Raw genomic sequence first — 57274 nt, 5'->3', positions numbered from 1 at the left:
GGGATGATGTTGCCGGCCCCGCGTTCGCCATAGCCGAGTTCCGGCGGGATGACGATCTCGCGCTTGCCGCCTTCGCGCATGCCCATCACGCCCTGTTCGAAGCCCGGGATCACCTGGCCCGCCCCCAGCGTGAGCGCAAATGGCGCGCCGGACTCGCGGCTGGAATCGAACACGCTCCCATCTTCGTCCAGCGTCCCGGTGTAATGCAGGATGGCGGTGTCATGGCGCACGATCCCGGGCCCTTCGCCGGCTTCGATTTCGTGGATTTCGATGGATGCTTCCGACTCTGCACTGGCAATGCCGCCTGCGAGCATTGAGCCGATCAGCGCCGCTGTAAATATAATAAATCCGGAATATGCGGAACGACAAAACTTGATCTTCATTATGTAGCATCCGTTAATATTTAAAATTATTAATAAATTATTGGTATCAGCAAGTTGCGATGTCCAGTGGGGCGCTATTCTACACCACATGTCAGTGATCGATTACAGGCGTTATGTAGAAGTTTCTGGATCTTGTAAAAAATCCCCATTTTTTATTGCAGGCTTTGAAGGCGTTTGCTACAACTCCAAGTGGCTGTCCCAGGGAGAGAGGGGCAGTACATGAGATTTTGTTCCGAGAACAAGCCGGAGGCAGGCAAATGACTGACCACAAGAACGATGGTTCCGAGATGGACCGCAAGTCCGAAGAAGAAACCCGGGAAACCGAACAGCTGACCGAGACGGGCGCGGCCCGTCGCGGGTTCCTGGGTCGCCTGGGCAAGGGCGGTGCCGCCCTGGCCGTGATGGGTCTGGGCGCGGAAACCGCCATGCAGACCATGTTCCAGCGCAGCACTCTGTCCAGCGCCGTGGCCGCCGGCATCGAGGGCTTCCACGTGGATGGCAAGGTGGACGGCTTCATCTGGCTGAATGACCGCCCGATCAACGGTGAACTGCCGCCGCACCTGCTGCACGACGAAGTGACCCCGTTCCCCAATATGTTCATCCGCAACAACGGCGTTCCTCCGGAGAAGGCCGGGATCGACGCATCCGCATGGACCCTGACGGTCCACGGCGAAGCGGCGAACGAGGAGAAGTCCTACACCATCGCGGACCTCAAGGAGAAGTTCGAGCACCACACCCTGCAAATCTGGATCGAGTGTGGTGGCAACGGGCGTGCCGCGTTCGAGCCGTCCCCGCGCGGTAACCAGTGGGATCTGGGTGCGGTTGGCTGCCCGACCTGGACGGGTGTGCGTCTGCGCGACGTGCTGGAAGACGTCGGTTACGACGCCGACAAGGCCGAGTACATTGGCTTCAAGGCCGGTGACGCGCACCTAAGCGGCCGTGATGATCTGGATGCGCTGTCGCGTGGCTGCCCCATGCGCAAGGCCGTGGAAGACGAGACCCTCATTGTCTGGGCGATGAATGGCGAAGACATCCCGGAACAGCACGGCTATCCGCTGCGCCTGATCACCCCGGGCTTCCCGGGTTCCGCCAGCGGCAAGTGGCTGACCGAGATCCTCGTCCGTGATCGCGAGCATGACGGTCAGGGCATGACCGGCCACAGCTATCGCGTACCGCGTCATCCGGTGGAGCCGGGTGCCGACGTCCCGAACGAGGACATGGTCGTCCTCGAGGAAATGCCGGTGAAGTCCCTGATCACCTATCCGCAGACCGGTGCCGAGACCTCCGTTGGCAGCACGCTGAAGGTTGCGGGCAAGGCCTGGGATGGCTATGGCGATGTCGAGGAGCTTCATGTGTCGACCGATTTCGGGGTGACCTGGCAGAAGGCCGACCTGAAGCGTCCGGTGAACAAGTTTGCATGGCAGACCTGGGAGGCGGACATCGAGTTCTCCGAACCCGGTTTCCATCAGGTGTGGGCCGTGGCCACCAACAGCAAGGGCGATCGTCAGCCGATGGTGCTGCCGGGCTGGAACCCGCGGGGCTACGGCAACAACAAGGCCCACCACATTGATGTCCGAGTCAAAGCCTAAGGAGCCCTAATGAAGTCGAAGATGGTCCTGTTGTTGCCGGCCATCCTCGGCCTCCTCTGGGTGGTGCCCGCGACCGCGGGCGACCACGTCGAGGCCGCCGAGGAATACGAGACCGATTCGGAAACCGGGCTGATCAAGGCGCCGGGATTCGATACGGTCAAGAACAATTGCACGGTATGTCACTCGGCCCGGTTGTTCACCAGCCGTGGGTACACCCGCAAGATCTGGCTGGAACAGATCCGCTGGATGCAGGACACCCAGGGGCTCTGGGAGTTTTCCCCCGAAGTGGAGGAAGAGATCCTGGACTACCTGGAAACCTTCTACCCACCGAGTTGATCGTGACACGGTGAAGACAAAACGCCCCGGGTTTTCCCGGGGCGTTTTTGTGTGTGTGCCCCGTGCAGGGCGGGGCGACGTTGCCCTCGGCGCCCCGCCTCTTTATTCGCGGCCTTCGTGCGTGATGGCCCAGCAGCGATGGGGCGGGGGCGGTCGGCGGTAGTCCTCGTCCAGGGTCTCGCGGGTGATGTCGCGGGCCTTGAGTCCGGTCAGGGCCGCGTGGTCCAGCTCGAAGCGGCGGCGGTTGGTGGAGAAGTAGAGCACCCCATCCGGGGTGAGCAGGCGCGCGGCCAGGAGGATCAGGTGGGCATGGTCGCGCTGCACCTCGAAGTCGTCCTCGGTGCGCTTGGAGTTGGAGAAGGTGGGCGGGTCCAGGAAGATCCGCTCGAACACCATGCCGGGGGTGTCCGTGGCCCCTTCCAGCCAGTGGATCACGTCCTCGCGCAGCAGGGCGTGGGTGCCGGGCTGGCGCCGGCTGCGGCCATCGCGGATTTCGGCCTCCAGACCGTTGGCGCGGAAGTTGTCCTCGGCCCACTCCAGGTAGGTGTTGGACAGATCGACTGATACGGTCTGGCGTGCGCCGCCCACCGCGGCATGCACGCTGACCGCGGCGGTGTAGCAGAACAGATTCAGCAGGCGCAGGCCACGGCATTCCTGTTGCAGGCGCAGTCGCATCGGCCGGTGGTCCAGGAACAGCCCGCTGTCGAGGTAGGCATCCAGGTCGACCCACAGGCGGCAGCCGTGCTCGTGCACCGGAAACGGAGCGGGCTGGACGGTCTCCGCGCGCTGGTACTGCGAGCGTCCCTTCTGTGCCCGGCGCTGCTTGTAATGCAGATGGGCGGGCTCGACGCCGGTAACCTCCAGCATCGCGGCCAGTGCCCCGCGCAGGCGCGCCTCGGCGCGTGCGGGATCGACGCTGGCGGGCGCGGCAAACTCCTGCACATGCAGGTGAACCGTGCCGTCCTCGGCCTCGTAGCGGTCGATCTGCAGGGGGTATTCGGCCAGGTCGGCGTCGTAGATGCGATAGCAGGTGATCTCCTGGCGCCGCGCCCAGCGGGCCAGGTGACGCAGGTTCTTCTGCAGGCGGTTGGCGAAATCCGGCGCCGGGGCCGCGGCCGGCTCGTCGCGCCGATGGATCTCGAACTGCAGCAGGTGGCAGGCAAGGGTGCCGTTGTAGAAGCGGTGCTTGTGGCTGGCGCGCAGGCCCAGGCGTTGCGAGTCGGTAGTGTCCGCCACCAGCAGGGCGACATGCCAGCCGCCGAAGGCGCTGCGCAGGCGCTCGCCCAGCAGGCTGTAGAGCTTGATCAGTTCCGGGGTGTTGCCGATGCGCTCGCCGTAGGGCGGGTTGCTGACCAGCATGCCGTGGTCGGCCGGGGGCTCCAGGGTAAGGGCATCGGCCTGCTCGAACCGCGTGCAGTCGCGCACGCCGGCGGCCTGGGCCGCCTTGCGGGCGGCGGCCACCGCCCCCCGGTCGCGGTCGCTGCCCAGCAGCGGCGGGCCGTCCCAGACGCGCACCGCGTCCCGCGCCTCGGCCACGCAGCGGTCCCAGAGCCCGGCATCGTGGCCGGACCAGCCGTGGGGGCGGAAACCCTCGCGCAGCAGGCCGGGGGCGGTATGGGTGGCCATCAGGGCGGCCTCGATCACCAGGGTGCCGCTGCCGCAGAAGGGGTCGAGGAACTGCGCGTCGGGATGGGTCTCCAGGTGTTCCGGCCAGCCGGCACGCATCAGCAGCGCGGCGGCGAGGTTCTCGCGTAGCGGGGCGTCGCCGCCGCTGCCGCGATAGCCGCGACGGTGCAGGCCACCGTTGCCGAGGTCCAGGCTGATCTGGGCCTGTCGGCCCTGCAGTTGCAGCAGCACGCGCACGTCCGGATCGGCGGCGTCCACGTCGGGGCGTTCGCCGATGGCGTCGCGGAAGGCGTCGGCGATGCCATCCTTCACGCGCACCCCGGCGAAATGGGTATGCCCGATGTGCGAACTCTTGCCGGTCACATCCACCGCAAAGGTGGCGTCGAGCCCGAACAGGGCGGGCCACTCCAGGGCCCGGCTGGCGACGTAGCAGGCATCGCCGTCGGGTTCGTCGAAGCGTACCAGCGGCAGCAGGATGCGGCTGGCCACGCGGCTGCCGAGCAGGCAGCGGTACAGCGTGGCGAGATCCGCGTGAAAGTGGATGCCGGCGCGGTCTTCGCGCAGGTCCAGGGCACCGAAACCCTCCAGCTCGCGAGCGACCAGCGGGGCGAGTCCGCCGGCGGCCGTGGCCAGATACTCGCGGCGGTCGGCCGTCGGGTCGAAGGGGGCAATCGGTTCGCCGGAGGGAGACTCGGTCATCGTGGGCTCGGGCTGGCTGGGAAGCCCGACATTCTGGCACAACCGGGTGCCGTGCCGGAGCGGGACTGGGGACTCGCGGCGCTCAGCGCAGCAGGCGCCGGCGGATCAGGTAGGTGGCCAGGATGATGGCGCTCCCGCCATAGGCGGCGATCACGGCCAGGTGCGGCAGCCAGGCTGCAGGCCAGGTGCCGGTCATCAGCGGGCGCACGATCTCCAGTACATGCGCCAGTGGCAGGGCCAGGGCCAGGCCCTGCACCCAGCCGGGCAGTTCGGTCAGCGGAAAGAACACCCCGGACAGCAGCAACATCGGCGTGACGGCCAGGGTGAAGTAGTAGAGGAAGAAGTCGTAGCTGCGCGCCAGGGCCGTGATGACCAGGGCCAGCGCGCCGAAGGTGAACGCGGCGAGGAAGATCACCGGCAGCGCGAGCAGGGCGCGGGCATCGGCGACCAGCCCCAGCACGCTGGCGACGATCAGGATGGTAATGGCGCTGATCAGGCCCTTGGTCGCGGCCCAGACGGCCTCGGCGAAGACGATGTCGTCCAGCGTGAGCGGGGTGGCCAGCATGCCCAGCCAGGTGTTCTGTTCCGCCATGCGGGTGTAGGCGGAATACATGCCCTCGAAGCTCGCGGTGAACATCGCGGACGAGCAGATGATGCCGGAGGCAATGAAGACCATGTAGCGCATGCCGTCGAGATCGCCCACCAGGCTGCCGAAGCCGTAGCCAAAGGCCAGCAGATACAGGATCGGCTCGCCGAAATTGCCCAGCATCGACGGCACGATCAGCTTGCGCCAGACCAGAAGGTTGCGCCGCCAGACGGCGACGAAGCGCAGGCTGGGGCGGGGCAGGATGGGGTGGTCGCCGGACATGGGCTTAGTCCCTCAGCTCGTGGCCGGTGAGTTTCAGGAAGACGTCTTCCAGGTCCGCCTCGCGCAGGGTGGGCTCGTGGCCGAGCGTGCGCAGGCGCTCGCGCAGGCGGTCCGGCTCGGCGGTGTAGACCAGCCAGGTGTCCGCTACCTGGTGGGCCCGGTCCTTCGGGCCCAGTTCGCGCTGCAGGACCTCCCCGGCGTCCGTGCCGCCGACGGTCAGCACCCAGGGCTCGATGTGTTCGGCGATCAGCCGGCTCGGGGCATCACAGGCGATGATGCGGCCGTGGTCGATGATCGCGATGCGGTCGCACAGCTCCTCGGCCTCTTCCATGTAGTGGGTGGTCAGCACGAGGGTGACGCCCGAGGCGCGCAGCGCCCGAAGCTGGCGCCACAGATGATGCCGGGCCTGCGGGTCGAGACCGGTGGTGGGCTCGTCCAGCACCACCACCTCGGGTTCGTTGATCAGCGCACGGGCCAGGGTCAGGCGCCGATTCATGCCGCCGGACAGGGCATTGATGCGCGCGCCGCGCTTGTCGTTCAGGTTGACCTGCCCCAGTAGCCGGTCGATGCGCGACTCCACCTCCGGCCCGGCCATCCCGAAATAGGCGGCGTAGGTGCGCATGTTCTCGATCACCGTGAAGTCGGGATCGAGGGTGTCGAACTGGGGCACGATGCCGAGGCGTTCGCGCACGGCGCGTTCGCCCTCCGGCATGGGCAGGCCCAGGACCTCGACCTGCCCGCCGTCGATCGGCGTCATGCCCAGCAGCATGCGGAGGGTGGTGGTCTTGCCGGCGCCATTGGGGCCCAGCAGGCCGAAGAACTCGCCGGGAGCAATCTCCAGATCCACGCCGTCCACGACGGCAACGCCGTCGTACGCCTTGTACAGCTGCTGGATGCGAATGGCGGACACGGCGAAACTCGGGACGAATGGAGAGTGCCTACCATACCGGTTCGCGGCAGTGCCCCCAATGCCCCGGTGCGGCACCATGAAAAAGGCCCGGAGCTCTCGATCCGGGCCTTCCCGTGGATGGATTGCGAGCCGGGGCTATGGCTTGCTGTAGGTATAGCCCTGGTGTTGCAGCCAGGAGATGTGCGCCACGCCGCTCGGGATTACGTCGTCCTCGGAGGCGTCGAAGAGTTCTTCGAGGGCGATATTGCGTCCGCGCAGGGTGTTCGCACAGACCTGGAACTCCACGTTCTGCATCTTCAGGTTCTCGATGCGGCCGCGCAGGTTCTCGTTGGTGTTGGCAGTTTGCAGCAGCCCGAGGCCGTCCCCGTGCATCACCACCTTGATCTCCATGTTGTCGGCGCCCACGGCGTTGATATGGTTCTGGATGTTGCCCATCGCGGCCATGTAGCGCCGCTCGTCGTCGTAGTTCACGTGGTAGATCACTTTGTGCGTGCCATAGTCGAAGTCGCTCGCGGCCGCCAGGCCGGGGATGCCGAGCACCATGGCGAGCAGGGCGGGAAGGAGCACTTTCATTGCGTTCATTGCACAGGTTCCTCCTGAAACAACAACGAACCCGGGCGGGTTTGCGGTGCGCCACGGGGCCTTGCGCCGGGGTTGGCGCGCTGCGATCGGGGACTTCGCGGTGAAGGTGATCGACAGGTATGAATAAGACGCATCAGCCATGCGCCTATTCCCGTCTGCAGCGCCACAAAAAGGGTCATGTGCCGTGTGGGGCGGGTTTACGAGTGGAGTCTAGTTGCACAAAGAAAAGGGCCCAGGAAACCCGGGCCCGAAGCGACGACCGGGAGATGGCGGTCGCCGCGGTGCTTGCCGCAGGGGTATTACGGACGCACGTAGGTGTAGCCCTGCTGCTGCAGGTGCGACAGGTGGGCCACGCCGCTCGGGATGATGTCGTCCTCGGAGGCGTCGTAGAGATCGTTGGCAACATCGATGTTCCGGCCAACGACGGTGTTGTTGCACACCTGGAAGTTCACGTCCTGCATCTTCAGCTGATCGACGAAGGCCTTCAGGTCCTCGTTCGACTTGGCGTGCTGCAGCAGGCTGAGCCCGTTGCCGTGCATCACGACCTTGATGCTCATGCGGTCGGCGCCCACGGCGTTGATGTGGTTCTGGATGTTGCGCATCGCGCCGATCTGCCGCTGTTCGTTGTCGTGGTTCACGTGATAGACGACTTTCTGTTCGGAGTAGCCGTTGTCGGCGAGGGCGGCACCCGGCAGGGCGAATACGGCGGCCGCCATGGCCAGCGGAAGGATGAAGCGTTTTTTCATGATCGGGCTCCTGCGTTTGTTCCCGTGTTTTGTTTTCGATACGCCGGGGGCGTATGTCGCGTTGCAATGAGCAGACCGGATCCGATGGTGGGCGTCCATACCTTTCGCATCCGGTTATGGGTAAGACGGGAACCGTTGGCGATTATTCCGATCAAAAACAAGATAAGCATTTGATATAAAGTCGAAAATTAGAATATTAGAGTGAGCTTTTTTGGTGCATGCCCCAGGTTGCATGCACGGCCAGGGTGAGCAGGACCAAGCCGCCGGCCAGTAGCGTGAGGGTGCCGGGGGCCTCGGCCAGGAACAGCCAGACCCAGAGGGTGCCGAACACCGCCTCCAGCACCAGGAACAGGGCCACCTCGCCGGCCGGCAGAAGGCGGGTCGACAGGGCGATCAGGGTCAGCGCCAGCGGGAGCTGGACGAGGCCCATGATCGCCAGGACCGCGAGGCTGTCGAGCCCGATCGCGAGTGGCGTCGCCAGCGGCCAGGCGATCAGCGCGGCCAGCATCCCGCCCGCCGCGATCACGGCCAGCCGGTCCATCCGGGGCGAGCGGCGCAGCAGGGTCAGGTTGATGCCGACCACCAGGGCCGCCAGCAGCGCCAGGGCGTCGCCCAGCCAGCCCCCGGCCTCCAGCGAGCCGGCCAACACCCCGACGATCCCGCCGATACAGATCAGCATTGCGATCCAGGTCCGCAGCGGCACCCATTCGCGCAGTAGCAGTCCGGAGAACACGGCCGCGAACAGCGGCGAGGCCGCCAGGATGACCACCACGTTGGCGACCGTGGTGTGCAGGATGGCGAGCACGAACAGGATGGTGGTCGCCGCGAACCCGGCCGCGACCCAGCCGGCATCGCGCCCGCCCAGTCGCAGGTGGGTCCAGGCCCAGCGCCCGTCGAGGATACGCAGCAGCAGGGTCAGGGCGAGGGCCATCAGCAACCCGCGCCAGAAGACGATATCCATGCCCTGGGTGTCGGCCAGGCGCACCAGCAGTCCGTCGAAGCTGAGTGCCATCACGCCGGTGAAGGCGAGCAGGGAGCCGTGCAGGTGTTCGCGTTGCATGATCCGGTTCACCCTCCATGTGCCGCTTTTCCAGCGGGGTTGTTACAGTGCGTGGGTACCGTTTTCGGAGTGCCGTATGTCCGCATCCCAGATCCCGCCCGAACTGCAGCCGATCGGGGCTATTGGCCTCGGAATCATGGGGGCACCCATGAATCGCAACCTCCTCGCCGCCGGGGCCGACGTCCAGGTCTGGGCGCGCCGGCCGGAGACGGCGGAAGCACTCGCGCAGGATGGGGCGCAGCCATGCACGAGCCTCCCGGAGCTGGTTCGCGGCGTGCGGGTGCTGGTGCTGAATGTCTCCGATACGCCGGATGTCGAGGCGCTGATGCTGGGGCCGGATGGGGTTCTGGAGCACGCCCGTCCCGGACTGGTCGTGGTCGATCACAGCACCATCGACCCGATGCGTACCCGCGCCATCGCCCGCGCGGCCGCCGAACGCGAGGTGACCTTCGTGGATGCCCCGGTTTCGGGCGGGGAGCCGGGCGCGCGGGCCGGGACCCTGAGCCTGATGGTGGGCGGGCCGGTCGATGTTGTCGAGAGGCTGCGACCGATCTTCGAGGTGGTGGGCTCCACCCTGACCCACGTGGGCGACACCGGCGCGGGGCAGATCGCCAAGGCCTGCAACCAGCTGGTGGTGGGCGAGACCCTGGTCGCGATCGGGGAGGCGTTTGCGTTGGCCGAACAGACCGGGGTGGACCCGGCACGCATGCGCGAGGCGTTAATGGGAGGCTTTGCCGGTTCGCGCATCCTGGAGGTACACGGCCAGCGGCTACTGGATGGCGACTTCGAGCCCGGTTTCCAGACCGGGCTCTACCACAAGGACCTGGGCATTGTGGCCGGGCTGGGCGAGGAGGTGGGGCTGAGCCTCGACGGACTCATGCCGGTGCGACGCGCGGTGGACGAGGCGTTGGAGGCCGGGCAGGCCGATCACGATGTGGCCATCCTGGCGCGTTTTTGCCTTCACGCCCGTGACGATCAAGGGCGTTAAAGGCGGTTCTTCGCGTCGCGGGTTAGCCGAACAGGCGCCAGAGGATGTAGAGCACCGAGAACACCAGGCCGAATACGATCCCGGCCCAGGACAGGGCGCGCATGCCGCGCCCTGGTCGGTGTTGCTCCGGCATGTCCGGTGACATCACCACCTTGAAGGTGATCCAGGCCAGTACTGGGGCGGACAGGAACGACAGCAGCGTGGCGAAATCGACCAGGCGGGTGAAGTGTTCCCCGGCCTGCGAAATCAGCAGCACGGCGCCGCTGGCGACCACCAGCAGCGCGATCCGGTAGCCCCACCAGTCCAGGCCTCGTTCGCCTTTGCGCGAGGGATCCATGGTCTGTGGTGCGTGGCCGTCCTCGCGCAGGGTGCGGATGATCGCCACGATCACGCGGGGGTAGGCATCGGTGACGGCCAGGGTGGTCGAGAACATTGTGGTCAGGGCGGCCACGGCGATCAGGGTGCGGCTCCATTCGCCCAGACTATGGGCGTACAGGTCTACCAGCTGAGCGGAGAAGGCGGCCGCCCCCGGGGCAAAGCCGATCCCGCTGCCATACATCAGCACCGCGCCCAGCAGCATGAACGCGAGGGCAATCACCACCGCGCCCAGGTAGCCCAGGCGGAAGTCGAAGATCGCCTCGCGTACCGTCGGGGCGTGGCCCGTCTGGCGGGCGCGCTCCTGGGTCCAGATCGAATGCCAGGCGGCCACATCGAGCGGGATCGGCATCCATCCCAGAAGGGCCAGCACGAAGGCGAAGCCGGCCAGGGTCCAGAGGCTCGACCACTCTTGCGCGCCGGACAGGGTGACCAGGTCCGGAGCCTCGCGGAACGCGAGTGCCACGGCGGCCACGGTGGAGACGCTGAGCGCCGCCATGATGATCTTCATGCCCAGATCGAGCCCGCGGTAGGCGCCGATCATCAGGAACGTAATGCATGCGGCCAGCACCAGGGCCGAGACCAGGGTGACCGACAGATCCAGGTCAAAGACCAGTGTGACCAGCCCGGCGGTGGTTAGCGTGACCACTGCCTGGATGGTAAACAGGGTACCCACGGTCACCGCGATGTAGAGCCCGAGTGCCCAGTTGCCGAGCCGGTGGTAGCCGGTCAGCAGGTGATGTCCAGTGGCGGCCGCGTAGCGCGGGCCGAACTCCAGGAATGGATACTTGAACAGGCAGGCCAGCAGCACGATCGGGATCAGCAGCAGCCCGTATTCGGCCCCGCCCCGGGTCGCCTGGACCAGATGCGAGACGCCCACTGCCGCTCCGGCCATCAGCAGGCCTGGTCCGATGGCTGCGCGCAGGGAGGCGCGGGTGGAAGCATTCATGGGCCTGGGTCCGGGGGTAAGGGTGTGGGGTACGGATTCTAGGGAAACATTGATCTATGTACACGTGCGTTTGGGTGCCCCATGTTCCCGATTCTGCCTCGGGGCTCATGGATGGGCAGCCGATCGCAGGCCGCCAAGGCCCGTACGGTGCGCCTTGTTTCGAAAAATCTGCGGGGGTCAACGCGACTCATCAGCGTCGTCCAGGGAAGACGAGGGCGCGCGCTGACCGCGCCCGCCACGCTTCAGAGCGACAGGGGGACGCGACGGTAGATTTGCGGTGCGCTGGGGATCTGATCGCTGCTTGCGGGGAAGCGCTGGATCAACTTGTCGTAATAGCTGCGAATGTTCTGCACGTAGAGGACCGGCTCCCAGCCGCGGGCGTAGCCATAGCGGGTTTGCTCGTGCCATTCGCGTTCCGTCAGGCGTGGCAGCCACTGCATTACGTCCAGCCAGCGATCCGGATCGTCGCCGTTGGCGTCGGCCAGACGCCGGGCGTCATGCAGGTGTCCCAGACCGACGTTGTAGGCCGCCAGCGTCATCCAGGTGCGGTCCGGTTCCGGGATGCGTTCCGGTAGGCGCTCACGCAGGTCCAGCAGGTAGCGGGTGCCGCCGTCGACGCTGGATGCCGGATCGGTGCGGTCCTCGACGCCGAGGCCGGATGCGGTGTTCTGGGTCAGCATCATCAGCCCGCGCACCCCGGTGGGGGAGATGGCCTCCGCGTTCCAGTGAGACTCCTGGTAGGCCACGGCGGCGATGAAGCGCCAGTCCAGGCCGTATTCGGCGCCGGCGCGTTCGAACAGGCCGCGAAAGCGATCCAGCTGGTTATCCACGCGCCGGGCGAAGGTCAGGGCGTCCACCAGGTCGTGGGTCTCCAGATGGCCCAGGTAGCGGTCGATCATCAGTTCCAGGTCACGGTTCCCTCGCAGGCGGTCAATGTAGGCCTCCGCCGCGTCGATCAGGCTGCGATCGAAGCCGGCCGGGAACAGCCAGGTGACGGCCACCCCGCGCTCGAACTCATAGGCGGTACGCAGATCGGGATGCAAGCGTTGCAGCCGGCCAAACTCGAGGGAGCTCATCAGGGCATAGTCGATTTCGCCCGCGGCCAATGCCTGGCGTTGCGCTTCGGCGGTCCCGATGGGTACCAGCTCGACTGGCGGGTCTTGTGGCGCGTACCCGAGGGCCTCGGACTCCGGACCTCCGGTCCGAACCGATTCCTGTTGCCTTGCCATGTCGGCGTGGGACAGGTGAGCCCGCAGGCGGTCCGGCAGCGGCGACTGTGCGGTGAATCCCAGTCGGGTTCCGGCGGGCAGGCTGGCGAGGGCGGGCAGTGCGGCGGTGGATTCGTTGTCGCGCCAGAAGGCGAGGACCTGCTGGATGGCGAGGATCTCCGGACCGCGTTCGATCGTCGGTTCATCGGGGTCCACCAGCAGCCCGGCGGCCAGGTCCGCCCGGTGTTCGCGCAGGCGGCGGTGGGCCTCGGCGGCGGTCTCCACGCGGGTTACGCGAATGCGCGTGCCCAGTTCCTTCGCGAAGCCATGCAGCAGGGCCAGTTCCAGTTGGTCGTGGCCACTGGTGGCCGCCAGCTCCGAGCGCCCCAAGGGCGCTTCGACCAGCACTACCTGCAGTTCCTCGCGGAAGGTCAATTGCTGCAGGGCCGAGGGCGGCTGGAACCAGACCCGCAGGCCGATCATCACCAGCAACACGATGAACACGCCGAGCTCGATCTGGCGCCAGGTCGAGCTCGGTGGGCGAAGGCGAAGGTGCGGGAACATGAACCGATGATACCCAATCGGCCGTGCAGGCAGTGCCGGGCGATGACCGGCGCAGGGCGAGGTGGTGACCCTATCGCCAGTTCAGGACCAGACCCTGGGCGCGAAGGACCTGCAGTGCGGGGTCGACACAGGTATCGATGAAGGCGGCCCGACGGGGGTTATCGTGCGCCAGACGGCGGTAGTTCGGGCCGGCGGGCAGGCCCGCGAGCTGGTAGATATCCGCCGTGGGGTAGTAGAAGGCGTGCACGAACTGGCGGAACACCCGACGCATCAGCGGGCGGTAGGCCGCCTTCTGCCAGGTCGGCAGGGTATCCAGGTAGCTTTCCAGCGTGTCGCGGGCATGTGCCATGTGGCGCGCTTCGTCGATCATGTGGGTGGAGACGACGTCATGCACCGTGGGGCTGATCTGGTCGCGGCGCTGGTGGATCAGGCGGTTCATCCGGTCCGGGACCTCCTCGCCGATCATCACCGCGATCCAGAAGATCGAGGACTCGAAGGGGGCAAAGCGGCCGACCAGGGTGGCGAGCTTGGGTTTCGGGAAGCGGCGTTCCGGCAGCTCCAGCCCGCTGCGGCGCATGAACTCGATGAACATCAGGCTGTGACCGGCCTCTTCACGCAGCTCGTGCAGGCGGTAGTTCAGCCGGTCCAGGCGGCCGGTCGAGTGCATGGAGATGCGCGAGATGCGTTCCATGAACAGACCTTCCAGCCATAGCGCGCCACTGATGAAATAGAGAAATTCGTATTGCGAGAGGCGCCGTTTCTGCTCGCCCGACAGCGCGGAATATTCCGGCGTGCCGAACAGCGAGATGGCCTCTTCCGGGATCCAGTAGTCCTCCGAAGACAGCGCATCCCAGCGAATCCGCGTGAGCGGATCCTGGTACGGCGAGCTGTTGCGGCTCAAATGATCGAGCAGCTCCTGGGAGGAATTCATCGTTGGCGTGCCGGGACCCATGCGGATAACGCCCGGAATCATACCGACTCTGGCGCTCCGGACCAACGCCAACCCGTTGCAATCTGCGGTTGCTCCCCCATGATGGAGCCCATGGACAAGAATCTGCGGTACCGAATCAATTTCCTGAACAACGGAAAAACGTACGAGCTGTACGCCCGTGACGTTTACCAGGACGAGCTTTACGGTTTCGTCACCATCGAGGGCCTGCTGTTCGGCGAACGCACACAGGTGGTGGTGGACCCCTCGGAGGAGCGCTTGCGCACCGAGTTCGAGGGTGTGGAGCGCTTCCATGTGCCGATGCATGCGTTGATCCGGATCGACGAGGTCACGGCAGTGGGTACCCCGCGCATTCACGATGCGGGAACTGCCGGGGGCAATGTGCACGCCTTTCCCGGACTTCCGGGCAAGGGCGGTTCCTGACCCCGCAAGCTGCTGTTTTTCGTCCGCTCCATTGCGCCGCTGCCGCGCCTGGTTTAGGATTCCGCGCTTCGTGACCGTCCAGCGGTTGCGGAAAACGGAGAGGTGGCCGAGCGGTCGAAGGCGCACGCCTGGAAAGTGTGTATACGGTAACCCCGTATCGAGGGTTCGAATCCCTCCCTCTCCGCCAGATTCAAGCAAAGGGGCCAGGTTGGCCCCTTTTGCATTTCCAGCCCCTGGCGTATCGGGATTCGAACCCTCGATCGATCAAGATGGATGATGGTTCGACCGGTGGCGCGAAGCGACGCCGGAACGCCGAAGCAGAGCGGAGGCGGCCCGGAGGGCGGCGACCACGTCGCCGTAATCCCTCCCTCTCCGCCAGATTCAAGCAAAGGGGCCCGAGTGGCCCCTTTTGCATTTTTGGCCTCGGGGATCCTGCTTGCCGGCTAGTGGCTGGTCCTGGTTCGGAATCCGGTGTTTACGGTGGCTTCGGTCCGCCGCCTGCCAGGCGCTCTCTCGCGAGCGCGCCGCGAGTTACTTCTTTGCTCGTGCAAAGAAGTAACCAAGAAACACGCCCGACTGCCGCGACCCCGGCCCGCTGTGCGGGCCGGGGTTTCCCTCGCTCCGAGGCTTTTCGCGGGCGGCGCTGAACTCGCTACGCCTTCGGCTCCGCTCAGACATCCAGCGCCTTTTCTCCCGCGAAAAGCCTCTCCACTCGGCGCGACGACAACGGGGAGGAAGGTCAAGACAACGGCCGTTCCGACGATATTGGTAATGGATGATGGCTAGGTCTTCGAGCATCTTCGGCACGCTCGGCCTTTGGCCGTTGCGTGCCGCGCCCGCAAAGCGGGCGCCGGGGCCTTCGGACGGCATTGCCTATTGTTATGTCCGGGGGACGGAACACCGTCTGTTTTGACCTTCGCCTCCCGTATGGAGCCCCTTGCGGAAGGGTTCTCGGGCCGGGAGAAGGCGCTGGATGTTTGAGCGAAGCGCAGCGCAGCGAGTTCAGCGCCGCCGGTCCGAGGGCCCTGGAGCAAGGTTCCCGGGCGGAATCCGGGTGCCCTTCTTTGGGCACTTTCTTGGGCAAGCAAGAAAGTGCCTCGGGGTGCGCTGGCGAGTCAGCGCACGGCAGGCGGCCGGACGGAGGCACGTAAACACCGGAGGACGAACCAGGACCAGCCGCCGACACCGCCGGCGCAGGCAAAAGAGGTCGGGGCTTGGGAAGTGGCCGTCCTGTGTCCCCCGGGGGCTAGCCGCGGGGCTTGAAGCCGGGTGGGTGGCGGGCGATCCAGGTGACGAAGTCGTGGACGACCGGTTCGGCGAGGAGCGCCTCGCGCGTGTTCAGGCGTTCCGCCAGGGTTTGTTCGTCGAAGTGTTTATGGATGTGGTCATGGCAGGGGCGGCAGACCCACAGGATGCGGGCCTCGCGCTCGGCGCGGCTGAATCGCCGGCGGATGCGCTTGCGCCGGTGCTGCTTGCGCGGGATCAGGTGGTGGCGGGTCAGCGCGTCCATCTTGCGGCCACACAGTTCGCAGGCGGCCGCGGGTCCCGGTTCAGGCTCGTCGGATCCGATCACGGCATCTGCAGGCGGCAGCGCGGCGGCGGCCGGGTGATGGCGTAATCGGGTTCGGCCAGGTCCATGAGGCAGGGCGCACCCTCCGGATCAATGATGCGCGTGGCGATGGCACGGATCGCGTCTTCACGCGGGCCCGTCTCGCGGACCTGGCGGCTGGTGATGGGTTGCCAGTCGCCGTCGCGTTCCTCGGCGATCTCGAAGCCGAAGGGGAAGAAGCCAGGTGCGCCGAGGCGCAGGTCGGTGACGACCAGCCGGTCGGGGGCGTCGGTGTGCTCGGCGCGGTGGAAGCGCAGGAAGTCGCCGGCGAACCATTGCAGACGCTGGCCGTCCTCCAGGGCCAGGGCCTCCTCCTGCAGGTGCGCGCCGCGCTCGAAGGCCTCGAAGTCCGGCCGGATCGGCTGGTCGAAGATGCCCACCCATGCCTCCAGGAATTGGTCATCATCCACGACGGTGATGCGCCACAGCAGGAGGTTGAACGGGGTAGGCTGCACCATCCGGGGCTGGTCCTGCAGGTCCATCGCGATGAGGGTGGGCTGGATGCGGTGGTCGATCCAGACCTTCAGCGCCAGTCCGGACCCGGCATAGGCGGTGGACAGGACCAGCCCGGCCACCAGTAGCCGCGGTGCGAAGCGGTAGAACAGCGCGCCGATCGCGGCGACCAGCAGGGGCAGGGTGTAGAGCGGGTCGATGACGAAGATCGAGGCGGTCCCCACCGGCCCGGCGAAGGGCCAAAATAGCTGGGTGCCGTAGGTGGTGAGCGCGTCCAGCAGCACATGCGTGGACAGCACCAGGAACAGGAACCACCACCAGCGTCCGAAGCCGATATCGCGGGTGGCCGGAATGCGTGCGAGCAGGCCCGCTACGCCCGTCGCGACCAGCAGATGGACCAGCAGGGAGTGGCTGAAGCCGCGGTGATGGATGAAATCGGAGACGTCGTCCCCGTAGGCTATAAGCACGTCCAGGTCCGGGACGATGGCCACGGCGGCGCCCAGCAGGATGGCCTTGCGGCCCAGGCGTGATCCGAGGGTCAGGCCGCCGACAACGGCGCCCAGGCTGGCTTGGGTGACGGGATCCATGCGGGAGCATTTCCTTTTAGGTGACGCGCTTGCGACTGGCGCGCGGCGCCCGAGTTCACGTGATCAAACCAGAGCGGCAAACATGACTCAAGCCGGAACCGACAACCAATGGCAGTTCTGGGTGGATCGCGGCGGCACCTTCACCGACCTGGTCGCACGCGACCCGGAAGGACGGTTGCACACCCGGAAGCTGCTGTCGGACAACCCGCAGGCGTATGCCGACGCCGCGGTGCAGGGCGTCCGCGACCTCCTCGGTCTGGCCGCCGGCGCGGCGATCCCCGCCGGGGTGATCCACGAGGTGCGCATGGGCACCACGGTGGCGACCAACGCGCTACTGGAGCGCAAGGGCGAGCCGACCCTGCTGGTGATTACCGCAGGGTTGGAGGACGCACTGGCGATCGGGCACCAGGCGCGGCCCGACCTGTTTGCGCGCATCATCCGCCTGCCACAGCCGATCTATGCGCAAGTGGCCGCGGTGCGCGAACGCGTGAATGCGGCCGGGGCGGTCCTCCAGCCGGTGGATCTTGATGAGCTGCGTCCGCGCCTGCAGGCAGCGCTGGATGACGGCATTCGTTCGGTGGCGATCGTCTGCATCCACGGCTATCGCTATCCGGCGCATGAGCAGTCCATCGCGGCGCTCGCGCGGGAGATGGGCTTTGCCGAGGTGGCGACCAGCCACGCGACCAGCCCGCTGATCAAGCTGGTGCCGCGTGGCGAGACCACGGTGGTGGATGCCTACCTGTCGCCCGTGCTGCGCCGCTATGTCGATCAGGTTGTCGGCGAACTGGGGGATGTGCCGCTGCGCTTCATGCAGTCGCATGGCGGGCTGGTGGACGCGGCACACTTTCGCGGCCGCGACGCGATCCTGTCCGGGCCGGCCGGCGGCATCGTCGGCGCGCTGAAGACCGCCGCGCCACTCGGCTTCGAGCGCCTGATCACGTTCGACATGGGCGGGACCTCCACCGATGTCGCACACCTGGCCGGGGAGCTGGAACGCCGCCAGGAGAGCGAGGTGGCGGGTGCGCGTCTGCGCGTGCCGATGCTGGATATCCATACCGTGGCCGCTGGCGGTGGGTCGGTCTGCCGCTTCGACGGGATCCGCTTGCGGGTCGGGCCGGAGTCCGCCGGCGCGCAGCCCGGCCCGGCCTGTTACGGCCAGGGTGGGCCGTTGACGGTGACCGATTGCAATGTGCTGCTGGGGCGCTTGCGACCGGAGTATTTCCCGGCCGTGTTCGGCCCCGAGCGCGACCGTCCGCTGGACCCGGAGCCGGTCCGGCAGCAGTTCGATGAGCTGGCGGTTCAGGTCATGTCGATGACGGCTGAACGGGTGACGCCGGAGGGGCTGGCCGAGGGGTTGTTGCAGATCGCGGTGGAGCACATGGCCCAGGCGATCAAGACCATCTCGGTGCAGCGGGGCCATGACGTGTCGCGCTATGCCCTGGTCTGCTTTGGCGGGGCGGGTGGGCAGCATGCCTGCCGGGTCGCGGAGCAATTGGGCATGCGCCACATCCTGTTCCATCCGCTGGGAGGCGTACTGTCCGCCTACGGGATGGGGCTGGGGGAACTGCGAGCCCTGCGCGAGCGCAGCCTGGAGTGGCCCCTGGACGAGGAGCATGTCGCAGCGATCGAGGCCGCGCTGGACGATCAGGCCACGGCGGCGGCCGCGGCCCTGGCGGAACAGGGGGTGGAACCTGGGGGCATGCGCATCGAGCGGCGGCTGCATCTGCGGCTAGCCGGCTCGGATACGGCGCTGGAGGTCCCGGCCGGCTCCACCCATTCTCTGATGGAGGCCTTCGCTGCGGCTTATCGTGGGCGCTACGGCTTTGCCCCGCCGGATCGCGAGCTGGTGGTGGCGGTCGCAGCGGCCGAGGCCATCGCCGCCGGGACCGAGTTGCCGCCGGACCGGGTACCGGAATCGCTGGTCGAGCGTCCCGCACCGGAGGCGGATACGGTCGCGATGGTCGTGGCGGGCGAGATGCGCGACGTACCCCTGTACCGGCGCGAGGCCCTGAGCCCCGGGATGACGCTGGCAGGGCCGGCACTGGTAATCGAGGCCACCGCCACGCTGGTGCTGGAGCCGGGCTGGCGGGGTCGCATCGAGCACGAGGGCACGCTGTGCCTGGAGCGCGAGGCGGGCGGCGGTCGGCGGGGGGCAGCCGAGACAGCCGAGACCACCGATGCGGACGCGATCCCGCGCGACCCCATCCTGCTGGAGGTCTTCAATAATCGCTTCATGGCGATCGCCGACCAGATGGGGTTCACACTGCGCAATACCGCCCATTCGGTGAACATCAAGGAACGCCTGGATTTCTCCTGTGCGCTGTTCGATGCCAGCGGGAACCTGGTCGCCAATGCTCCCCACATGCCGGTGCATCTGGGTTCGATGGGCGCCAGCGTGCGCGCGGTGGTCGCGGCGGCGGAAGGTGATCTGCGTCCCGGAGACGCCTGGGTGCTGAACGATCCCTACAACGGCGGCACCCACCTGCCGGACATCACCGTGGTCACGCCGGTCTTCGTGGGCCCCGGGGATGCAGTGACGGAGGATCCGCAGGCGGGGATCGCGCAACCGGCGTTTTTCGTGGCCTCGCGCGGCCACCATGCCGATGTCGGCGGCATCACGCCGGGCTCGATGCCGGCCTTCTCCCGTCGGCTGGCAGAAGAGGGCGTGCTGATCCCGCCGACCCTTCTTGTGCGCGACGGGTGCTTCGCGACCGGGGAGATGCGGGCGCTACTGGGATCGGGCGAGTGGCCGGCACGCAACCCGGAGCAGAATCTGGCCGATCTGGAGGCCCAGGTGGCGGCCAACCGCAAGGGGCTCGAAGAGCTGGGCCGGCTGCTGGACGAATATGGCGTGGCCAAGGTGGCGGCCTACATGCGGCATGTGCAGGACAACGCCACCGAGGCGGTACAACGGCTGATCGCGGGCCTGGAAGGTGGCACGTTCACCTATGCGCTGGACAACGGGGCCGAGATCCGGGTGGCCGTGGCCCCCGATCCGGGAGCGCGTCGCCTGCGGATCGATTTCGCGGGGACCTCGCCGGCCCGCGAGGACAACTTCAACGCCCCGGGCTCCATCGTCCGTGCGGCGGTGCTGTACGTGCTGCGCACGCTGCTGGAGGACGAAATTCCCCTGAACGATGGCTGCCTGGCGCCGGTGGACCTGGCGATCCCGGGGGGGTGCCTGCTGAACCCGGCCCCACCCGCTGCAGTGGTGGCGGGCAACGTCGAGACCTCGCAGGTGGTGACCGACGCGCTGTTCGGCGCCCTCGGGGTGCAGGCCGCGGCCCAGGGCACGATGAACAATCTGACCTTCGGCGATGCCGAGCGGCAGTACTACGAGACCATCGCCGGCGGCGCCGGGGCCGGACCCGGCTATGACGGGGCCAGCGCCGTACAGACGCACATGACCAATTCGCGCCTGACCGACCCGGAGGTGCTGGAGAGTCGTTTCCCGGTTCGGGTGGAGCAGTTCGGCTATCGCCGGGGCTCCGGCGGCCGGGGGCAGCGCCGGGGGGGTGACGGCGTGATCCGGCGGTTGGGTTTTGATGCGGCGATGGAGGTGGTGCTGCTGGCCAATCGGCGTCGCGTGCCCCCGTTCGGGCTGGAGGGTGGCGAGCCGGGGGCGCTGGGCGAGGATGCCATTCTGCGCGCGGATGGTACGCGCGAGTCGATGGCAGGCTGTGATCGCCAGTCGGTGGCGCCGGGGGATGCAGTAGAGATCCGGACCCCGGGCGGCGGCGGCTACGGGCGCGTCAGGGAATAGACCCGCCGTAGCACGGGGGCGTCAGTCGTCCCAGCGCTGGGGTACGCGCTGGATCTCGTCGGTGTCGTAGCCGAGCTCGTCCAGGTAGGCGAGGATTGCCTGGTAGTCGTCCTCGGGCATCTCCGGCTCGCGCGCCATGATCCAGACGTAGTCGCGCTTGCTGCGGCCGATGACCGTCTGGCTGTACGCCTCGTCGAGATAGATGATCAGGAACTCGGCCTTGAACGGCCACAGGAAGCGCATGCCCCATTCGGCGTTGTCCTCGCTCTGCACGAAGCCCGTCGGGTTGTACTCGCGGCGCGGCCCGTCAAAGCCGCCCTTGTTGAACGAGAAGGTGGTGGCGATGGTGCCGTCGTCGTTCAGCGCGTACTGCTCCAGCGCGTTGTAGGCATCGCGCTCGAGGAAGGTGGGGATATTCGCGATCACGTACCAGTCGCCCATGTAGCGATCGAGGTCGACGTGGTCCACGGTCGGCATCTTCTGCGGGCTGCTGCATCCGGTCATCAGGATCCCCAGTACCAGGCCCGCGAACAGGGCCGTCATTGAGCGCGTCATTGGTGTCTTCCGTATGGTCCCGGAAGATGGACCGCCGCGGCGCGGGAAAGGTCCGCGTGGCTCCACCGTTTGGCGCGGCCGGGGCTCAGGCGGTCTGGCCGAGGCGCTGGTCCATCAGGTGATCGAACAGCGATTCTTCCGGAATGATCTGCGCGCGCCCGCTGCGGAATTCGTGGGCGAGACCCTGAATGCTGTGCTGGCGCTTGGCGCGCCCGGCGGCATCGGTGAACAGCAGGCGTCCGGCGTGACTGCCGCGCCAGACCAGCTTCATGCGCGTGACCCGGGTGCCGGCGGGGGAGGTGAACTGGATCCAGGTGCCGGAGATCAGGTTGTCGGCATGCTCGACATGCTCGTCGTCATGGTCGCGCATCAGGGACGGATCGTCGTCGGCATGCCGGGGTGAGGTATCGAACATCGAACTCGACCGGCTGCCGGCCCGCTTCCGGGCCTTTTGCATGCGCTCTTCCGCGGAACCGGCCTTGTCCGTCGACGTCGTGGAGGGGCCTGTCTCGGGCGAGGGGGGGGCGGCCGGTGCCGAGCGCCGTTTTCCGGCGGCGACCAGGTGAGCGCTGACCAGGTCCTGTTTGATGCGGGCACGTTCTTCTTTCGTCAAAGGGGCTCGATCGAGAAACGCGCGGATGCGCGCCAGCAATGGCGCCGAGGCCTGAAAATCCGGTTCCGCCTGCATCAGAGCCAGCAGTTCGTGAAGCAGGGCCATGCCGTCGTTGTCGTTGGTGGCTTCGCTCCCGGGGGTGGCCGCTGCGGTTGTGTCGTCCGCATCACCGCTCCGTGCCTCGGCAGTCTTCTGCGCGGTCATTAACGGAACCCAGGCATCCATCAGTTGCTCGCGGGCCTCGTCGGGGATGTCCTGGCCCATGGAGATCACGGTGCGCTCCACCGTGGACTCCACGTTGTAGGTGATCTCCAGTGTGCGCTCTTCCTGCTGTGCCTCGGCCTGTTCATCGGCCGCCTGATGGGCGATCTTCTCCTCGACCTCGGCGAGATCGTCCTGCAGGCGCGTCAGTGCCTCGTTGAAGGCCTCACTGTCGCCAAGGCCTGCGTTGCGCACGCGTTCGACGTTCTCGAAGACCAGCCGGCTGAGCGGCAGGCCCCGGGCTTCTTCCAGCGGCAGGTCGGGATCAATGCGCAGTGCGATGTTCAGCAGCAGGCCGGTCATCTGCCGGGCCGGGTGCGTTCGGTCACGGAAAAAATGCGTCTCGCGCATGGCGATGCGCACCAGCGGGAGCTGCAGATCGGACAGGGGTTCGCGCAAAGCGGGGTTGAGGTCGTCGCGCTTCAGGATCATGTCGAACAGGCCCTGCAGCAGGTCCATCACGAAGGGTTCCAGCGTGCTGGGCGGAGCGCTGTTAAGGACGGTTGTTACCGCCTCTGCCGCCGAGCCGTAGCCGGCACCGGTCCCGGGTGCCACACCGGTGTTGGCGACGACCTGTCCCGAGACGGGCACCTGATAACCGAATTGCGCCCAATTGCCCGTTGCGCCGGAAGGGCCGGAAGGGGGTGGCCCGCTGCCCCCGGCTGGAGCCTGAGGCGCGGAAGAAGAGGCCGGAGCAGTAGCGCCCGGCCGGGTGCGTGCCCTGGCGTGTGCCTCGGGCACCGCGAAGCCGGCGTAACGGAAGGCCTGCATCAGCGCCTGCATCTCCGGCTGCAGTTCGCGCATCACGTCGCGATCGAACCAGTGCAGCAGCACCAGACAGTCTTCCGGTGGCAGGGGCACGGCCTCCAGTGCCTCCAGGAAGGCCTCGCCCAGGGCATGCGGGTGCCAGGGGGCGTCCTCGGGTGTGGGGACCAGGTGGTAGTCCCGGGTGACCGTTTCCAGGGCATCGATTTCGGCCGACATTACGGAACGCGCGCCCGTGACCAGCTTGCGCAGGGCCACCTCGCGCTCGGTATCGGCGGCGTCCATCAGGCTCAGCTCGTGTTCGCCCGTGGCAGGGAGCGCGTGTTCCGGCTCTTCGGGCAGGATCGCATTGTGAAGTCGGTCACGAAAACGCTGGAGGATGGCGCCACTCGCCATGCGAATCTGGCGCGAAAGGGCAAGATTCTGGGCCGCGCGCTGGGAATCGATCGCGCGCTCGGAGGCATCCATCAGGCGGTCGTCGAGCTCGCCCAGGAAGGTTTCGAGACGCTCCTGAACGCCCTTGGAGAAGGGCGCCCAGACGCGATGCAGGGTTCGGGCCGGAATTCGGTGACGTTGCGCCATGAGCGGTATGCAGCTGGTTAAGGGCACAATCTAGCACCCCTGCGGGCCTGTGTGTCAGCGATCCGGTTTTGTGCGTGCGCGGCCACCGGGGAACCGCATGCCTCTCGCCGGGTCAACGAAACATCTCAACGCGGGGACGCACGGCATGCAGCGAATGATCGAGTGGGCGGAACAGGGACGGTTGCCGGATACGCTCGTGCGGGCCGGCATTCGGCGGCTGCTGGCGGAGCGGTTGCGCGAGAGCGGGGCCCCGGCCGAGGAGGCGATGGAGCGGCGCTATACGTTGATCGAGGCCATGCGCGCCGCGCCCGTGGCGTTGTCCACCGAGGTGGCGAACGAGCAGCACTACGAGGTGCCGACCGAATATTTCGAGCGTTGCCTCGGGCCGTGGTTGAAATACTCCTGCGCCTGGTGGCCGGAGGGCGTGGATGACCTGCGCGGGGCGGAGGCGGCCATGCTGCAGCTGACCTGCGAACGAGCAGGCCTCGAGAATGGGCAGCAGGTCCTGGAGCTGGGCTGTGGCTGGGGTTCGCTGTCGCTCTGGATGGCGGAGCAATACCCGAAGTCGCGCATCGTCTCGGTGTCCAACTCGGCGACTCAGAGAGCCTCGATCGAGGCCCGCCGGGACGCGCGCGGCCTGGAGAACCTCACGATCGTCACCGCAGACATGAACACCTTTGCCCCGGACCAGACCGGGTTCGACCGGGTGGTCTCGGTGGAGATGTTCGAGCACATGCGCAACTGGCCCGAGCTGCTGCGGCGCGTGGCGACCTGGCTGCGTCCGGGCGGGCAGTTGTTCATGCATGTCTTCGCCCATCGCGAGTTCGCCTACTTCTTCGAGAGCGAGGGCGAACACGACTGGATGGGGCAGTACTTCTTCCGCGACGGGTTGATGCCATCGGATGATCTGGCGCGGCATTTTCAGGAGGATCTGCGCGTGGTGCGCCAGTGGCGAGTGAACGGCCACCACTACGCGCGCACCCTGAACGCCTGGCTGGCGCGCCAGGACGCCGCGCGGGACGAGCTGATGCCATTGTTCGAACAGACCTACGGCGCGCAGGATGCCGCGCTGTGGTTCCAGCGCTGGCGCATGTTCTACATGGCCTGCGCCGAGTTGTTCGATTATCGCGGCGGGAACGAGTGGTTCGTGTCGCATATCCTGTTTCGCCGGCCCGAGGCCTAGCGGATGGCCGGTTGGGTGATGTTCCTGGTCGGGTTCGGCGCAGCGCTGGCCCTGATGACGGGGGTCTGGGCGGCGAGCGTGTTGCGACGCGACGCGAGCCTGGTGGACCGCTACTGGGGTCTGGGTTTCGTCCTGGTCACGCTGGTGTGGTGGGGGCTGGCCGGGTGGCCCGTGCTGGGGCTGTGGATCGTGATCCCGGTGCTGTTGTGGGGGCTGCGGCTGTCCGCCTTTATTACCTGGCGCAATTGGGACCACGGCGAGGACGGGCGTTACACGGACATGCGTGCGGGCCGAAGCGAGGGTGCCTTTGCCGCGCGCAGTCTGGTCACGATCTTCTGGCTGCAGGGCGCACTGGTGGCGGTGATCGGCCTGCCCATGCTGGCCGTGGTGCGGGTCGAGGCGGTGTGGTGGCCGCTGGCCGTCGCCGGGTTGCTGTTCTGGGCGGTGGGGCTTTTTTTCGAGACGCTGGCGGATGCGCAGATGGCACGTTTTCGCGCCGATCCGGGCAATCGCGGGCAGGTGATGGATCGCGGCCTGTGGCGCTACAGCCGTCATCCCAACTATTTTGGCGAGATTGTGGTCTGGGTCGGGTTCGGCCTGCTGGCCCTGGCTGCGGGCGGCTGGTGGGCCGTGCCCTCGGCGGTGCTGATGATCCTGCTGATCCTGCGTGTGTCCGGCGTCACGTTGCTGGAAAGTCGTCTGCATGAATCCCGCCCCGGTTATGCCGACTACGTGCGCCGCACCAACACGCTGATCCCGGGCCCGCCGCGCAGCTGATGCGGCGGCGGGAGTGATCCCGCACCCTTGCTGCGCTTTCCCTGTCCGCGCTATAAAGCGCACGTCCTGTCCGGCGCTCCAGATGCCGGACGCCGCCCCTGTTTTGTGCACGTCACCGCCAGCGAGCCAGCCGATCCGATGAGCGCGTCCCCGAGTTCTGTCCAGGCCATTGAATTGAAAGGCCGCATGATGCTGGTCTCGGTGCTGCGCGTGTACCAGACCGATCCGCAGGTTCTGGGCGAGGTGCTGGCCGCGCGGCGCGACCAGGCTCCGGATCTGATGCGCGACATGCCCATCGTGCTCGATCTGGAGGCAGTGGCCGAGAGCCCGGAGTCGGACCTGCAGGCAACCATCGAGCGCGTGCGCGCCGAGGGCTTTAAGCTGATCGGCCTGCAGGCAGGTGCCGCCGCCGAGCGCCTGCAGAGCTATGCCGAACTGTTCGACGTCCTGCCGGTGCTGCAACTGGGCGGGCGTGGCGGCGCACCCTCCGGCGAGGTGCCACTGGAAGACGAGCCCCCGGTGCAGGACAAGGCCGTCGAGCCCGAGCAGGCACGCCCGCCGGCCGCCGTCGCGGCGGTCCACAGCGCGACTCGCATCGTCGATCAACCGGTGCGTTCTGGGCAGCAGATCTACGCCCGTGGGGGCGACCTGATCGTGACCGGCGCAGTCTCGCCGGGCGCCGAACTGCTGGCGGACGGGCATATCCATGTGCTGGGTCCGTTACGTGGGCGTGCGCTGGCCGGGGTGCGCGGTCTGGTGACCGCGCGTATCTTTTGTCGGCGCCTGGACGCCGAGCTGTTGTCCATTGCCGGACACTACCGGATCGCCGAAGACATCACGGAAGCAGAACGCGGCGAGAATCGGCTGGTGACACTGGACGACGAAAGCCTCAAGATCGCGGAGATCTGACCGGCCACCTGCCGGTCACGAATGACAGGAACCCGTCCGCACGCCCCGGGAAGGCCGGGCGCGTGCAAGACGACAAGGAGCTACCGCCAACATGGCACGTATCGTAGTGATTACCTCCGGCAAGGGCGGGGTGGGCAAGACCACCACCTCGGCCGCGATTGCCACTGGCCTGGCCCAGCGCGGTCACAAGACCGTCGTGATCGATTTCGACGTCGGTCTGCGCAACCTCGACCTGATCATGGGCTGCGAGCGGCGCGTGGTGTACGACTTCGTCAACGTGATCAACGGCGATGCGAACCTGAAGCAGGCCCTGATCCGCGACAAGCGTGTGGACAACCTCTACATCCTTCCCGCCTCGCAGACCCGCGACAAGGACGCCCTGAGCCAGGATGGCGTGGAGCGCGTGCTGAACGAGTTGTCCGATGACTTTGACTTTATCGTCTGCGACAGCCCGGCCGGGATCGAGCGCGGCGCACTAATGGCCGCCTACTTTGCCGACGAGGCGATCGTGGTGACCAACCCCGAGGTTTCCTCGGTGCGCGACTCCGACCGCATCCTCGGCATCCTGGCGAGCAAGACGCGCAAGGTGGAGCAAGGCGGTGAGCCGATCGAGGGCAAGCTGCTGCTGACGCGTTACTCCGCCGAGCGCGCCGAACGCGGCGAGATGCTGAGCATCGAGGACGTCGGCGAGATCCTGGCGATCGAACTCCTGGGCGTGATCCCGGAATCCCAGGCGGTGCTGAATGCCTCGAACGCCGGACAGCCGGTGGTGCTGGACGAGGAATCCGACGCCGGGCAGGCCTACCAGGACGCGGTGGACCGGTTCCTGGGCGAGGAACGCCCGCTGCGCTTTGTCGATGTGCCGAAGAAGGGCTTCTTCGGGCGCCTGTTCAAGGGTTGATCATGGGGATTTTCGATTACTTCCGTCAGCCGCGGCAGAAGAGCGCGAGCGTTGCCAAGGAGCGTCTGCAGATCATCGTGGCGCGCGAGCGTGCGGCGCGCTCCGGGCCCGACTACCTCCCGGCCATGCAGCAGGAGCTGCTGCAGGTGATCCGCAAATACGTTCAGGTGGACGACGAGGCCGTGCAGATGAACGTGGACCGCGAAGGGGACTGCGAGGTCCTCGAGCTGAACATTACCCTGCCGGACGACCAGGACTAACGCGATGAAAGTTCTTGTGACCGGCTCGGCCGGTTTCATCGGCAGCGCCCTGAGCCTGCGCCTGCTGGAGCGTGGCGACCAGGTGGTCGGCGTCGACAATCTAAACGACTACTACGACGTCTCGCTGAAGGAGGCGCGCCTGGCGCGCACCCAGGACCACCCGAACTTCACCGAGGTGCGCGAGGACATCGCCGATCGCGCCGCGATGGAGCGGGTGTTCCGCGAACACCGCCCGGAGCGGGTGGTGAACCTGGCGGCCCAGGCCGGCGTGCGCTATTCGCTGGAGAACCCGGCGGCCTATGTCGACACCAACCTGGTCGGTTTCGGCAACATCCTGGAGGGCTGCCGCCATAACGGCGTCGAGCACCTGGTCTATGCCAGCTCCAGCTCGGTCTACGGCGCCAACACCACCATGCCGTTCTCGGTGCACGACAACGTCGATCACCCGCTGAGCCTGTACGCCGCCAGCAAGAAGGCCAACGAGCTGATGGCGCATACCTACAGTAATCTCTACGACCTGCCGGTGACCGGACTGCGCTTCTTCACCGTCTACGGCCCCTGGGGCCGCCCGGACATGGCGCTGTTCATGTTCACCAAGAAGATCCTGGCAGGCGAGCCGATCGACGTCTTCAACTACGGCCACCACCGGCGCGACTTCACCTATATCGACGACATCGTTGAGGGCGTGATCCGCACCCTGGATCACGTGGCCCCGCGCAACCCCGACTGGAACGGGGCCGAGCCCGACTCGGCCACCAGCGCAGCCCCCTACCGGCTCTACAACATCGGCAACCACGAGCCGGTGGAGCTGATGCGCTACATCGAGGTGCTCGAGGACTGCCTGGGCAAGAAGGCCGAGAAGAACCTCCTGCCGTTGCAGCCGGGGGATGTCCCGGACACCTATGCGGATGTCGAGGCCCTGCGTCAGGACGTGGGCTATGCCCCCGCGACCGCGGTGGAAGACGGCATCGCCCGCTTCGTCGAGTGGTATCGCGACTACTACCGTGTCTGATTCCCAGCCCGCGGCTATCCGGCCGCGCGGTCCGTCGGCTTTCTCGTTTGCTTGATCCTTCCGCGTCTGTTGTTCGCCGTCTGACTCGCTGCTCGTTCACCCAGGCCTTGCACACCAGGAACCTGTAGCCGGCCGGCGAGTCCACCGGAGACATGGATGCCAGGAGACAAGGGATGAGCCAGACGATTCTGATGGTAGTAACCAGTCACGGCGAGATCGCTCCAGGCCAGGCGACGGGCGTATGGTTCGACGAGTTCGCCGAGCCTTATGATCGCTTCCGCAAGGCGGGATTCGAGGTCAAGGTGGCCAGTCCGAAGGGCGGCCCCGTGCCGCTTGATCCGAAAAGCCTGGAGGCCAGTCATGCGGGCTCCGCGGCGGTGGCCGCTCAGGAGGCCCTGGATGACACCATCGCGCTGAATGAGCACACGAACCACGGCGCCTATGCCGCGATCTTTTTCCCCGGCGGCCACGGCACCATGTTCGACCTGCCGGACAATCCGCATGTCCAGCGCTTGGTCGCGGAATTCATGGACAACGACAAGGTGGTTGGCGCGGTCTGTCACGGGCCGGCCTGTCTGGTCGGTGCGATGCTGGCGGATGGCAGTTCCGCGGTGAAGGGGCGCAAGGTGGCGGCCTTCACCAACAGCGAGGAGAAGGCGGTCCAGCTGGACACCGCGATGCCGTTCCTGCTGCAGGACAAGCTGCAGGAGCTCGGCGGCGAGGTGGATACCGCCGACGACTGGGCCGATCACGTGGTGGTGGACGGCAAGCTGGTGACCGGGCAAAACCCGCAGTCCAGCAAGAGTGTCGCCGACGCGATCGTGCGGCTGTTGCGCGAGACGGGCTGAATACGCGAACCGGGGGCCGGGGCATGCTGTCCCCGGCCTTTTTCGGGACCTAACTCGAATCGGGTTCAAAAAACGTAGTGGGTTCGATATGCTGAGCGCCATGACTACCGGGGATCGCAAACGCCGCGAGCGCGAGACGCGCGAGGCGCTGTTCATCGAGCGGGCGCACGAGCGCATCCGCGAGGACGGCCTGCTGGCCCTGCAGATGTCGAAGCTGGCGGCGGACTGCGAGTATGCGACCGGTACGCTGTACCAGCACTTCGAGTCGAAAGAGGACCTGCTGGCGGCGGTCGCGGCACGCACCACGCTGCAGCGGGCGGCGCTTTTCCGGGCCATCCCCGAGCTCTCCCTGGGCACGCGCTCGCGCATGCTGGCGATCGTGCTGACCGACATCGATTTTGCCGCGCAAAACCCCGACTACTATCGCCTGACCCAGTACCTGGTGACCGAGGTGGTCTGGGCGAATGTGTCGGCTCCGCGCCGCATGGCATTGCTGGAGGCCGGGAAGCCGATCAGCGAGGCGGTGCATGCGGTGGTGGCCGAGGCGCGTGACCGCGGCGACCTGCCGCCGGCCCGCGAGATCTCCGAAGACGAGATGGGGCTGGGCCCCTGGGCGCTGAACGTGGGGATGCAGAGCCTTGCCAATGCGCAGGGGTTGCTGGATGCCTACGACATCCATCGGCCCTATGACCACCTCATCCGGCATTTCCATGCCCTGATGACCGGCTGGCGCTGGGAGCCGCGGCTGGATCCGGACGAGCCCACGGTGGTTCGGGCGGAGACGGCGCGCGTGCGTGCCGCCCTGCGCGATGCAGGTCTCTGCGACCCGGGCGCTGTTTAGAGTCCGGCGACGGGCGAGTCTGTTGAACTCATTTCATGATGCCGGTGGGAATGCCCCCGCCGGTGTCTCCAGGAGACCCTGATGAAGCGTTTTATCCTCATGCTGGTGGCGGTGGCCATCGTGCTCGGCGGTATTTTCGGCTTCAAGGCCTTTGTCGATCAGCAGATCGCAGAGTACTTCGAAGATATGCCGGAGCCCGTGGTGACCATCAACGCCGCAGAGGTGTCGACCGACTCCTGGACCCCGCAGGTCCGCGCCATTGGCAGCTTGGAGGCGGTGCAGGGCGCGACCCTGAGCTTCGAGGCGCAGGGCATTGTCCAGGCGATTCACTTCGAGAACGGGGCGCGGGTCGAGGCCGGCGATCCGCTGGTGGACCTGGATACCACCCTGGACGAGGCCGAGCTCGAAAACTTGCGGGCCGGCGAGCGCCTGGCGCGCCGCGAGCTGGAGCGCGCCAGGGGCCTGATCGAGCGCAACGACATCTCGGATTCGGAATTTCAGCGCCGGGTCGCCGAGGCCGAGCAGGCCCAGGCCTCGGTGAGGGCGCAGGAGGCGCGCATCCGGCAGAAGAGCCTGCGCGCGCCGTTCGCTGGCGAGCTGGGTATCCGCGAGGTGAGCGTCGGGCAGTTCGTCGGGCCCGGGGATCCGATCGTGGTGCTGGAGGCGTTGCAGCCGCTGTATGTGAATTTCACCCTGCCGGAGCGCCGCCTGGGCGAGATCGCCCTGGGTCAGGACGTCCGTGTGGAGGTGGATGCCTTTGGCGAAGAGTTCACCGGCGAGGTCACGGCCATCGAGCCGCGGGTCCGCGCGGCCTCGCGCATGTTCCGCGTGCAGGCCCTGCTGGAAAACGAACAGGGTCGCCTGCGTGCGGGGCAATTCGCCCGGGTGACGCTGGATCGCGGGGAGTCCGAGGAGGCGGTGGTCGCGCCGCAGACCGCGATCCGCTTTGCGCCCTGGGGGCAATCGGTATTCGTGATCGCGGAGGATGACGAAGGCCAGCTGCGGGTGGAACAACGCCTGATCGAGACCGGCGCGCGCCGCGGTGATCTGGTGCAGGTCCTTGACGGGCTGGAGCCGGGTGAGCGTATCGCGGCCAGTGGCCTGCTCAAGCTGCAAAACGACTCCCCGGTCGAGATCACCGAGGATGCCCAGCCCGACGCCGAGCGCGACCCGCGCCCGGCGAACCGCTAGAGCGGGGTCGCTGGCATGCGCTTTACCGATATCTTCATCCAGAAGCCGGTGCTCGCCACGGTGGTGAGTCTGTTCATCCTGTTGTTCGGGGTGCGCGCGGTATTTGACCTGAACGTGCGCCAGTTCCCCGAGGTGCAGAACGCGGTGGTGACCGTCAGCACCGCGTATATCGGCGCGGATGCCGATCTGGTGCAGGGCTTCATCACCACGCCGATGGAGCGCGAGGTGGCCGAGGCCGAGGGGATCGATTACCTCGTCTCCACCAGCCGCGCGGGGATTAGCATCGTCGAGGCCCATCTGGAGCTGGACTACGACCCCAACGTGGCCCTGACGCAGATCGCCGCCCAGGTGGACAAGATTCGCAGCGACCTGCCGGCGGAGGCCGAGGACTCGGTGGTGGATCTGTCCGTGGGGCAGGACGTGGCCGCAATGTACATGTCGTTCTACTCCGAACGGTTGTCCAACAACCAGACCACCGATTACCTGATCCGCGAGGTGCAGCCGGAACTGGCGACCATCAACGGCGTGCAGCGTGCCGAGATCCTGGGTGCCCAGAGCTTTGCGATGCGCGCCTGGCTGGATGCCGATCGCATGGCCGCCTTTGGTGTGACTGGGCGCGACGTGCGCGAGGCCCTGGAGCGCAACAATGTGCTGTCCGCCGTGGGCCAGACGCGGGGTTCCATGGTTGGGCTGGACCTGACGGCGGATACCGATCTGAGTCGTCCGGAGGAGTTCGAGCAGCTGATCCTGTTCGAGACCGGCGGCGACCTGGTGCGCCTGGGCGACGTGGCCGAGGTGGAGCTGGGCTCGGAGAGCTACGACACCTCGGTGCGCTTCAATGGCGAGGCGGCCACCTTCGTCGGTATCGAGATGGCGCCGGATGCCAACGCCCTGGACGTGATCGCCGAGGTCCGCGGCGTATTCGACGAGCGCATCCTGCCGCGCCTGCCCTCGGGGCTGGAGGGCGAGATCGTCTACGACTCCACGGATTACATCCAGAGTGCGATCGACGAGGTGCTGGTGACCATCGGCCTGGCGCTGGGGATCGTGCTGGTGGTGATCTACCTGTTCCTCGGCTCGCTGCGTAGCGTGATCATCCCGGCCGTGGCGGTGCCGCTGTCGCTGGTGGGCACCTTCATGCTGATGCTGCTGATGGGGTTCTCGCTGAACCTGCTGACCCTGCTGGCGATGGTGCTGGCGATCGGCATCGTGGTGGATGACGCGATCATCATGCTGGAGAACATCTCCCGCCATATCGAGGAGGGGATGTCGCGCATGGACGCGGCGATCCAGGGGGCGCGCGAACTCGCCTGGCCGATCGTGGCGATGTCGACCACCCTGGTGGCGGTGTTCCTGCCGCTGGGCTTCATCGGCGGGCTGACCGGGACGCTCTTCATCGAGTTCGCGTTCACCCTGGCGGCGACCGTCGTGATCTCGGGGATTGTCGCGATCACGTTGTCGCCGATGATGTGCTCGAAGATCCTGCGCGATGGCGCCACCGAGAAGCGCGGACGCATCGAAGGCTGGCTGGATGCACGCTTCGACTCCCTCCAGCAACGCTATCGTCGGCGCCTGCATGGGGCGCTGAATGACCGCTTCACCATCGCGGTGTTCGGTGCCATCGTGCTGGTGTCCTGCTACTTCCTGTTCGTCACCTCGCAGACCGAGCTGGAGCCGCCGGAGGACCAGGGCTTCGCGTTCTCCATCATGGAGGGTGACGCCTACATGGGCCTGGACTGGCTGGAACGCAACACCGAGTTGACCGACCGCTTCTTCGACGAAATCCCAGAGCTCGATAACATCTTTATCGTGAACGGTTTTGGCGGCGGCCCGGGCATCGCCGGTGCCGGCAACCAGGCCCTGGGCGGTTTCGTCCTCGCACCCTGGGATCAGCGTGATCGGGATACCGAGACCATCCTGCAGGAGGAGCTGCAGCCACGCCTGGACCGCATCCCGGCGCTGGAGGTGTTCGCGATCCAGCCGCCCCAGCTGCCCACCCCGGGCGACGGTGCACCGGTGAGTGTGGTCCTTGGCTCCACCGGTTCGTTCGAGGAGCTGGAGCAGTTCGCCAGCGAGATCATGCAGCGGGCGATGGCGACCGGGCGCTTCATCTTCATGGACTCCGATCTCGACTTCGATCAGCCGCAGGTGGATCTCAAGATCGACCGCGAACGCGCCGCCCAGCTCGGGATCGACATGGCCACGCTCAATGCCGATCTGGCGACCATGCTGTCTGGCGGGTTTGCCGGGCGCTTCGCGATGGAGAACCGCAGCTATCGCGTGATTCCTCAGGTGCAGCGCAGCGAGCGCCTGAATCCGGAGCAGCTGGAAGAGTTGTTCACGCGTACCCGTGACGGCGAGCCGATCCCGTTATCCAGCATCGTGACACTGGAAGAAACGGTGACCCCGCGCTCGCTCAAGCGCTTCCAGCAGCTCAATGCCGTGACCCTGTCGGGCGTGCCGCGGCCGGGGGTGACCCTGGGCGAGGCGCTGGACATCGTCGACGAGATTGCCGCCGACGTGCTCCCCCCGGATGTCAGTGTCGACTATGCCGGACAGTCGCGTCAGCTGAAGGCCGAGGGCAGTGAGCTGGTGGTCACCTTCTTCTTTGCCCTGTTGGTGATCTTCCTGGTCCTGGCTGCTCAGTTCGAGTCCTTCCGCGACCCGTTGATCATTCTGACCACGGTGCCGATGTCGATCGCCGGGGCACTGATCTTCATCAGCCTTGGGGTGACTTCGCTGAATATCTATACCCAGGTGGGCCTGCTGACCCTGATCGGCCTGATTGCCAAGCACGGCATCCTGATCGTGGAGTTCGCCAACCAGCTGCAGCGCCAGGGGCGGACGCTGCGCGAGGCGATCGAGGAGGCGTCGGCCCTGCGCCTGCGGCCGATCCTGATGACCACCACCGCGACCGTGGTGGCGATGGTGCCCTTGCTGATGGCCGCCGGGGCCGGCGCCGGCTCGCGTTTCGCGATGGGCCTGGTGATCGCGAGCGGCATGGCGATCGGGACCCTGTTCACCCTGTTCGTGGTGCCCGCCATCTACCTCTACCTAGCGCGGGATCACCATGCCGCCGGTGACGGAGCGCCCGCCACTGCCGCCACGTCCTGATACCCGGGGTCGTGGGCTGTGTGACGGGGCGTTCCCAGCGGCCCGTCACAGGCCCTGTGCGGCGGGTCGCGCCAAAGGCATGCACAGGCTACGGTCTTCGACTACAATCGACCTCCGCAATCCGTCGCGGTCGGTGTTTCGATGCCTGGCTGCACCATTGCGAACCCGAACCCCTGCCGGTCAGTGGCCCTCCCGCTGTCCGGCTTTTATATAAACGATTGTCTATCGGTCGCATCTAGATTATTTATTTGTTATTAGTGATTGCCCTCCCTAATCTAGGCGACCATCACGATTAACCAACGCGTAGGAGAAGGCCACATGTCTGCCGCCAAGAAGTACTCCGCGGGCGTCAAGGATTACCGCGAAACATACTGGATGCCCGAATACACGCCGCTGGATACTGACCTGCTGGCGTGTTTCAAGATTACCCCGCAGCCCGGTATCGACCGCGAAGAAGCTGCCGCCGCTGTGGCAGCCGAGTCCTCCACCGGTACCTGGACCACGGTGTGGACCGACCTCCTGACCGACATGGATTACTACAAGGGTCGGGCGTACATGATCGAGGACGTCCCGGGTGACGACGAGTCCTTCTACGCGTTCATCGCCTACCCGATCGACCTGTTCGAAGAAGGCTCCATGGTGAACGTGTTCACCTCCCTGGTCGGTAACGTGTTCGGCTTCAAGGCCATACGCATGCTGCGCCTGGAAGACGTGCGCTTCCCGATCGCCTACGTGAAGACCTGTGGTGGTCCGCCCATGGGTATCCAGGTCGAGCGTGATCGCCTGAACAAGTACGGCCGCCCGATGCTGGGTTGCACCATCAAGCCGAAGCTGGGTCTGTCCGCGAAGAACTACGGCCGTGCCGTGTACGAGTGCCTGCGTGGCGGTCTCGACTTCACCAAGGACGACGAGAACATCAACTCCCAGCCGTTCATGCGCTGGCGTGACCGCTTCGATTTCGTCCAGGAAGCGACCGAAAAGGCCGAAGCAGAAACCGGCGAGCGCAAGGGTCACTACCTGAACGTCACCGCGCCGACCCCGGAAGAGATGTACAAGCGTGCCGAGTACGCCAAGGAAATTGGCGCGCCGATCATCATGCACGACTACATCACCGGCGGTTTCTGTGCCAACACGGGCCTGGCCAACTGGTGCCGCGACAACGGCATGCTGCTGCACATTCACCGTGCCATGCATGCGGTCATCGACCGTCATCCGAAGCACGGTATCCACTTCCGTGTGCTCGCCAAGATCCTGCGCCTGTCCGGTGGCGACCACCTCCACACCGGCACCGTGGTCGGCAAGCTGGAAGGCGACCGCGCGGCGACGCTCGGCTGGATTGACCTGCTGCGTGAATCCTTCATCCCGGAAGACCGCTCGCGCGGCATCTTCTTCGATCAGGACTGGGGTTCCATGCCGGGTGTGTTCGCCGTGGCCTCCGGTGGTATCCACGTCTGGCACATGCCGGCCCTGGTCGCGATCTTCGGTGACGACTCCGTGCTGCAGTTCGGTGGCGGCACCCTGGGCCACCCGTGGGGCAATGCTCCGGGCGCGACCGCCAACCGCGTGGCCGTCGAGGCCTGCGTCCAGGCGCGCAACGAGGGTCGCGAGATCGAGAAGGAAGGCAAGGAGATCCTGACCCAGGCCGCCCAGCACAGTCCCGAACTGAAGATCGCCATGGAAACGTGGAAGGAAATCAAGTTCGAGTTCGACACCACCGACAAGCTGGACGTCCAACACAAGTGATCGTCCGTGTGCGGGCGGCCTGAGTGGCTGCCCGCACCTTCAGAGAACAAGCGCATAGGATTAACGACATGTCCGATATTCAGAACTTCAAGCCGGTGCAGAAGTACGAGACCTTCTCTTACCTGCCCGAGATGAACGCCGATCAGGTTCGCCGTCAGATCGAGTACACGATTGCCCAGGGCTGGAACCCGGCGGTCGAGTACAGCGAAAAAGAACACGCCATGTCCAACTACTGGTACATGTGGAAGCTCCCGATGTTCGGCGAGCAGTCCGTCGAGGCCGTGCTGAGCGAGATCGAGCAGTGCCGCCGTGCCAACCCAGGCATGATGGTTCGCTTCCTCGCCTACGATAACTATGCCCAGAGCCAGGGCACGGCCTTCGTGGTCGATCGCGGTCGCTAATTAGGGCCCGTACCTGCCGGGTCCGCCTTCGGGCCCGGCAGTTCAGTAAAGCGTTATTTACCGTTGCTGCCGCCAACTGTAAGGAAGTGCCATGAGTAATCCGACATCTGCGTCTGAAGGTCTCTCGGGGCGTGAACGTGCCCTGGAACGGCGCAAAGCCATGTCTCGCAATGGCAAGGCTGCCGTGAAGTCGACCGACCAAACCAAAGGGAGCAGCCGCTCCGCTGGGGCTGCGCGAGATGCGCGCCAGGCGAAGGCGGACCCTGCCCCGGCACCCCAGGCGCGGGAGCCGGAGATGCACTCCAGTGAATCCTCGTCGCAGGTCTCCGTCGAGACCCGCGACACCACGCCCGAGCGCCGCCCGGAACCGGGCGCGCACACGGGCGTCTCGAATGGGCGCCAGGCCGCCCTTGAGCGGCGCCAGAAGATGGCGCGCCAGGGCAAGAAGGCTGTGGGCCGAACCAATACGCGTGCCCAGGCCGCGGGTGGCATGGCCCCCGCCGGCGCCGAGCGTTCGCGCCAGCTGGAAGCCCTGGCCCAGTCGCAGAACGTCGAGGTCGACTGCTCGAACATGAGCGGTCGCGAGATCTGCCGCCTGCGACGTCAGGCGCTCTCCACGGAAGGCAAGAAGGCCGTTGCGCCGGAACCGCGCCGTGGGGATCGCATCAAGGGATCGGAGCCGGTGGCTGCGCCCGCCCAGGAATCCAAGAAGGACTGTGGTTGCGGCTGCAAGGGCGAGAAGGCAGAGCGCGATGCGTCGGTCAACACCGCCCCGAGCCGCGACGCCGCGATGTTCGAAAGCGGCCTGGACCAGCTGTGCGACAAGGTCGAATCCGGGGGTGAGGCCGCTGGCCCGCATCCGATGATCTCGGAGGTTCGCGCGATCTGCATGGCGCGCCGGGATGCCATGGCGCAGACCGGCAAGAAGGCCCAGCGTCGGCGTTTTAACGGCGGTCAGGCTCGCGGCACCATGCCGCAGGAAGGCGCCTGGAAGGCCGCCAAGCGCCAAGGGATGTCCGCCCGCGAAGTCGCTCGGCAGCGCCGTGAAGAACTGTGCAAGCTGGGCCGTGGCTCGGCCGAGCCGGGGCGTCCCTGTGGCCGGCCGCGCCCTGTCGAGGGCGATGCGCCGCCGAAGGTTGAAGAGGGCACCACGCTGGCCGGCAGCCATGTAAGTGGCACGCAGGTCGAGCGTACCTCGGGCGTCACCGGCACGGAGGCGGGCAGCTGCTCTTCGATCACCGGCACCGAATACCTCGGGGTGGAGCACTACGAGCGGTACTGTGGTGCGCGCCCGGCCGGCAATCCGCCGAAGGTTGGCACGTCGCACACCGCGCACGGTCAGTCGGTCAGTGGCACCGAAGTTGGGCGGTCGAACCGTGTGACCGGCGACGAGCGTGGGTCCTGCGAGACGATCACCGGCACCGAATATCTCAGTACCGAACAATACGAAGGCTTCTGCGGCACGCGTCCGCAGGCCGGTCCGGCCCGCACAAGCGTGATGGTCACCCGTCACGGTGAAGGCGTGTCCGGCACTTCGGTCGGGCGCAGCCCGAGCGTGACCGGCGACGAAGCCGGCGCCTGCCGCGATGTGACCGGTACCGAATACCTGAACACCGCGAACAGCGAGGTTCCCTGCAACACGGGAAAGTCGAACGGGGCGCCGGCCAAGGTTGGCGTGATGCATACGCTTCGCGGTCGTGAACTGACCGGGTCCGAAGTCGGACGCTCCGTGAACGTAACCGGCAACGAATATGGCAGCTGCAAACCGGTGACCGGAACCGAATATCTCGGCACCGAGCAGTTCCAGGGCTTTTGCGGCACCCGCCCGGAACCCGCTGCGGCCAAGGTTCAGGAGTCGCACACCATGGAAGACCAGAGCGTGACCGGTGTGGCCGTGGGGCGTAGCCGGCATGTAACCGGTGACGAGCGCGGGTCCTGTGCCTCCCTGACCGGTACGCCGTATTACAACAAGTCCGACTTCGGCGATCTGTGCGAGCGGCCGGATGCCGGGGGCGTCCCCAAGGTGGGCGTAATGCACACGCTGCGGGGCCGCGAGGTTTCCGGTACCCAGGTGGATCATTCGATCCACGTGACGGGTGACGAATATGGTGGTTGCAAGCCGATCACCGGCACGGAATATGCCGGCTCCGAGCACTATGACGCCTTTTGTGGCGGTCATCGCCCGGAAGCCAGCCCGGAGAAAGTGACTGTGGGTCGTACCTGGAATCAGCAAATTGTGTCCGGCTCGGCGATCGGGCGTTCCTCGCGCGTCACCGGTGACGAATATGGTGCCTGCAAGCCGGTGAGCGGCACGGCCTATATCGGTCCGGATCAGTACGACCAGTTCTGCGACACGCAGGATTCGAGTGCGGCCGGTACGCGGGTGGCCGAACGTCATTCCACGCCGGGGCATTCGGTGTCCGGGAGCCAGCCGGGTTACGACAAGCGCGTGACCGGTACCGAACGGGGCGCCTGTCAGGACGTTTCCGGTTCCCCGTATGTGGGCGGAAACGAATTTGCCAAGAGCTGCGCCAGTGCCGCGAGCAGTCTCCATCCGCGTCTGCGCCCGGAAGGGATGGGCATGCAGGCCGCGCCGGCCCAGCCAGTGGCGCAAGCCGCTTCTCGCCCGATGCCCAACGCCGGCTTCAGCGTGGAGACCCCGGCGCGGGTCGCCGCAGAGCGTCGGGAGCGCGTGACGGGGACTGCCTACGGCAGTAGCGGGAGCGTGACCGGTTCCATCAACAAGGCGATGGGTCTGGTGTCCGGCACCGAAGAGTTCCGGTATGGCGCCAGCAAGCAAGCAGCGGCCGTCGAGCCGGTGGAAGAAGGCGAGAAGGTCGGCGCCAACCGGGTGACCGTGAATGGCAGCAGCAATGGCGTCTCCATTACCGGCGACGACTGGGGGCGCGGTGACCACGTGACCGGGACCGAGGGCCTCTCGACGCGCCGAAACCAGACGCAGAAGGGCAATCCGCGTGGTGAAGGCCGCAGCGCGTATATCAATCGGGAACTCGAGCGCAAGGAAGTGCCCCCGAGCAGGATCACGGGTTCCTCCGGGAACAGCGACGCCGGTTCTCTGGTGACGCTGTCCGGCGGGGCGCGCGGTTAAGGACAGGCGAGGACTCTGAAGAACGTCATGGTGCGTGGTCGCCGCAAAAACAGCTCCATGGGCTCGCGCTTCGCGAAGTCCCGGATTGCGGCTGCGCGCGCAGCGGCGCCGAGCACTGCGGGCCCGGTGTCCGCGGTGCCGGCCTGCGGCTCGTCGTCTCCGGACATGACGCGTGAACTGACCGCGGGGCATGCGTTGGCGGATGTCCCGATGAACGAACGGCTGCACGCCTTCGAGCAGGGGTTCCGCGAGCGCTTTGCGCAGCTGGTTCCGGTGCTCAAGGAAGTGCATGCGCTGCAGCACGAGCGCGACTTCGAGGCGCGGGCGCAGGCGATCGTCGAGGAGCGCCTGGGGTACCAGCTGCCGCAGAAGGCGCTGGAGGATGCCTGGATCAACGATCTGGATACGCGCGAACTGTATCTGCACGGGACGTTCGAGCTGTTCGATCAGGTGGTCAACGAATACTGGGCGGGACGGGATGACCTGGTGGCCGAAGCGGATAGCGCGATTGCGTATTTCCTCGACTGCGACTTCCACGAAGTGGACATCTCGCCCTGCTCGGACGGGCGCCTGCTGGGCCTGCGGCGCTTCATCCTGCGCCTGCCCGATCTCGCGGTACGGGTGAAGAGCTACGCCGGGGCGCAGTTCGACATCGAGGAAGATGTGCGTCACTGGACCAAGCGCGAACTGCTGCGCTTTCGTGAGGGCCGGCCGACCACGGCCGATGTCCCCAGTCGCTATCTGAAGATTGCGGCGTACCACTACAGTGGCGCGGATCCGTTGCACCAGGGCTGCGCGGCGCACGGCAACAGCGAGCGCGATGCGGCGGACGGTGCCTTGCACCAGCTGCGCGCGTTTCGTCAGGCCATCGAGAACACCTACTGCTGTGGGGCCTCGGTCGACACGCTGCTGATCGGGGTGGATACCGATACGGATGCGATCAAGATTCACATCCCGGATGCGGATACGCGCATGAGCCTGTACCGCTTCGTGGAAAGCGCGGAGCTGTACCGAGCGACCCAGGGGCTGGACGAACAGACCGCATCGCTGCGGGTGTATCAGGCGATCCAGGATGCGATTCACCAGCAGGGCTGGGGACGCGGTAACGGCGCGCCGCATGAAGGGATGCTGCGACTGATATCGCGGCTGCTGTTGAGCAACATTTCGCAGCTGGATTATGTGGCGCGCTATCACGGCGGCCACTACGCCGATGTCGGCCACCGCGAGCGCGTGATCATCGTGGGCCAGGAGATCGAGGAGATGCAGGTTCGCAACTTCGCGTACTTCGCCCACCTGGAGACGATGGAAGAGGGCGCCGAGGGGATGGATGTCGGCGTGAACAAGATTTTTCGGAAGCTGAATGTCGAGCGCGGCCTGCCGGTTCCGGTCGTGGTGCATTATCGCTACGACCGCAAGGTGCCGGGATCGCGGGAGCGGGTCGAGGCGCGTTGTCGCCGGATTCGCAACACGATCATGGATCGCTATCGCGACCTGGCTGAAAAGGGCCTGATCGGCTGCCACATGGTGATCCGCGACAAACGCAGCGGTAGCCGTCTGGAACCACTGGCCGCCTGACGCACACGGGAACGGGAATGAAGATCTGCAAGGTTGAGAAGACGCTGGTTTCGACCAACCGCATCCGCGATCTGGGGCACCGGCCGTTGCTGGTGGTTCAGGAAAAGGCGGGCGGGCCGCGCACCGTGGCGGTCGATGCGGTCGGCTGCGTGCCCGGGGACTGGGTCATCGTGGTGGGCAGCTCGGCGGCGCGTGAAGCGGCCGGTGACAAGTCCTACCCCAGTGACGCGACGATCGTCGGGATCATCGATTACTGGGAGGAGCAGTAGCTCCATGGAAATCATGCAGGTGCAGGATGAACTGGTGGTGACCCGTCGCGTCGACGGGCTGAGCACCATTTCGCTGCGCGTGCTGGTCGACCAGAAGGGCGCGCTGAGTGTGGCCGTGGATCCGGTCGGGGCGCATCCGGGCAACTGGGTGTTCACCATCAGCGGGTCAGCCGCGCGGCTTGCGCTGGACGACAACACTATCCAGACCGATCTCACGATCGGCGGCATCATCGACCACTGGGACGATGGTGGTAAGAAGACGGAAGGGTCGAAGGACGAGGCAGGACAAGACCAGACCGATGCACAGCGCTCTGCTGGTTCCCGCAAGGCGGCGTGAGCGTCATTTTTGTTTTAAAAAACCGTAAATCCAGGAGAGAAGACAATGGCAACTGAACGTTTTGGTGTGGCGCTGGGCATGATCGAGACCCGTGGTCTGGTACCGGCGATTGAAGCGGCCGATGCAATGACCAAGGCCTCCGAAGTGCGTCTGATCGGTCGCCAGTTCGTTGGTGGCGGCTACGTGACCGTGCTGGTCCGTGGCGAAACCGGTGCCGTGAACGCCGCTGTGCGTGCCGGTGCGGATTCCTGCGAGCGTGTGGGTGACGGCCTGGTGGCCGCGCACATCATCGCCCGTGTGCATTCCGAAGTGGAAAGCATCCTGCCCGAGCAGGTTGAAAAGTAAATCATCAGTAACGCTTGATAGGAGTTGAGTAATGGCTAGCGAAAACTTTGGTGTGGCCCTCGGCATGATCGAGACCCGCGGTCTGGTCCCGGCGATCGAAGCCGCGGACGCAATGACCAAGGCTTCCGAGGTGCGTCTGATCGGGCGTCAGTTCGTGGGTGGTGGCTACGTGACCGTGCTGGTCCGTGGCGAAACCGGTGCCGTCAACGCCGCTGTGCGTGCCGGTGCGGATTCCTGCGAGCGTGTCGGTGACGGCCTCGTGGCTGCCCACATCATTGCTCGCGTCCATTCCGAGGTGGAGAACATCCTCCCGGAAAAGCCGTAACTCACGGTAGTCGAACGCCGTCGGGTCCGTAACGGGCCCGACGGCTTTTTCAAGAAGAGGTAGATGATGGCTAACGAAATTTCTGGTGTGGCCCTTGGCATGATCGAGACCCGCGGTCTGGTCCCGGCGATCGAAGCCGCGGATGCGATGACCAAGGCCTCCGAAGTGCGTCTGATTGGTCGCCAGTTCGTCGGTGGCGGCTATGTCACCGTGCTGGTCCGTGGCGAAACCGGTGCCGTGAACGCGGCGGTGCGTGCGGGCGCGGATTCTTGCGAGCGTGTGGGTGACGGCCTGGTGGCCGCGCACATCATTGCGCGCGTGCATTCGGAAGTGGAAGGCATCCTGCCGACGGCCCCGACCGCCAGCGGTTCGGCCAGCTGAGGCAACATCCATGTCCGATCCACGGATCGTGGGGTACCTGAACCGGGCGGTGGCACATGAGCTGTCGGCGGTCCAGCAGTACCTGGCCCAGGCGCGCTTGACCGCGATGTGGGGAATGACCGACGTAAGCGATTGCCTGCGTCGGGACGCCCAGGAAGAGCTGGATCATGCGGATCGCTTCATGACTCGCATGTTTCACTATGGGGTGGCGCCGAACGGCAGCCAGCTGGCGCCGGTGCGGCTTGGCCGCTCCATGGCCGAACTTTTGGCGCGCTCGCGCGAGCTGGAGATGGAGGCGATTCGTCTGTACGACGAAGCAGCCGTCTATTGCCGGCGCGTCGGTGCGGTGGATGATGCGGCGCTGTTCGAGAGCATCCTCGAGGATGAACTGGAACACGTGCGCGAGATCGATGCCCAGGGCAGCACCGCGTGACGAGCGCGGACGCGGCAACACAAGCGGAGTAGGCAATGGCGGATACCGATCTCGTGGTTCCGGCCGGGTGGGAACCCGGCAAGGGGACCTCGGCGTCCATGAGCAAACAGTTCACGTTCGACCGCTACGGCATCACGCGGAAGTTTCTAGACCACGTGGCCGAGCTGTCGGAGCAGGATGGTTATCATCCGAACATCAGCTTCGGCACGACCTACGTGAACATCACGATCGACGCCCGTGATGGCGAACAGCTTGGGGAAGGCGACAAGGCCTTTGCCCTTGAAGTCGACCGCCTGGCCGATGTCACCACCGGCTGAGCCGGGGGATTCTTGATGGGCCGGGTTGAGCCCGGTCCCCTTCCGCAGGAGGCTGTTGCGTGGGTTCGAGGGTAATCGCGGTAGTCAATCAGAAGGGCGGCACTGGCAAGACCACCCTGACCATGAACCTGGCCGCTGGGCTGGCCCGGCGGGGCCGCACGCTGGTGGTCGACGCTGACCCTCAGGGTTCGGCCGGTCAATGGGCCCGCATGGCCTCCGAGGATCGTCCGTTCGCGGCGTCGGTTTTCGCGGTTGCCGGGCCCCTCGACCGCGAGTTGAAGGCCCTGCGCAAGGACTACGACCACATCGTGGTGGATTGCCCGCCGACGCTCGAGGGCGGGGCCGTCACCGGTGCCCTGGCGGCCGCGGACGAGGTCCTGATCCCGGTGCTTCCGTCGCCGGTGGATCTGTGGGGTAGCGTCCGTATGGGGCGCGGGCTCGAAGAGGCCAAGCTCAGGAATCCCGCCCTGCGCCCCTACATCGTGATTAATCAGCTCGAAGTCCGCAGTGCGCTGTCGCGTGCGATGAAACACGCACTGATGGAGATCGACATCCCCGCCCTGGAGCAGTCACTGCGCCGGCGGGCCATATATCGGCGTTCTGCGCTGGAAGGCTGTTCCGTCTTTGATCTGGGCAAGCCGGGCGAGGCGGCGGCGGCGGAGATCGAAGCCATCATCGAGGAGGTGTCGCAATGAGCAATCTGCAAGACAAGCTGGCAGCCGGCGTGCGCAGTGCGCGCGAGGACCAGGACAAGGACAAGACCCCGGACAGCACGGCCAAGGCCGACGCGCCGGCCGCGGCACAGAAGGACACCAGCCAGGAGCCGGCGAGCAGCAGCCCGCGGGCCGCCGCGAGTACCAAGGCGGCCGCCACCAAGAAGGCGGCGACCACGACCCGCAAGGCTCCGGCCCGCAAGGCGGCCACGGCGCGCAAGAAGCCGGCAGCGACGAGGAAGACGGGGACGACCGCCCAGTCGACCCAGGCCAAGGCAACTCCGGCCCGGAAAAAGCCGGCTGCAAAGAAGGAGCCGAAAGCGAACAAGGGCGGCAGCGCGTTGCATCCGGATCGGGTCTGGCCTGACTGAGGCCGATGCGTGCCGGTGGCCGGGGCCTGGGCCCCGGCCTTTCTGATTGAGGAGTCGAAACATGCAGGACGAACTACGCGATCACCTGATCACCGAGGAGCCTTACTATCAGTCCACGGCGGATGAGGTGGAGCTGTACGAGGCTGCCTATTCGGTGCGCATGCCGATGATGCTCAAGGGCCCCACGGGTTGCGGCAAGACGCGCTTTGTCGAGCACATGGCCTGGAAGCTGCGCAAGCCGCTGATTACCGTCTCGTGTAACGAGGACATGACCGCCTCGGATCTGGTGGGGCGCTATCTGTTGGATGCCAACGGCACGCGCTGGCAGGACGGCCCGCTGACCCAGGCGGCACGCCACGGGGCGATCTGCTACCTCGACGAGATCGTCGAGGCGCGCCAGGATACGACCGTCGTGATCCACCCGCTGACCGACAATCGTCGCATGCTGCCGCTGGAGAAGAAGGGCGAGATGGTCGAGGCGCATCCGGATTTTCAGGTGGTGATCTCGTACAACCCGGGCTACCAGAGCCTGATGAAGGACCTGAAAGAGTCGACCAAGCAGCGCTTCGGCGCGCTGGACTTCAACTACCCGGATCACGCAACCGAAACGCGGATTGTGGTCCACGAAGGCGGGGTCAACGAGGATATGGCCAGCAAGCTGGTCAGCGTCGCGGAGCGCGCGCGCAATCTGAAGGGCCACGGGCTGGACGAGGGGATCTCGACCCGCATGCTGGTGTACGCCGCGTCGCTGATTGCCAAGGGCGTCGCGCCGCTCGCCGCGTGCCGTATGGCCCTGGTGCGTCCGATCACGGACGACCCCGATATGCGCGACGCGCTCGACTCTGCCGTCACGACGTTCTTCTAGGCGCGTGCGCCGGACACGATGAGCATCCATCTGGAGGAATACCAGGACCTCCTCGAGGACCTCGGGGGGCAGGCCGCCGAGGTCCTCGAGGCCTCGTGGCAGGAAGCGACGAGGGCCTTCAGTACAGGTGGTCTGAAGCGCTACTACCTGGAAGGCGCACGCAGCCTGCACTCTCTGGGGCGAGGTTCGGAGATGGTCGTGGCCTTCGTCCAGGAGGCGCCGGATCTGGCGCAGGAACTGGGCGAGGATGCGGTCGGCGAGCTGGTGAGTTCGGCGATCAAGATGTACTCCAAGACGAGTGGGGCGGTCATTACCCTGCTGATCTCCACCAGCCCGATTGCGGCACGACGCCTGGGTGACCTGCGCCTGTTCGGTGGATATCTGCGCCTGGTCGACAACTTGCTGGGGCAGGCGCCACGCGGCGTTCGGCCGATGCTTGAACACCTCGACGAGTTGCTATCGCAACTGACGCTGGGTGGGTTGCGCCGTTGGGCGACCTGGGGCGCGCAGGCCCACCGTACCGACCTCGAGGAACAGATCGCCTATTTTGGTCTGGAATCGCCCGAGTCCCGTTCGGTATTCCAGAAAGAGCGACGCGGCACGCTGTTCGTGGATGTGCAGCGGCGCATCAACCTCTACCTGCGTTCGCTCTGGGCGCGCGATTTCTTCATGCGGCCGACGAGTGGCGACTTTGAATCCCGTGAGGGTTACAAGCCCTACATCGAGGGCTTCACGATCTTCCTGCCGGATGCCTTCGACGACTGGGAAGGCCTGACCGGGCTCGATCTCTACCGTGCGGCGGCGGCCCATGCCGCGGCCCATGTGGTCTACACGCGGGAAATGCAGCCAGAGGAGGCGCCGCGCGGCGTGACCGGCGTGTTGACCGAGTTGTTCGAGGATGCCCGCGTGGAGGCCCTGGCAAGCCAGGGTTTCCCGGGTTTGCGCAACCTCTGGACACCCCTGCATACCGCGACCCCGGACGACGGTGAAGCGCCGCAGGCCCTGCTGGCCCGCACCGCACGGGCCCTGCTGGACCCGGACTACCGCGACGACCATCCGTTCGTGACCAGGGCCCGTGCGGCGCTGGCCGAACGGACGGAGGATCTCGAGGCCCCCGGCCTGGCGCGCGCCCTGGCCGAGGCCCTGGCGCCGGAATTTCCGGAGCAGGGCTACATGAACCCGCGGCAGGTCGCGCCGGATGTGCTCTACCGTGACGACAATCGCTACATGTGGGCGTTCGGGCGCGAGGAAGACGACTTCGAGACGCTGATGGCCAGCGGTTCGAACCAGGAACGCGTCTACGTGACCCCCATGGAGATGATCAACACCCTCGATGTCCCTGGCGCTGGGGACGATGCCCAGATGATCATGGTGCTGGCGACCGAATGGTTCCGGGACGGCGAAGAGGAAAGCATCAACCAGCAGGAGGGCAAGGAGCCGATCTCGCTGCCGTATCACTACCATGAGTGGGATTACCAGATGCAGCTGGAACGGCCGCACTGGGTCACCCTGCTGGAGCGGCGTCCGCAGAAGGGCGACGTGGCCGAGATCGACGCGATTAACGAAAAGCACAAGCCGCTGATCTCGCGCCTGAAGTTCCTGATCGAGGCGATGCAACCGCAGGGCGTCCAGCGTCTGCGCAAGCAGGCCGAGGGCGACGAGCTGGACTTGAACGCGCTGGTCGATGCGCAGATAGATCTGCGCATGCGGCGGCAGCCGGACGAGCGCATCTACGTGCGCAATATCCGCCAGGTGCGCGATCTGTCGGTGCTGGTGCTGCTGGATCTGTCCGAGTCCACCAACGAGATGGTCCAGGGTACGGACACCAGCGTGGTACAGCTGGCGCGCGAGGCTACCGCTCTGCTGGGCGGGGCAATCTCCAAGATTGGCGACCCCTTCGCCATCCACGGCTTTGCCTCGGATGGTCGCCACGATGTCGAGTACTACCGCTTCAAGGACTTCGGCGCCCCCTACGACGATCACGCCCGGGCACGACTGGCCGGGATGAAGGGACAGCTCTCCACTCGCATGGGCGCGGCCGTTCGGCATGCCGGGCATCTGCTGCAGCAACAGGGGACGCAGAAGAAGCTGTTGCTGATCGTGACCGACGGCGAGCCGGCGGATACCGATGTGCGCGACCCGCAGTACCTGCGTCAGGACGCGAAGCGTGCGGTGGAAGAGGTGGGCAAGAACGGCGTCTACAGCTTCTGTATCAGCCTGGACCCGAACGCCGACGAGTACGTCGAACGGATCTTCGGGGCACAGCACTTCATGGTGCTGGATCGTATCGAACGGCTCCCGGAAAAGCTGCCGATGCTGTACGCCGGTCTCACCCGGTAGGGGGCACGGGCACTAACATGGCCAGGAAAGGGACCGGCACGACACCGCAGAAGGAGTCCGGCCTTCCGCAGGTGATGCTGAAATCCGAACTGCCGGCGCACCTGATCCGGCACGCCACCCTGCGCCAGCTGCAGGTGTTCGAAGCGATCGTGCGCCTGGGTAGCTTTACCCGTGCGGCGGAAGAGCTTTACCTGACCCAGCCCACCGTCTCCATCCAGATCAAGAAGCTCTCCGGCGCCCTCGGCCTGCCGCTGTTCGAGTACGTTGGGCGCAAGGCCTTCCCCACCGAGGTCGGGCTGTTGCTGTACGACACCTGCCGCGAGATGCTCGGGGCGCTGACCAACCTGGAGATGAAGCTCGCGGAAATGCACGGGCTCAAGCGGGGGCGGCTGCGCCTGGCGGTGATCACCACCGCGCAGTACTTCGCGCCGACGATCCTCGGGCAGTTCGCCAAGCGCTATCCGGACATCGAACTGTCGCTGGAGGTCAGCAACTTCGATCGTGTGCTGCAGCGCCTGGCCAACAACGATGACGATCTGTACATCATTGGACACGTGCCCGAGCGGCTGACCGACATCGCGGTGTATCCGTTCGCGCCGAACCCGCTGGTGGTGATGGCCAGCCGCGATCACCCGCTGGTCGGACAGCGCAACATCCCGATCGAACGCCTGGAACAGGAGACGTTCCTGATGCGCGAGCCGGGCTCCGGGATCCGCGAGGCAACCCTCAAGCTGTTCCAGGAGCACGGGATCAGCCCGACGGTGCGCATGGAGCTCGGCTCCAACGAGGCGATCAAGCAGGCGGTGATCGGCGGCCTGGGGATTGCGGTGCTGTCGTTGCACACCCTCAGCGCGGAGGGGGCGGGCGGGCCGGTAGCACTGCTGGATGTGGAGCACTTCCCGATTCACCGCCAGTGGCACATCGTTCACCCCAGGCAGAAGGTCCTGTCGGTGGTCGCGCAGACCTTTCTCGACTTCGCGATCCAGGACGAGGCGCGCGTGCGCGGCCAGGTCGAGGATCTCCTTGCGGCCTTCAAGGCCCAGGCGAGCTGACCACAAGAGGTCATTGCAAGCGCAGCGGCCCAATCTGCAGGGGGGCGCTGACAGCGGAGTCATTCGGGGCGGGCCCGGAATGACAGGCCCGGGAGCGTACCTTACAATTCACGGATTACCCGGCCGCTAACGGCCGAACTCGGAGATCAGTCAGTGACCACGAGCAGCCGACCGCGTATCAGCGGCACCCAGTTCATCAACGCCGACCAGGCGCCGCGCGCGCGCCTGAGCCTGAGCGCCTCGCACCGCGACCAGCACCATCCGGTGACCGGGACCGGCGGTGACCCCCGGTTCGGCGCGATCGATACCCCGGCCAACGAGAGCTGCGTGGTCTGTGCGCCGGCGACCCGCCGACTGGCCGAGGAATTGTTCGAGGGCTGGAACGCGGCCCTGCAGACGGGTGACGCGCGCAAGGTCGCCGCGCGCTACGCCGAGGACGCTGTGCTGCTCCCGACTGTCTCCAACGTCCCGCGCACCACGCATGCCGAGATCCAGGACTACTTCGAGCACTTCCTGGAGAAGAAGCCCTTTGGGACGATCAACACCCGCAACGTGAAGCTTGGCTGCAACAAGCTAACCGATGCCGGCACCTACACCTTTCGCGTGACGGATGGCGGTGAGACCAAGGAAGTCCCCGCGCGCTACACCTTCGTCTACGAGAACCGTGACGGGGGATGGAAGATCGTCCATCACCACTCCTCGATGATGCCGACCGCCTGAAGAGGGTGTCTCCCCAGTCCGGAGGCCTTTCGGGCCTCGGGCACCGCTTAACGTGAGTTGACTGTTCTCAACGCTCCCGGCTTCGCTCCAGCGCCCGCGCGAGCTTGATGCCGCTCGAAATCAGGCCGACGTGGCTGAACGCCTGCGGGAAGTTGCCGAGGAAAGCGCCGCTAGCGGGGTCGATCTGTTCCGGGAGCAGACCCAGCGCATTGGTGCGGTCGCACAGGGAGTCGTACAGTGCCTGGGCCTCCTCCAGTCGACCCTGCCCGACCAGATTGTCGACCAGCCAGAAGCTGCACAGCACAAACGCACCCTCGTGCCCGGGCAGTCCGTCCGGGGATTCCTCCGGCAGATAGCGGTAGAGCAGGCCGTTGCCGGCACCCAGGCGCCGGACGACGGCCACGGTAGTGGCCACCATCTTCGGGTGATCCGCGGGGATGACGCCGCGTCCGGGTAGTGCCAGCAGACTCGCGTCGATGCCGCCGCCGCCCAGATGTTCGGTCAGGCTCTGGAGTTCGGGGTCCCAGGCCTGTCCCAGGATCGCCTCGTGGATCTGCCGCGCCTCGGAGCGCCAGAGGGCGCTGTCCCCGCCCATTCCATTGTGCTCGGCCAGCGCGGCTCCGCGCTCCAGGGCCACCGCGCACAGGGCGGCGGAGTAGGTAAACGGTCGTCCGGCCGTGCGCACTTCCCAGATCCCGTGGTCGGGGTTTTTCCATTCGGTCTTGGCGGACTCGACCAGGCGCCGCAGGCGCTGCCACAGGTGATCGTCCAGCGTGCCGCCCCAGCGTACCCAGCGCCAGGCGCAATCGAGGATCTCCCCGAACACGTCATGCTGGCGCTGTTCGACCGCGCCGTTCCCCCAGCGAACGGGCCCCGAACCACGGTAGCCCTCCAGTTCGGGATCGCTGCGCTCCGGTTGCGGGAGGTGGCCGTCCACGTCGTACAGCACCCGGGGCCAGCCCGCGCGATCGACGGCGTCCAGGGCCCAGCCGATAAACCCGGCGGCCTCGTGGGTCATGCCGATGTCGCTCATCGCATACACCGAGAACGCCGCATCGCGGATCCACGCGTAGCGGTAATCCCAGTTGCGCGGGCCGCCGATCGCCTCCGGCAAGGAGGATGTCGGTGCCGCGATCATGGCCCCGGTCGCGGTGTAGTCCATCTGCTTGAGGGTGACAGCCGAGCGGCGGACGAGGTCTTCGCGAGGCCCTTCATAGCTGAAGTGCGTCATCCAGCGTCGCCAGACCAGCAGGGTGGCCTCGAGCAGGTCCTGCGGGGTGCGGGGCTGGAACCGATGCGTATGCGGCCCCCACCCGAGGAGCACGTGATGCTGCTCCCCGGCCTCCAGTTCATGCAGGCTGTCCGCGTCCTCCAGCGGCAGGGACGAGCTCAGGGCCAGTTCCAGGTCGGGCTGGCGGTGCAACGCCAGGCCCAGCCCGGCCCCGTGCGGATACAAATCCGCCCCGCCCCGGGGTGTAACGCGGACCCGCAGGTGTACCCGGCCCTCCAGCACCTCGATCCGGCGAAGCAGCTCATTCCGTCCGGCGGGTGCGTCCTCCGAGAGGTCGGCCCCTGCGCGCAGGGGCAGACAGTCGGTCACCCGGACGCGCCCCTCTGGTCCGGTCATCTCGGTGATCAGGACGGCGGTATCCGGAATATAGCGCTGGTGCGAGGTGACCAGGGGTTCCGGGGCCACGGTGAAGGCGCCGCCGCGCTGGTGATCCAGCAGCGCGCAGAACAAGGGTTCGGAGTCAAAGCGGGGGACGCACATCCAGGGGATGGTCCCGTCGCGACCGACCAGGGCGGCAGTCGTGCAGTTCCCGATCAGGCCGTGCTCCTCGATCGGCAGGTAGCCGTCAATGCGGTGTACGGGGCGGTCGGATACGGTCACTGGATCACTCCTTTGACATGGACGGTTGGCCGGGCAGGCAGGAGGGGGCAGGCGCGTCCAGGATCACGACGGACTCGCCGGGCAGCTCCAGGGTGTCCGGACCCACCACGATACCTGTATCGGACTGGAGCAGGAGGTGACCGGCCGCGGCGCCCGGGCACGCCAGCCGTTGCGGGGCAGGGTGCAGGTTGCACACCACCCGCAGTCCCGACCGGTGCACGATCAACCAGCGTGCCGCCTCGTCGAAATGCGCCTCGATCGCCTCCAGACGGTCGTCGCCGAACGCCGAGTGGGCATGCCTCAGGGCGATCAGGGCCCGGTACCACTGCAAGATGTCGGCATGCGGCTCGCGTGCGAGCTCGTCCCAGTCCAGGCGGGATTGTTCGAAGGTCTCGATGGATTGCGGGTCCGGGACGTTGCCGGGATCGGTGCCCCGGCCGAAGGCCGCGAACTCGCGCTGGCGGCCTTCGGTCACCGCGCGCCCCAGGTCGGCGTCCGGGTGATCGGTGAAATACAAAAACGGCGTCGCGGCCGCCCATTCCTCCCCCTGGAACAGCATGGGCACGAAGGGACTGGTCATCACCAGGGCCGCTCCAATCTTCAGTAGTCCCGGCGAGACGCCTTCACTGATTCGGTCTCCCAGGGCCCGATTGCCAACCTGGTCGTGGTTTTGCAGGCAACCGATGAAACGCCGGCCGGGCAGGTCGGAGGCCGGTCGCCCGTGGGTACGCCGGCGATAGTGGGAGTAGCGCCCGTCATAGACGAGGCCTCGCGTCAGCGCCCGGGCGACATCCGCCAGGCGTCCGAAGTCCGCGTAGTACCCGTCGGATTCCCTGGTCAGCAGGGCATGCAGTGCGTGATGGAAGTCCTCGTTCCACTGCGCGTCCAGCCCGTAGCCGCCGGCCTCTACCGGCCGCGCCACGCGCGGGTCGTTGCGGTCGTTCTCCGCGATCACCACCAGATGCCGCCCGAGCGCCCGCCCCAGGCGCTGCACCTCGGCGGCGAGCTGCTCCAGGAAATGGGTGGCCGAGGTATCGACAATCGCGTGTACCGCGTCGATGCGCAGGCCGTCGATGTGGTAGTCGCGCAGCCACATCAGGGCGTTGTAGATGAAGAAGCGGCGCACGCTGTCGCTGTCGGGGCCGTCGAGGTTCACGGCGTCGCCCCACGGGGTTTGGTAGTGGTCGGTGAAATAGGGGCCGAACTGCGCCAGGTAGTTGCCATCCGGTCCGAGGTGGTTGTAGACCACGTCCAGCAGCACCGCGATGCCGCGGCGGTGGCAGGCATCCACCAGCCGTTTCAGGCCATCGGGGCCCCCGTAGGCGTGGTGCGGTGCGTACAGGTCGACGCCGTCGTAGCCCCAGCCGCGCTCGCCGGGGAATGCCGCCACCGGCATCAGCTCCAGGTGGGTGATGCCGAGGTCGACCAGGTGATCGAGGCGGTCGATCACGCCGTCGAAGCTGCCTTCCGGGGTAAAAGTGCCGACGTGGATCTCCTGGATCACCGCCGCGGCCAGCGGCGGCGCCTGCCAGCCGGCGTCGTTCCAGACGAAGCGGGAATGCTCCAGCCAGCGCGACGGGCCGTGCACGCCCTGCGGCTGCCAGGCGGAGCGCGGGTCGGGGAACGGGCCGTTGCCGTCGACGCGGAAGGCATAGTCGCTGCCGTGCACCACCCGCGAGGTCTGCAGCGACCACCAGCCGTCCGCGCGGCGGTCCATTGGCATGCGGCTGCCACCGCACTCCAGTTCGACCTGATGCGCCTCGGGGGCCCACACGCTAACGGTGGTCATGACGTGGCCTCCTCGCGTTCGAGCAGGGCCACCGGAAACGCATCGAGGATCTCCGCGACCGGGTAGTCACCGCCTCGCAGCGTCGCGCCGGACAGGCGGTTGTGCCAGGTGCCGGGTGGAACCGCAAGCCGGGTGCCGCACCAGTCGCCCGCCAGCCCGAGTATCAGGCGCGGCACCAGCACCAACGCCCCTTCGCCGCGCAGGTAGGCGACCGCGTGCCCGGTGCGTTCGCCGCTGGCGCGCAGCGGGGTACAGGCCGCGTCCGGGCGGAACCACTCCGGGTGGCGGCGGCGCAGGGCCAGGGCCTGGTGCACTACCCACTGCTTGGGCAGTCCCTCGTCGGCGCGGGCGTTGATCTGCGCTGGCGAGAGGTGCGCGAGTTCCTCCAGCAGGCGGGTCCGCGTGTCGAAGTCCACCGGGCGGCGGTTGTCCGGATCGACCAGGCTCAGGTCCCACAGCTCGCTGCCCTGGTAGATGTCCGGGATGCCCGGGGCGGTGAGCTTGATCAGGGTCTGTGCCAGGCTGTTGGTGCGGCCGGGGCCGACCAGCGGCTGCAGGAACGACTCCAGCGATTCGCGAAACCCCGGGTCATCCAGGGTGCCGGCCACGAAATCGCGCAGGGCCTGCTCGTAGTCCTCCTGCGGATGGGTCCAGCTGGTGTGCTGCTTGGCCTCGCGTGCGGCCTTTTCCATGTAGGCCGTCATGCGCTCGGCGTCGATCGGCCAGGCACCGACCAGCGTCTGGTAGTACAGGTACTCGGTGGCCGGGTCCGGCCACCCGCCACTGCGGTGGCGGGCGTTGTGACGCATCCAGCGACGCACGCTCCTGGCCCAGGCCTCCGGCATCTCGGAGAGCAGCAGCAGGCGGGCGCGTACGTCCTCGCTGCGCTTGGTGTCATGGGTCGAGGTGGCCAGCATCGCCTCCGGGTGGCGGGCCCGGGCGCTGGCCTCGTGGAATTCGTCCACCGACAACCCGAAGCTTCCCGGGTCGCCACCCACCTCGTTGAGTGCCGTCAGGCGGTGGAAGCGGTACAGCGCGGTATCCTCCACGCCCTTGGCCATCGCCGGGCCTGTCAGCTGCTGGAAGCGCAGGGCGAACTCGGTCTCGCGCTCGCCGGGGATGCGCAGCAGGAGCAGGTTGCGCAGGAACTGCAGCAGCTCGCTGTCCAGCTCCGGGCTGCGCTCGGCGGCCTGCTGGGTCGCGGTCTCCACACAGCCGACGTCGGCGTCCGTCACGCCGCCTTCGCGTGGGGTGACGTAGGTGCGGTAGACCGGGAAGCAGGCCGCCGCCTCCAGCAGGGCGAGGTACAGCTCATGGCGGGTGTAGTCGCGGTGGCGGCGGTGGCGTTCGCAGATATCCACGAACAGCGAGCTCAGGCGGTTGAGTTCGCTGCCGAGCAGGTCCTTGAGTACCTGTCGCTTGGATTCGTAGACCAGTCCCGGGTAGTCGGCCTCCTCGCCGGTGAGCTCCTCGAACAGCCGTGTCAGCGGGGCCTCGCCGGCCGGGTCCGCGAACAGCCCCTGCACGCGGTTGAGGAAGTCGTAGCCGGTGGTGCCGGCGATCGGCCAGTCGTCCGGCAGCTGCTCGCCGGGCTCGAGGATCTTCTCGGCGACGATCCAGGTGTCCGGACAGGCGTGGTGCAACTGGCTGAAGTACTGCCGGGGGTCGCGCAGGCCGTCCGGGTGGTCGACCCGCAGGCCGTGCACCGAGCCTTCCGCCACCCAGCGGACCGGCAACGCATGCACGGACTGGAAGACCTCCTCCTTCTCCTGCCGCAGCCCGGCCAGGTCGTTGATGTCGAAAAACCGCCGGTAGCCAAGGTCGCGGCCGGCGGTGCGCCACCAGGCCAGCCGGTAGTTCTGCTTGTCGATCAGCGCGTCCAGGGCGTCGGGGTCGGCGTTGATCCGCTCGACCTCGGCCGCGATTGCCTCGGCGGCTGCCGGGTCCTGGCGGGTCGTGTCGTCCAGAAGCTGGCGGATCACGTCCTGGTCGCGGTGGCGCCGCCCCACCGTATGGTGTGCGGTCAGATGCGGCTGTGGAAGGCGTGCACAGGATTCCGCGAGAAAGCCCAGCAGCTCGATACCCGTGGCGCGACAGGCGCGGTCGAGCAGCTCGTTGAGCGAAGAGGGGTCCAGCGGGAAGCGGTGTTCGTAATAGGCGAGCTCGAACAGCCCGGCGCCATAGTGCAGGCGGATCTCGCCGGCCTCGAGGACACGGCCGTAATGATCGCCCAGCACCGGGAGCAGGACCTTGTTCGGCCAGCGCTCCTCCGAGGACTCCCAGTCGACGTCGAAGTACGTCGCAAACGGACTGGACGGGCCGTTCTCCAGCACATCCCACCACCACGGGTTCTGGTCCCCGGCCACCGCCATGTGATTGGGTACGATGTCCAGTACCAGCCCCATCCCGGCGGCCTCCAGTGCCGCGCACAGGCGCTGGCGTGCCGGTTCGCCGCCAAGCTCTTCGTTGACCCGCGAGGGGTCGACCACGTCATAGCCGTGGGTGCTGCCGCGCACCGCCTGCAGGATCGGCGACAGATAGACATGCGAAACCCCCAGCCGCGCGAGATAGGGAACAATCGCGGCCGCGTCGTCCAGCGTGAACCCTGGGTGCATCTGCAGGCGACAAGTCGCGATTCGCTCGGGTTGGGCCTGTCGCCTCTCGCGGCCGTCCGCGGACCCCGCGCTTCCTGTACTGCTGATGGATCCCTGCATCGCCCTCCGTCCCGAAGGCAGACCGGCCGGGCAATCCGACCGCTAACTCGAATATGGACCACATCCCGAACGAAGGGAATCCGCATCGCCGGCCAATGCCCAGAAACTGGGGCACGGCCGTCGGGATGGACCGCATGGCAGGAGGCAGGAGCTTCGCGGGGTAATGGGGTAAGCTTCCGGCATACCCCCCCCCATCCATGCGAAGGAGTTCCCGTATGCGTCGAGCGCTGGTCCTGCCCGCCTGTCTGGTTTCATTGTTTTCCGTTGTACTGGTTTCCGGGAATGCGCACGCGGCCGGGGCCGCGACGCTGGTCCTGGAGGGCGAGGAGTACGTGCTGGAGATGGAGGTCTGTGATTTCTCGGGCGAGTCGGATGACCGCTACCAGACGCTGGTGGCGCGCGCGGATACGGATCGCGGCCCGCTGCGGGTATTTGCCTCGCGCAATGCGGTTGCGGGGATGCTGACGCACTCGGTGTCGCTGCAGTTTGGGGACTTTCGTGCGGGGGGCGAGGTGCTGGAGGCCAATCGGACCCGTATGGGCCAGCAGTGGATTAGTGCCGCCGGAGGTGCTGCCGAGCCGCTGGTCCAGATCGACGGAAGCGAACTGCAGGCCGACGGCCGATTCGTGGATATGGAGATGACGGCGGAGCCGGTGGACGGGCGCCTGACCGCGACCTGCGATCGCCGGTAGGGTTGGCGGGCCCATCGCTGCCGTTGCATTATTTTCGGTCTGTTGGGCGCGCACTCGCCTGACCACCTGACGTGTCGAGTTTCAGGAGGCGGCCGGAATGATCAAGGAGTCGGACTGGAAGCGGTTCAGCCGGCTGAAGGAGACCGCGCTGGATCGTTACTGCGAGCGAGCGCTGGCCGATTGCTGGGCGACAATGGAACAGGAAGACCGGTCGAATCACGAACGCTTTCTGGATCTCTATCAGCAGTTGAACGAAGCGAACGAGCGCCTTGCGTTCATCTTCGATGGCCATGCCCGCTCGAAGGCCCTGGATCAGTTCAGGTGTATGCGTCATGACGGGCTGATCGAAGATGCAGAGCTGGAAGGGTTTACCACGGAATTCGTGGAGAAGACCCGGCCGCGGGGCCCGTAGT

The 57274-nt window shown here is 66.4% G+C and carries 51 protein-coding genes, 1 tRNA gene and 1 pseudogene (1 of these 53 running past the window's edge); 36 read left to right on the top strand and 17 right to left on the bottom strand.

From position 1 onward, the window contains the following. A protein-coding gene (locus F618_RS0105190) for an FKBP-type peptidyl-prolyl cis-trans isomerase (protein ID WP_019562886.1) crosses the window boundary here: on the bottom strand, positions 1-314 show its 5' portion. Its footprint begins 427 nt before the window's first position; only the first 314 of its 741 coding nucleotides appear in the window; the start codon lies at positions 312-314; its stop codon lies beyond the left edge, outside the window. Between the two features lie 326 nt (positions 315-640). Here F618_RS0105190 and F618_RS0105185 point away from each other — a divergent pair, with 326 nt between their 5' ends. Both F618_RS0105185 and F618_RS0105180 read left to right on the top strand, forming a co-directional pair. Beyond that, positions 641-1972: a sulfite oxidase gene (locus tag F618_RS0105185; RefSeq protein ID WP_018937861.1), complete on the top strand. Its 1332-nt coding sequence runs from the start codon at positions 641-643 to the stop codon at positions 1970-1972. A 9-nt stretch (positions 1973-1981) separates the two neighbouring features. Then, the gene (locus F618_RS0105180) at positions 1982-2308 is read left to right on the top strand and encodes a hypothetical protein (protein ID WP_019567950.1); all 327 of its coding nucleotides are present in this window, start codon (positions 1982-1984) and stop codon (positions 2306-2308) included. Between the two features lie 102 nt (positions 2309-2410). On the opposite strand, the gene rlmKL is transcribed toward F618_RS0105180, so the two are convergent. From rlmKL to F618_RS0105150, 6 genes are all read right to left on the bottom strand, one after another. Continuing rightward, complete coding sequence (gene rlmKL / locus F618_RS0105175) at positions 2411-4633, bottom strand: bifunctional 23S rRNA (guanine(2069)-N(7))-methyltransferase RlmK/23S rRNA (guanine(2445)-N(2))-methyltransferase RlmL (RefSeq protein WP_019567949.1); 2223 nt, start codon at positions 4631-4633, stop codon at positions 2411-2413. Between the two features lie 82 nt (positions 4634-4715). Beyond that, a complete protein-coding gene (locus F618_RS0105170) occupies positions 4716-5501 on the bottom strand; it encodes an ABC transporter permease (RefSeq protein ID WP_019567948.1) in 786 nt (261 codons plus the stop codon). 4 nt (positions 5502-5505) lie between these two features. Beyond that, positions 5506-6411: an ABC transporter ATP-binding protein gene (locus F618_RS0105165; protein ID WP_019567947.1), complete on the bottom strand. Its 906-nt coding sequence runs from the start codon at positions 6409-6411 to the stop codon at positions 5506-5508. 135 nt (positions 6412-6546) lie between these two features. Next, a complete protein-coding gene (locus F618_RS0105160) occupies positions 6547-6993 on the bottom strand; it encodes a DsrE family protein (protein ID WP_019567946.1) in 447 nt (148 codons plus the stop codon). A 299-nt stretch (positions 6994-7292) separates the two neighbouring features. Further along, positions 7293-7739, bottom strand: coding sequence for a DsrE family protein (locus F618_RS0105155; protein WP_019567945.1), 447 nt, complete (start codon positions 7737-7739; stop codon positions 7293-7295). A gap of 196 nt (positions 7740-7935) precedes the next feature. Further along, positions 7936-8799 carry a DMT family transporter gene (locus F618_RS0105150; protein ID WP_019567944.1) on the bottom strand — a complete coding sequence of 288 codons (864 nt, stop codon included), beginning with the start codon at positions 8797-8799 and terminating at the stop codon, positions 7936-7938. Positions 8800-8875: 76 nt separating this feature from the next. Here F618_RS0105150 and F618_RS0105145 point away from each other — a divergent pair, with 76 nt between their 5' ends. Further along, positions 8876-9787, top strand: coding sequence for an NAD(P)-dependent oxidoreductase (locus F618_RS0105145; RefSeq protein WP_019567943.1), 912 nt, complete (start codon positions 8876-8878; stop codon positions 9785-9787). A gap of 22 nt (positions 9788-9809) precedes the next feature. Here F618_RS0105145 and F618_RS0105140 read toward each other — a convergent pair whose 3' ends face one another. The 3 genes from F618_RS0105140 to F618_RS0105130 form a co-directional block, all read right to left on the bottom strand. Beyond that, positions 9810-11111: an NRAMP family divalent metal transporter gene (locus F618_RS0105140; RefSeq protein ID WP_018952385.1), complete on the bottom strand. Its 1302-nt coding sequence runs from the start codon at positions 11109-11111 to the stop codon at positions 9810-9812. A 242-nt stretch (positions 11112-11353) separates the two neighbouring features. Next, on the bottom strand, positions 11354-12883 hold the full coding sequence (mltF, locus tag F618_RS0105135) for a membrane-bound lytic murein transglycosylase MltF (protein WP_019567942.1): 1530 nt from the start codon (positions 12881-12883) through the stop codon (positions 11354-11356). 70 nt (positions 12884-12953) lie between these two features. After that, a complete protein-coding gene (locus F618_RS0105130) occupies positions 12954-13814 on the bottom strand; it encodes a diiron oxygenase (protein ID WP_026287920.1) in 861 nt (286 codons plus the stop codon). A 111-nt stretch (positions 13815-13925) separates the two neighbouring features. Here F618_RS0105130 and F618_RS0105125 point away from each other — a divergent pair, with 111 nt between their 5' ends. The 3 genes and pseudogenes from F618_RS0105125 (at position 13926) to F618_RS16575 (ending at position 15236) form a co-directional block, all read left to right on the top strand. Further along, positions 13926-14255, top strand: coding sequence for a DUF1820 family protein (locus tag F618_RS0105125; protein ID WP_018144371.1), 330 nt, complete (start codon positions 13926-13928; stop codon positions 14253-14255). A 96-nt stretch (positions 14256-14351) separates the two neighbouring features. After that, a tRNA-Ser gene (locus F618_RS0105120) sits at positions 14352-14442 on the top strand. Positions 14443-15030: 588 nt separating this feature from the next. Beyond that, positions 15031-15236 (top strand): annotated as a pseudogene (locus tag F618_RS16575) (hypothetical protein). A gap of 265 nt (positions 15237-15501) precedes the next feature. Here the strand turns inward: F618_RS16575 and F618_RS0105115 are convergent. Together F618_RS0105115 and F618_RS0105110 are read right to left on the bottom strand one after the other, a co-directional pair. Further along, the gene (locus F618_RS0105115; protein WP_051076210.1) at positions 15502-15765 is read right to left on the bottom strand and encodes a hypothetical protein; all 264 of its coding nucleotides are present in this window, start codon (positions 15763-15765) and stop codon (positions 15502-15504) included. A gap of 59 nt (positions 15766-15824) precedes the next feature. Further along, entirely contained in the window at positions 15825-16904 is a 1080-nt protein-coding gene (locus tag F618_RS0105110; RefSeq protein WP_019567941.1) for a metal-dependent hydrolase, read from the bottom strand. 82 nt (positions 16905-16986) lie between these two features. Here F618_RS0105110 and F618_RS0105105 point away from each other — a divergent pair, with 82 nt between their 5' ends. After that, on the top strand, positions 16987-20667 hold the full coding sequence (locus F618_RS0105105; protein ID WP_019567940.1) for a hydantoinase B/oxoprolinase family protein: 3681 nt from the start codon (positions 16987-16989) through the stop codon (positions 20665-20667). 21 nt (positions 20668-20688) lie between these two features. On the opposite strand, the gene F618_RS0105100 is transcribed toward F618_RS0105105, so the two are convergent. Both F618_RS0105100 and F618_RS0105095 read right to left on the bottom strand, forming a co-directional pair. Then, complete coding sequence (locus F618_RS0105100) at positions 20689-21222, bottom strand: lipocalin family protein (protein ID WP_019567939.1); 534 nt, start codon at positions 21220-21222, stop codon at positions 20689-20691. A gap of 85 nt (positions 21223-21307) precedes the next feature. Further along, positions 21308-23443 carry a DUF1631 family protein gene (locus tag F618_RS0105095; protein ID WP_019567938.1) on the bottom strand — a complete coding sequence of 712 codons (2136 nt, stop codon included), beginning with the start codon at positions 23441-23443 and terminating at the stop codon, positions 21308-21310. A 145-nt stretch (positions 23444-23588) separates the two neighbouring features. On the opposite strand from F618_RS0105095, the gene F618_RS0105090 reads away from it, so the two are divergent. From F618_RS0105090 to F618_RS0104955, 27 genes are all read left to right on the top strand, one after another. After that, positions 23589-24626 (top strand): cyclopropane-fatty-acyl-phospholipid synthase family protein, encoded by a 1038-nt coding sequence (locus F618_RS0105090; protein WP_026330456.1) that lies wholly within the window; start codon positions 23589-23591, stop codon positions 24624-24626. A 3-nt stretch (positions 24627-24629) separates the two neighbouring features. Further along, entirely contained in the window at positions 24630-25403 is a 774-nt protein-coding gene (locus F618_RS0105085; RefSeq protein WP_019562901.1) for a DUF1295 domain-containing protein, read from the top strand. Positions 25404-25589: 186 nt separating this feature from the next. Then, on the top strand, positions 25590-26312 hold the full coding sequence (minC, locus tag F618_RS0105080; protein WP_018952369.1) for a septum site-determining protein MinC: 723 nt from the start codon (positions 25590-25592) through the stop codon (positions 26310-26312). A gap of 91 nt (positions 26313-26403) precedes the next feature. Beyond that, a complete protein-coding gene (gene minD / locus F618_RS0105075) occupies positions 26404-27213 on the top strand; it encodes a septum site-determining protein MinD (protein WP_018937843.1) in 810 nt (269 codons plus the stop codon). 2 nt (positions 27214-27215) lie between these two features. Continuing rightward, a complete protein-coding gene (gene minE, locus F618_RS0105070; protein ID WP_018937842.1) occupies positions 27216-27473 on the top strand; it encodes a cell division topological specificity factor MinE in 258 nt (85 codons plus the stop codon). Between the two features lie 4 nt (positions 27474-27477). Further along, entirely contained in the window at positions 27478-28485 is a 1008-nt protein-coding gene (locus tag F618_RS0105065) for an NAD-dependent epimerase (RefSeq protein WP_019567937.1), read from the top strand. A 173-nt stretch (positions 28486-28658) separates the two neighbouring features. Then, on the top strand, positions 28659-29333 hold the full coding sequence (locus F618_RS0105060; protein WP_018937840.1) for a type 1 glutamine amidotransferase domain-containing protein: 675 nt from the start codon (positions 28659-28661) through the stop codon (positions 29331-29333). 88 nt (positions 29334-29421) lie between these two features. Further along, positions 29422-30174, top strand: a complete 753-nt coding sequence (locus F618_RS0105055) for a TetR/AcrR family transcriptional regulator (RefSeq protein ID WP_018144358.1) — start codon at positions 29422-29424, stop codon at positions 30172-30174. Between the two features lie 81 nt (positions 30175-30255). Beyond that, entirely contained in the window at positions 30256-31365 is a 1110-nt protein-coding gene (locus F618_RS0105050; protein ID WP_019567936.1) for an efflux RND transporter periplasmic adaptor subunit, read from the top strand. A gap of 15 nt (positions 31366-31380) precedes the next feature. After that, on the top strand, positions 31381-34479 hold the full coding sequence (locus F618_RS0105045) for an efflux RND transporter permease subunit (protein ID WP_019567935.1): 3099 nt from the start codon (positions 31381-31383) through the stop codon (positions 34477-34479). A gap of 318 nt (positions 34480-34797) precedes the next feature. Beyond that, on the top strand, positions 34798-36222 hold the full coding sequence (locus F618_RS0105040; protein WP_018144355.1) for a form I ribulose bisphosphate carboxylase large subunit: 1425 nt from the start codon (positions 34798-34800) through the stop codon (positions 36220-36222). Positions 36223-36290: 68 nt separating this feature from the next. Beyond that, positions 36291-36623, top strand: coding sequence for a ribulose bisphosphate carboxylase small subunit (locus F618_RS0105035; RefSeq protein WP_018144354.1), 333 nt, complete (start codon positions 36291-36293; stop codon positions 36621-36623). A gap of 160 nt (positions 36624-36783) precedes the next feature. After that, complete coding sequence (locus tag F618_RS0105030) at positions 36784-39732, top strand: CsoS2 family carboxysome shell protein (protein ID WP_026331154.1); 2949 nt, start codon at positions 36784-36786, stop codon at positions 39730-39732. 165 nt (positions 39733-39897) lie between these two features. After that, positions 39898-41307 carry a carboxysome shell carbonic anhydrase gene (locus F618_RS0105020; RefSeq protein ID WP_018937834.1) on the top strand — a complete coding sequence of 470 codons (1410 nt, stop codon included), beginning with the start codon at positions 39898-39900 and terminating at the stop codon, positions 41305-41307. A gap of 17 nt (positions 41308-41324) precedes the next feature. Beyond that, positions 41325-41576 carry a carboxysome peptide A gene (locus F618_RS0105015; RefSeq protein ID WP_017940626.1) on the top strand — a complete coding sequence of 84 codons (252 nt, stop codon included), beginning with the start codon at positions 41325-41327 and terminating at the stop codon, positions 41574-41576. A gap of 4 nt (positions 41577-41580) precedes the next feature. Continuing rightward, complete coding sequence (locus F618_RS0105010) at positions 41581-41913, top strand: carboxysome peptide B (RefSeq protein WP_018144350.1); 333 nt, start codon at positions 41581-41583, stop codon at positions 41911-41913. A 45-nt stretch (positions 41914-41958) separates the two neighbouring features. Continuing rightward, positions 41959-42258: a BMC domain-containing protein gene (locus F618_RS0105005; protein WP_012982275.1), complete on the top strand. Its 300-nt coding sequence runs from the start codon at positions 41959-41961 to the stop codon at positions 42256-42258. Between the two features lie 31 nt (positions 42259-42289). Beyond that, the gene (locus tag F618_RS0105000; protein ID WP_012982276.1) at positions 42290-42583 is read left to right on the top strand and encodes a BMC domain-containing protein; all 294 of its coding nucleotides are present in this window, start codon (positions 42290-42292) and stop codon (positions 42581-42583) included. 66 nt (positions 42584-42649) lie between these two features. Beyond that, complete coding sequence (locus F618_RS0104995) at positions 42650-42964, top strand: BMC domain-containing protein (protein ID WP_026182021.1); 315 nt, start codon at positions 42650-42652, stop codon at positions 42962-42964. 10 nt (positions 42965-42974) lie between these two features. Beyond that, positions 42975-43397, top strand: a complete 423-nt coding sequence (locus F618_RS0104990; protein WP_018144348.1) for a bacterioferritin — start codon at positions 42975-42977, stop codon at positions 43395-43397. A 35-nt stretch (positions 43398-43432) separates the two neighbouring features. Next, the gene (locus tag F618_RS0104985) at positions 43433-43714 is read left to right on the top strand and encodes a 4a-hydroxytetrahydrobiopterin dehydratase (protein WP_018950684.1); all 282 of its coding nucleotides are present in this window, start codon (positions 43433-43435) and stop codon (positions 43712-43714) included. 59 nt (positions 43715-43773) lie between these two features. Then, positions 43774-44409 carry a ParA family partition ATPase gene (gene parA / locus F618_RS0104980; protein ID WP_018168600.1) on the top strand — a complete coding sequence of 212 codons (636 nt, stop codon included), beginning with the start codon at positions 43774-43776 and terminating at the stop codon, positions 44407-44409. Further along, positions 44406-44798 (top strand): hypothetical protein, encoded by a 393-nt coding sequence (locus F618_RS0104975; protein ID WP_019567933.1) that lies wholly within the window; start codon positions 44406-44408, stop codon positions 44796-44798. Before parA ends, F618_RS0104975 begins: the two co-directional genes overlap by 4 nt. A gap of 61 nt (positions 44799-44859) precedes the next feature. Further along, positions 44860-45663 carry a CbbQ/NirQ/NorQ/GpvN family protein gene (locus F618_RS0104970; protein ID WP_018144344.1) on the top strand — a complete coding sequence of 268 codons (804 nt, stop codon included), beginning with the start codon at positions 44860-44862 and terminating at the stop codon, positions 45661-45663. 18 nt (positions 45664-45681) lie between these two features. Further along, positions 45682-48003: a nitric oxide reductase activation protein NorD gene (locus F618_RS0104965; protein WP_019567932.1), complete on the top strand. Its 2322-nt coding sequence runs from the start codon at positions 45682-45684 to the stop codon at positions 48001-48003. Between the two features lie 74 nt (positions 48004-48077). After that, positions 48078-49055, top strand: coding sequence for a LysR family transcriptional regulator (locus F618_RS0104960; RefSeq protein WP_018168603.1), 978 nt, complete (start codon positions 48078-48080; stop codon positions 49053-49055). A gap of 153 nt (positions 49056-49208) precedes the next feature. Further along, complete coding sequence (locus F618_RS0104955; RefSeq protein WP_019567931.1) at positions 49209-49775, top strand: SgcJ/EcaC family oxidoreductase; 567 nt, start codon at positions 49209-49211, stop codon at positions 49773-49775. Positions 49776-49842: 67 nt separating this feature from the next. Here the strand turns inward: F618_RS0104955 and F618_RS0104950 are convergent, their stop codons facing one another. From F618_RS0104950 to treY, 3 genes are read right to left on the bottom strand one after another with little or no spacing between them, the layout of a single operon-like run. After that, the gene (locus F618_RS0104950) at positions 49843-51666 is read right to left on the bottom strand and encodes a glycoside hydrolase family 15 protein (protein WP_019567930.1); all 1824 of its coding nucleotides are present in this window, start codon (positions 51664-51666) and stop codon (positions 49843-49845) included. 4 nt (positions 51667-51670) lie between these two features. Further along, entirely contained in the window at positions 51671-53455 is a 1785-nt protein-coding gene (gene treZ, locus F618_RS0104945; protein WP_019563267.1) for a malto-oligosyltrehalose trehalohydrolase, read from the bottom strand. Further along, positions 53452-56169, bottom strand: coding sequence for a malto-oligosyltrehalose synthase (gene treY, locus F618_RS0104940; protein WP_026331153.1), 2718 nt, complete (start codon positions 56167-56169; stop codon positions 53452-53454). Before treY ends, treZ begins: the two co-directional genes overlap by 4 nt. 215 nt (positions 56170-56384) lie before the next feature. Between treY and F618_RS0104935 the strand changes: the two genes are divergently transcribed. After that, positions 56385-56861 (top strand): hypothetical protein, encoded by a 477-nt coding sequence (locus tag F618_RS0104935; RefSeq protein WP_019563269.1) that lies wholly within the window; start codon positions 56385-56387, stop codon positions 56859-56861. Between the two features lie 97 nt (positions 56862-56958). Beyond that, positions 56959-57273 carry a hypothetical protein gene (locus F618_RS0104930; protein ID WP_019567928.1) on the top strand — a complete coding sequence of 105 codons (315 nt, stop codon included), beginning with the start codon at positions 56959-56961 and terminating at the stop codon, positions 57271-57273. The last annotated feature ends 1 nt before the right edge of the window (position 57274 follow it).

The organism is Thioalkalivibrio sp. ALMg13-2 (genome assembly GCF_000381185.1).
Lineage (GTDB): Bacteria > Pseudomonadota > Gammaproteobacteria > Ectothiorhodospirales > Ectothiorhodospiraceae > Thioalkalivibrio > Thioalkalivibrio versutus.
The sequence above is the reverse complement of the archived record's forward strand: the minus strand, read 5'-3'. Positions and strand labels throughout refer to the sequence as shown.

Bases quoted from the DNA above. Each gene is read 5' to 3' on its own strand.
- F618_RS0105185 (WP_018937861.1), top strand. From the start codon at position 641: ATGACTGACCACAAGAACGATGGTTCCGAGATGGACCGCAAGTCCGAA.
- F618_RS0105180 (WP_019567950.1), top strand. From the start codon at position 1,982: ATGAAGTCGAAGATGGTCCTGTTGTTGCCGGCCATCCTCGGCCTCCTC.
- rlmKL (WP_019567949.1), bottom strand. From the start codon at position 4,633: ATGACCGAGTCTCCCTCCGGCGAACCGATTGCCCCCTTCGACCCGACG.
- F618_RS0105170 (WP_019567948.1), bottom strand. From the start codon at position 5,501: ATGTCCGGCGACCACCCCATCCTGCCCCGCCCCAGCCTGCGCTTCGTC.
- F618_RS0105160 (WP_019567946.1), bottom strand. From the start codon at position 6,993: ATGAACGCAATGAAAGTGCTCCTTCCCGCCCTGCTCGCCATGGTGCTC.
- F618_RS0105155 (WP_019567945.1), bottom strand. From the start codon at position 7,739: ATGAAAAAACGCTTCATCCTTCCGCTGGCCATGGCGGCCGCCGTATTC.
- F618_RS0105150 (WP_019567944.1), bottom strand. From the start codon at position 8,799: ATGCAACGCGAACACCTGCACGGCTCCCTGCTCGCCTTCACCGGCGTG.
- F618_RS0105145 (WP_019567943.1), top strand. From the start codon at position 8,876: ATGTCCGCATCCCAGATCCCGCCCGAACTGCAGCCGATCGGGGCTATT.
- F618_RS0105140 (WP_018952385.1), bottom strand. From the start codon at position 11,111: ATGAATGCTTCCACCCGCGCCTCCCTGCGCGCAGCCATCGGACCAGGC.
- mltF (WP_019567942.1), bottom strand. From the start codon at position 12,883: ATGTTCCCGCACCTTCGCCTTCGCCCACCGAGCTCGACCTGGCGCCAG.
- F618_RS0105130 (WP_026287920.1), bottom strand. From the start codon at position 13,814: ATGAATTCCTCCCAGGAGCTGCTCGATCATTTGAGCCGCAACAGCTCG.
- F618_RS0105125 (WP_018144371.1), top strand. From the start codon at position 13,926: ATGGACAAGAATCTGCGGTACCGAATCAATTTCCTGAACAACGGAAAA.
- F618_RS0105115 (WP_051076210.1), bottom strand. From the start codon at position 15,765: ATGGACGCGCTGACCCGCCACCACCTGATCCCGCGCAAGCAGCACCGG.
- F618_RS0105110 (WP_019567941.1), bottom strand. From the start codon at position 16,904: ATGGATCCCGTCACCCAAGCCAGCCTGGGCGCCGTTGTCGGCGGCCTG.
- F618_RS0105105 (WP_019567940.1), top strand. From the start codon at position 16,987: ATGACTCAAGCCGGAACCGACAACCAATGGCAGTTCTGGGTGGATCGC.
- F618_RS0105100 (WP_019567939.1), bottom strand. From the start codon at position 21,222: ATGACGCGCTCAATGACGGCCCTGTTCGCGGGCCTGGTACTGGGGATC.
- F618_RS0105095 (WP_019567938.1), bottom strand. From the start codon at position 23,443: ATGGCGCAACGTCACCGAATTCCGGCCCGAACCCTGCATCGCGTCTGG.
- F618_RS0105090 (WP_026330456.1), top strand. From the start codon at position 23,589: ATGCAGCGAATGATCGAGTGGGCGGAACAGGGACGGTTGCCGGATACG.
- F618_RS0105085 (WP_019562901.1), top strand. From the start codon at position 24,630: ATGGCCGGTTGGGTGATGTTCCTGGTCGGGTTCGGCGCAGCGCTGGCC.
- minC (WP_018952369.1), top strand. From the start codon at position 25,590: ATGATGCTGGTCTCGGTGCTGCGCGTGTACCAGACCGATCCGCAGGTT.
- minD (WP_018937843.1), top strand. From the start codon at position 26,404: ATGGCACGTATCGTAGTGATTACCTCCGGCAAGGGCGGGGTGGGCAAG.
- minE (WP_018937842.1), top strand. From the start codon at position 27,216: ATGGGGATTTTCGATTACTTCCGTCAGCCGCGGCAGAAGAGCGCGAGC.
- F618_RS0105065 (WP_019567937.1), top strand. From the start codon at position 27,478: ATGAAAGTTCTTGTGACCGGCTCGGCCGGTTTCATCGGCAGCGCCCTG.
- F618_RS0105060 (WP_018937840.1), top strand. From the start codon at position 28,659: ATGAGCCAGACGATTCTGATGGTAGTAACCAGTCACGGCGAGATCGCT.
- F618_RS0105055 (WP_018144358.1), top strand. From the start codon at position 29,422: ATGCTGAGCGCCATGACTACCGGGGATCGCAAACGCCGCGAGCGCGAG.
- F618_RS0105050 (WP_019567936.1), top strand. From the start codon at position 30,256: ATGAAGCGTTTTATCCTCATGCTGGTGGCGGTGGCCATCGTGCTCGGC.
- F618_RS0105045 (WP_019567935.1), top strand. From the start codon at position 31,381: ATGCGCTTTACCGATATCTTCATCCAGAAGCCGGTGCTCGCCACGGTG.
- F618_RS0105040 (WP_018144355.1), top strand. From the start codon at position 34,798: ATGTCTGCCGCCAAGAAGTACTCCGCGGGCGTCAAGGATTACCGCGAA.
- F618_RS0105035 (WP_018144354.1), top strand. From the start codon at position 36,291: ATGTCCGATATTCAGAACTTCAAGCCGGTGCAGAAGTACGAGACCTTC.
- F618_RS0105030 (WP_026331154.1), top strand. From the start codon at position 36,784: ATGTCTCGCAATGGCAAGGCTGCCGTGAAGTCGACCGACCAAACCAAA.
- F618_RS0105020 (WP_018937834.1), top strand. From the start codon at position 39,898: ATGACGCGTGAACTGACCGCGGGGCATGCGTTGGCGGATGTCCCGATG.
- F618_RS0105015 (WP_017940626.1), top strand. From the start codon at position 41,325: ATGAAGATCTGCAAGGTTGAGAAGACGCTGGTTTCGACCAACCGCATC.
- F618_RS0105010 (WP_018144350.1), top strand. From the start codon at position 41,581: ATGGAAATCATGCAGGTGCAGGATGAACTGGTGGTGACCCGTCGCGTC.
- F618_RS0105005 (WP_012982275.1), top strand. From the start codon at position 41,959: ATGGCAACTGAACGTTTTGGTGTGGCGCTGGGCATGATCGAGACCCGT.
- F618_RS0105000 (WP_012982276.1), top strand. From the start codon at position 42,290: ATGGCTAGCGAAAACTTTGGTGTGGCCCTCGGCATGATCGAGACCCGC.
- F618_RS0104995 (WP_026182021.1), top strand. From the start codon at position 42,650: ATGGCTAACGAAATTTCTGGTGTGGCCCTTGGCATGATCGAGACCCGC.
- F618_RS0104990 (WP_018144348.1), top strand. From the start codon at position 42,975: ATGTCCGATCCACGGATCGTGGGGTACCTGAACCGGGCGGTGGCACAT.
- F618_RS0104985 (WP_018950684.1), top strand. From the start codon at position 43,433: ATGGCGGATACCGATCTCGTGGTTCCGGCCGGGTGGGAACCCGGCAAG.
- F618_RS0104975 (WP_019567933.1), top strand. From the start codon at position 44,406: ATGAGCAATCTGCAAGACAAGCTGGCAGCCGGCGTGCGCAGTGCGCGC.
- F618_RS0104970 (WP_018144344.1), top strand. From the start codon at position 44,860: ATGCAGGACGAACTACGCGATCACCTGATCACCGAGGAGCCTTACTAT.
- F618_RS0104965 (WP_019567932.1), top strand. From the start codon at position 45,682: ATGAGCATCCATCTGGAGGAATACCAGGACCTCCTCGAGGACCTCGGG.
- F618_RS0104960 (WP_018168603.1), top strand. From the start codon at position 48,078: ATGCTGAAATCCGAACTGCCGGCGCACCTGATCCGGCACGCCACCCTG.
- treZ (WP_019563267.1), bottom strand. From the start codon at position 53,455: ATGACCACCGTTAGCGTGTGGGCCCCCGAGGCGCATCAGGTCGAACTG.
- treY (WP_026331153.1), bottom strand. From the start codon at position 56,169: ATGCAGGGATCCATCAGCAGTACAGGAAGCGCGGGGTCCGCGGACGGC.
- F618_RS0104935 (WP_019563269.1), top strand. From the start codon at position 56,385: ATGCGTCGAGCGCTGGTCCTGCCCGCCTGTCTGGTTTCATTGTTTTCC.
- F618_RS0104930 (WP_019567928.1), top strand. From the start codon at position 56,959: ATGATCAAGGAGTCGGACTGGAAGCGGTTCAGCCGGCTGAAGGAGACC.